General features: G+C 63.6%; 55 protein-coding genes and 1 pseudogene (1 of these 56 only partly in view). 28 read left to right on the forward strand and 28 right to left on the reverse strand.

Translation table 11 applies throughout. From position 1 onward, the window contains the following. Positions 1-274: 274 nt before the first annotated feature. Positions 275-3,223, reverse strand: a complete 2,949-nt coding sequence (gene polA, locus NKI72_RS18210) for a DNA polymerase I (RefSeq protein WP_352834488.1) — start codon at positions 3,221-3,223, stop codon at positions 275-277. Positions 3,224-3,665: 442 nt separating this feature from the next. Here polA and NKI72_RS18215 point away from each other — a divergent pair, with 442 nt between their 5' ends. The 5 genes from NKI72_RS18215 (at position 3,666) to NKI72_RS18235 (ending at position 9,587) form a co-directional block, all read left to right on the forward strand. After that, positions 3,666-5,051, forward strand: coding sequence for a M20/M25/M40 family metallo-hydrolase (locus NKI72_RS18215; protein WP_352850476.1), 1,386 nt, complete (start codon positions 3,666-3,668; stop codon positions 5,049-5,051). A gap of 103 nt (positions 5,052-5,154) precedes the next feature. Beyond that, positions 5,155-5,775, forward strand: a complete 621-nt coding sequence (locus NKI72_RS18220; RefSeq protein ID WP_254816792.1) for a ribonuclease D — start codon at positions 5,155-5,157, stop codon at positions 5,773-5,775. A gap of 203 nt (positions 5,776-5,978) precedes the next feature. Further along, entirely contained in the window at positions 5,979-6,230 is a 252-nt protein-coding gene (locus NKI72_RS18225; RefSeq protein WP_352469413.1) for a hypothetical protein, read from the forward strand. Positions 6,231-6,521: 291 nt separating this feature from the next. After that, entirely contained in the window at positions 6,522-8,774 is a 2,253-nt protein-coding gene (locus NKI72_RS18230; protein WP_352850477.1) for a transglycosylase domain-containing protein, read from the forward strand. 60 nt (positions 8,775-8,834) lie between these two features. Further along, the gene (locus NKI72_RS18235) at positions 8,835-9,587 is read left to right on the forward strand and encodes an SDR family NAD(P)-dependent oxidoreductase (protein WP_023675240.1); all 753 of its coding nucleotides are present in this window, start codon (positions 8,835-8,837) and stop codon (positions 9,585-9,587) included. A gap of 112 nt (positions 9,588-9,699) precedes the next feature. Here NKI72_RS18235 and NKI72_RS18240 read toward each other — a convergent pair whose 3' ends face one another. Both NKI72_RS18240 and NKI72_RS18245 read right to left on the reverse strand, forming a co-directional pair. Beyond that, a complete protein-coding gene (locus NKI72_RS18240; RefSeq protein WP_352834497.1) occupies positions 9,700-11,472 on the reverse strand; it encodes a cation:proton antiporter domain-containing protein in 1,773 nt (590 codons plus the stop codon). A 227-nt stretch (positions 11,473-11,699) separates the two neighbouring features. Further along, on the reverse strand, positions 11,700-12,149 hold the full coding sequence (locus NKI72_RS18245; protein ID WP_352448343.1) for a baeRF12 domain-containing protein: 450 nt from the start codon (positions 12,147-12,149) through the stop codon (positions 11,700-11,702). 439 nt (positions 12,150-12,588) lie between these two features. On the opposite strand from NKI72_RS18245, the gene cysG reads away from it, so the two are divergent. The 6 genes from cysG to NKI72_RS18275 all read left to right on the forward strand — a co-directional run bounded on the left by cysG (position 12,589) and on the right by NKI72_RS18275 (position 18,322). Beyond that, positions 12,589-14,040, forward strand: a complete 1,452-nt coding sequence (cysG, locus tag NKI72_RS18250) for a siroheme synthase CysG (RefSeq protein WP_352834500.1) — start codon at positions 12,589-12,591, stop codon at positions 14,038-14,040. Beyond that, positions 14,037-14,342 carry a DUF2849 domain-containing protein gene (locus NKI72_RS18255; protein WP_352834503.1) on the forward strand — a complete coding sequence of 102 codons (306 nt, stop codon included), beginning with the start codon at positions 14,037-14,039 and terminating at the stop codon, positions 14,340-14,342. Before cysG ends, NKI72_RS18255 begins: the two co-directional genes overlap by 4 nt. Positions 14,343-14,415: 73 nt before the next feature. Then, entirely contained in the window at positions 14,416-16,086 is a 1,671-nt protein-coding gene (locus tag NKI72_RS18260) for a nitrite/sulfite reductase (protein WP_352834506.1), read from the forward strand. Next, positions 16,061-16,825, forward strand: a complete 765-nt coding sequence (locus NKI72_RS18265; RefSeq protein WP_352448339.1) for a phosphoadenylyl-sulfate reductase — start codon at positions 16,061-16,063, stop codon at positions 16,823-16,825. The genes NKI72_RS18260 and NKI72_RS18265 overlap by 26 nt, the downstream gene beginning before the upstream one ends. Before the next feature lie 202 nt (positions 16,826-17,027). Next, positions 17,028-17,564: a DUF934 domain-containing protein gene (locus NKI72_RS18270; RefSeq protein WP_352539420.1), complete on the forward strand. Its 537-nt coding sequence runs from the start codon at positions 17,028-17,030 to the stop codon at positions 17,562-17,564. Positions 17,565-17,701: 137 nt separating this feature from the next. Then, entirely contained in the window at positions 17,702-18,322 is a 621-nt protein-coding gene (locus tag NKI72_RS18275; RefSeq protein ID WP_352502643.1) for a DJ-1/PfpI family protein, read from the forward strand. A gap of 147 nt (positions 18,323-18,469) precedes the next feature. Here the strand turns inward: NKI72_RS18275 and NKI72_RS18280 are convergent, their stop codons facing one another. After that, the gene (locus tag NKI72_RS18280) at positions 18,470-19,492 is read right to left on the reverse strand and encodes a fatty acid desaturase (protein WP_352469420.1); all 1,023 of its coding nucleotides are present in this window, start codon (positions 19,490-19,492) and stop codon (positions 18,470-18,472) included. Between the two features lie 126 nt (positions 19,493-19,618). Further along, a complete protein-coding gene (locus NKI72_RS18285; protein ID WP_023675249.1) occupies positions 19,619-19,822 on the reverse strand; it encodes a hypothetical protein in 204 nt (67 codons plus the stop codon). Positions 19,823-20,058: 236 nt separating this feature from the next. Between NKI72_RS18285 and grpE the strand changes: the two genes are divergently transcribed. Then, complete coding sequence (gene grpE / locus NKI72_RS18290; protein WP_352502644.1) at positions 20,059-20,694, forward strand: nucleotide exchange factor GrpE; 636 nt, start codon at positions 20,059-20,061, stop codon at positions 20,692-20,694. Between the two features lie 112 nt (positions 20,695-20,806). On the opposite strand, the gene olsB is transcribed toward grpE, so the two are convergent. The 7 genes from olsB to NKI72_RS18325 form a co-directional block, all read right to left on the reverse strand. Continuing rightward, positions 20,807-21,682, reverse strand: a complete 876-nt coding sequence (olsB, locus tag NKI72_RS18295) for a l-ornithine N(alpha)-acyltransferase (protein WP_023675251.1) — start codon at positions 21,680-21,682, stop codon at positions 20,807-20,809. A 149-nt stretch (positions 21,683-21,831) separates the two neighbouring features. Continuing rightward, positions 21,832-24,120, reverse strand: a complete 2,289-nt coding sequence (locus NKI72_RS18300; protein ID WP_352834510.1) for a PAS domain-containing hybrid sensor histidine kinase/response regulator — start codon at positions 24,118-24,120, stop codon at positions 21,832-21,834. Between the two features lie 88 nt (positions 24,121-24,208). Beyond that, a complete protein-coding gene (gene acuI / locus NKI72_RS18305) occupies positions 24,209-25,198 on the reverse strand; it encodes an acrylyl-CoA reductase (NADPH) (protein ID WP_352834513.1) in 990 nt (329 codons plus the stop codon). A gap of 50 nt (positions 25,199-25,248) precedes the next feature. Continuing rightward, on the reverse strand, positions 25,249-25,725 hold the full coding sequence (gene lspA, locus NKI72_RS18310; protein ID WP_352454178.1) for a signal peptidase II: 477 nt from the start codon (positions 25,723-25,725) through the stop codon (positions 25,249-25,251). A gap of 26 nt (positions 25,726-25,751) precedes the next feature. Beyond that, a complete protein-coding gene (locus NKI72_RS18315) occupies positions 25,752-26,615 on the reverse strand; it encodes a TrmH family RNA methyltransferase (RefSeq protein WP_352684494.1) in 864 nt (287 codons plus the stop codon). Continuing rightward, the gene (locus tag NKI72_RS18320; RefSeq protein ID WP_352539415.1) at positions 26,616-27,677 is read right to left on the reverse strand and encodes an RsmD family RNA methyltransferase; all 1,062 of its coding nucleotides are present in this window, start codon (positions 27,675-27,677) and stop codon (positions 26,616-26,618) included. An 88-nt stretch (positions 27,678-27,765) separates the two neighbouring features. Next, positions 27,766-28,251 (reverse strand): DUF1772 domain-containing protein, encoded by a 486-nt coding sequence (locus tag NKI72_RS18325; protein ID WP_352539414.1) that lies wholly within the window; start codon positions 28,249-28,251, stop codon positions 27,766-27,768. A 107-nt stretch (positions 28,252-28,358) separates the two neighbouring features. Here NKI72_RS18325 and NKI72_RS18330 point away from each other — a divergent pair. Both NKI72_RS18330 and NKI72_RS18335 read left to right on the forward strand, forming a co-directional pair. Then, a pseudogene (locus NKI72_RS18330) lies at positions 28,359-29,044 on the forward strand (helix-turn-helix transcriptional regulator). Positions 29,045-29,130: 86 nt separating this feature from the next. Continuing rightward, positions 29,131-29,499, forward strand: a complete 369-nt coding sequence (locus tag NKI72_RS18335) for a VOC family protein (protein WP_352469426.1) — start codon at positions 29,131-29,133, stop codon at positions 29,497-29,499. A gap of 128 nt (positions 29,500-29,627) precedes the next feature. Here NKI72_RS18335 and lhpI read toward each other — a convergent pair whose 3' ends face one another. From lhpI to sppA, 4 genes are all read right to left on the reverse strand, one after another. Beyond that, a complete protein-coding gene (lhpI, locus tag NKI72_RS18340; RefSeq protein WP_352834519.1) occupies positions 29,628-30,596 on the reverse strand; it encodes a bifunctional Delta(1)-pyrroline-2-carboxylate/Delta(1)-piperideine-2-carboxylate reductase in 969 nt (322 codons plus the stop codon). 52 nt (positions 30,597-30,648) lie between these two features. Continuing rightward, positions 30,649-30,981, reverse strand: coding sequence for a LapA family protein (locus NKI72_RS18345; protein ID WP_352834522.1), 333 nt, complete (start codon positions 30,979-30,981; stop codon positions 30,649-30,651). Positions 30,982-31,028: 47 nt separating this feature from the next. Then, positions 31,029-31,313 carry an integration host factor subunit beta gene (locus NKI72_RS18350; protein WP_023675261.1) on the reverse strand — a complete coding sequence of 95 codons (285 nt, stop codon included), beginning with the start codon at positions 31,311-31,313 and terminating at the stop codon, positions 31,029-31,031. A gap of 81 nt (positions 31,314-31,394) precedes the next feature. Next, a complete protein-coding gene (gene sppA / locus NKI72_RS18355; protein WP_352502648.1) occupies positions 31,395-32,351 on the reverse strand; it encodes a signal peptide peptidase SppA in 957 nt (318 codons plus the stop codon). Between the two features lie 306 nt (positions 32,352-32,657). Between sppA and lptC the strand changes: the two genes are divergently transcribed. From lptC to ptsN, 6 genes are all read left to right on the forward strand, one after another. After that, entirely contained in the window at positions 32,658-33,371 is a 714-nt protein-coding gene (lptC, locus tag NKI72_RS18360) for an LPS export ABC transporter periplasmic protein LptC (protein ID WP_352469430.1), read from the forward strand. Beyond that, positions 33,358-33,966, forward strand: a complete 609-nt coding sequence (locus tag NKI72_RS18365; protein ID WP_292664963.1) for an LptA/OstA family protein — start codon at positions 33,358-33,360, stop codon at positions 33,964-33,966. The genes lptC and NKI72_RS18365 overlap by 14 nt, the downstream gene beginning before the upstream one ends. Continuing rightward, positions 33,966-34,784 (forward strand): LPS export ABC transporter ATP-binding protein, encoded by an 819-nt coding sequence (lptB, locus tag NKI72_RS18370; protein ID WP_292664962.1) that lies wholly within the window; start codon positions 33,966-33,968, stop codon positions 34,782-34,784. The genes NKI72_RS18365 and lptB overlap by 1 nt, the downstream gene beginning before the upstream one ends. A 197-nt stretch (positions 34,785-34,981) precedes the next feature. Continuing rightward, entirely contained in the window at positions 34,982-36,508 is a 1,527-nt protein-coding gene (gene rpoN, locus NKI72_RS18375) for an RNA polymerase factor sigma-54 (RefSeq protein WP_352850478.1), read from the forward strand. A gap of 291 nt (positions 36,509-36,799) precedes the next feature. Further along, on the forward strand, positions 36,800-37,384 hold the full coding sequence (hpf, locus tag NKI72_RS18380) for a ribosome hibernation-promoting factor, HPF/YfiA family (RefSeq protein ID WP_023675267.1): 585 nt from the start codon (positions 36,800-36,802) through the stop codon (positions 37,382-37,384). 59 nt (positions 37,385-37,443) lie between these two features. Then, a complete protein-coding gene (gene ptsN / locus NKI72_RS18385) occupies positions 37,444-37,908 on the forward strand; it encodes a PTS IIA-like nitrogen regulatory protein PtsN (protein WP_023675268.1) in 465 nt (154 codons plus the stop codon). Between the two features lie 92 nt (positions 37,909-38,000). Here the strand turns inward: ptsN and NKI72_RS18390 are convergent, their stop codons facing one another. Both NKI72_RS18390 and NKI72_RS18395 read right to left on the reverse strand, forming a co-directional pair. Continuing rightward, a complete protein-coding gene (locus tag NKI72_RS18390) occupies positions 38,001-38,258 on the reverse strand; it encodes a BQ00720 family protein (RefSeq protein WP_023675269.1) in 258 nt (85 codons plus the stop codon). A 63-nt stretch (positions 38,259-38,321) separates the two neighbouring features. Further along, positions 38,322-38,747 (reverse strand): Hsp20 family protein, encoded by a 426-nt coding sequence (locus tag NKI72_RS18395; protein WP_023675270.1) that lies wholly within the window; start codon positions 38,745-38,747, stop codon positions 38,322-38,324. A 144-nt stretch (positions 38,748-38,891) separates the two neighbouring features. Between NKI72_RS18395 and NKI72_RS18400 the strand changes: the two genes are divergently transcribed. Beyond that, the gene (locus NKI72_RS18400) at positions 38,892-39,833 is read left to right on the forward strand and encodes a nucleoside hydrolase (RefSeq protein ID WP_352469434.1); all 942 of its coding nucleotides are present in this window, start codon (positions 38,892-38,894) and stop codon (positions 39,831-39,833) included. Positions 39,834-40,323: 490 nt separating this feature from the next. On the opposite strand, the gene NKI72_RS18405 is transcribed toward NKI72_RS18400, so the two are convergent. The 5 genes from NKI72_RS18405 to NKI72_RS18425 form a co-directional block, all read right to left on the reverse strand. Further along, on the reverse strand, positions 40,324-40,692 hold the full coding sequence (locus NKI72_RS18405; protein WP_352469435.1) for a hypothetical protein: 369 nt from the start codon (positions 40,690-40,692) through the stop codon (positions 40,324-40,326). A gap of 52 nt (positions 40,693-40,744) precedes the next feature. Beyond that, entirely contained in the window at positions 40,745-41,359 is a 615-nt protein-coding gene (locus NKI72_RS18410; RefSeq protein ID WP_352469436.1) for a LysE family translocator, read from the reverse strand. 103 nt (positions 41,360-41,462) lie between these two features. Next, positions 41,463-42,923, reverse strand: coding sequence for an amidase (locus NKI72_RS18415; RefSeq protein WP_352613033.1), 1,461 nt, complete (start codon positions 42,921-42,923; stop codon positions 41,463-41,465). A 6-nt stretch (positions 42,924-42,929) separates the two neighbouring features. Further along, positions 42,930-43,838, reverse strand: coding sequence for a ribokinase (locus NKI72_RS18420; RefSeq protein WP_352850480.1), 909 nt, complete (start codon positions 43,836-43,838; stop codon positions 42,930-42,932). A gap of 116 nt (positions 43,839-43,954) precedes the next feature. Continuing rightward, positions 43,955-44,848, reverse strand: a complete 894-nt coding sequence (locus NKI72_RS18425; RefSeq protein WP_352453988.1) for a methylated-DNA--[protein]-cysteine S-methyltransferase — start codon at positions 44,846-44,848, stop codon at positions 43,955-43,957. 115 nt (positions 44,849-44,963) lie between these two features. On the opposite strand from NKI72_RS18425, the gene NKI72_RS18430 reads away from it, so the two are divergent. After that, complete coding sequence (locus tag NKI72_RS18430) at positions 44,964-45,779, forward strand: class I SAM-dependent methyltransferase (RefSeq protein WP_352834529.1); 816 nt, start codon at positions 44,964-44,966, stop codon at positions 45,777-45,779. A 9-nt stretch (positions 45,780-45,788) separates the two neighbouring features. Here NKI72_RS18430 and NKI72_RS18435 read toward each other — a convergent pair whose 3' ends face one another. Beyond that, a complete protein-coding gene (locus NKI72_RS18435; RefSeq protein ID WP_023675281.1) occupies positions 45,789-46,283 on the reverse strand; it encodes a DUF2244 domain-containing protein in 495 nt (164 codons plus the stop codon). A 22-nt stretch (positions 46,284-46,305) separates the two neighbouring features. On the opposite strand from NKI72_RS18435, the gene nth reads away from it, so the two are divergent. Continuing rightward, positions 46,306-47,133: an endonuclease III gene (gene nth, locus NKI72_RS18440; RefSeq protein WP_352469441.1), complete on the forward strand. Its 828-nt coding sequence runs from the start codon at positions 46,306-46,308 to the stop codon at positions 47,131-47,133. A 28-nt stretch (positions 47,134-47,161) separates the two neighbouring features. Here nth and NKI72_RS18445 read toward each other — a convergent pair whose 3' ends face one another. The 4 genes from NKI72_RS18445 to NKI72_RS18460 form a co-directional block, all read right to left on the reverse strand. Next, positions 47,162-48,673 carry a tripartite tricarboxylate transporter permease gene (locus NKI72_RS18445; protein WP_352502656.1) on the reverse strand — a complete coding sequence of 504 codons (1,512 nt, stop codon included), beginning with the start codon at positions 48,671-48,673 and terminating at the stop codon, positions 47,162-47,164. A gap of 9 nt (positions 48,674-48,682) precedes the next feature. Beyond that, positions 48,683-49,150, reverse strand: a complete 468-nt coding sequence (locus tag NKI72_RS18450; protein ID WP_352469443.1) for a tripartite tricarboxylate transporter TctB family protein — start codon at positions 49,148-49,150, stop codon at positions 48,683-48,685. A 79-nt stretch (positions 49,151-49,229) separates the two neighbouring features. Beyond that, entirely contained in the window at positions 49,230-50,207 is a 978-nt protein-coding gene (locus tag NKI72_RS18455) for a tripartite tricarboxylate transporter substrate-binding protein (protein ID WP_352469444.1), read from the reverse strand. A gap of 185 nt (positions 50,208-50,392) precedes the next feature. Beyond that, complete coding sequence (locus NKI72_RS18460; RefSeq protein ID WP_352469445.1) at positions 50,393-50,848, reverse strand: DUF2214 family protein; 456 nt, start codon at positions 50,846-50,848, stop codon at positions 50,393-50,395. A gap of 218 nt (positions 50,849-51,066) precedes the next feature. Between NKI72_RS18460 and NKI72_RS18465 the strand changes: the two genes are divergently transcribed. The 5 genes from NKI72_RS18465 to NKI72_RS18485 all read left to right on the forward strand — a co-directional run. After that, on the forward strand, positions 51,067-51,606 hold the full coding sequence (locus NKI72_RS18465) for a GNAT family N-acetyltransferase (RefSeq protein WP_352834531.1): 540 nt from the start codon (positions 51,067-51,069) through the stop codon (positions 51,604-51,606). A gap of 207 nt (positions 51,607-51,813) precedes the next feature. Continuing rightward, entirely contained in the window at positions 51,814-52,791 is a 978-nt protein-coding gene (locus NKI72_RS18470) for a Bug family tripartite tricarboxylate transporter substrate binding protein (protein ID WP_352453995.1), read from the forward strand. A gap of 155 nt (positions 52,792-52,946) precedes the next feature. After that, positions 52,947-53,480: a tripartite tricarboxylate transporter TctB family protein gene (locus tag NKI72_RS18475; RefSeq protein ID WP_352469447.1), complete on the forward strand. Its 534-nt coding sequence runs from the start codon at positions 52,947-52,949 to the stop codon at positions 53,478-53,480. A gap of 4 nt (positions 53,481-53,484) precedes the next feature. Then, the gene (locus tag NKI72_RS18480; RefSeq protein ID WP_352834533.1) at positions 53,485-55,008 is read left to right on the forward strand and encodes a tripartite tricarboxylate transporter permease; all 1,524 of its coding nucleotides are present in this window, start codon (positions 53,485-53,487) and stop codon (positions 55,006-55,008) included. Positions 55,009-55,023: 15 nt separating this feature from the next. Then, a protein-coding gene (locus NKI72_RS18485; RefSeq protein WP_352834536.1) for a CaiB/BaiF CoA transferase family protein crosses the window boundary here: on the forward strand, positions 55,024-55,329 show its start. 879 nt of this gene lie beyond the right edge of the window; 306 of the gene's 1,185 nt are visible here — the first part of the coding sequence; its start codon is at positions 55,024-55,026; its stop codon lies beyond the right edge, outside the window.

Genomic DNA, 55,329 nt, shown 5'->3' on the forward strand with positions numbered 1-55,329 from the left:
GTGTTCCACGGACGGCTCCCTTGTTTGAGATCTCAACGAACTCATTCTGGCACATCCGATGCCGTCGGGCGCCGTCCACCCCATCATGCCGTTACATCAGCCGAAGAATGTAGCGGCTCAGAATGAAGCGCTCTATAGCGATCCTTCACACCTTCCTTGTCCAGCCTGCATCAAAAGTTCTGCACCGCAGCAACACTCTGATGTCACGGCATGGAATCCTAGGGTCTGCGCTTCGCTTCGCGTTCGCTCCGCCCTAGGATGACGAAGCACGGCCCTAATGCGCCTCTTCCCAGTTGTTGGCGGCGCGGGCGTCGACGTGCAGCGGCACCGACATCGATACCGCCGGCATGGCGGCGTTCTCCATGACGTGGCAGACGACCGGGATCGTCGCCTCGACCTCGGCTTCGACCGTCTCGAAAACCAGCTCGTCATGCACCTGCAGCAGCATGCGGGCAGAAAGCCTGGCTTTTTCCAGCGCCTCGTCCATACGGATCATGGCGCGACGGATGATGTCGGCGGCGGTGCCCTGCAGGCGGGCGTTGATCGAGGCGCGCTCGTTGAAGGCACGGACCGAAGGGTTCGACGACCGTATCTCCGGATAGTGGATGCGGCGGCCGAAGATGGTCTCGACGAAGCCGTGCTCGCGGGCATAGGCCTTGGTCGCATCGATATAGTCGCGGATGCCGGGGAAGCGCTCGAAATATTTCTTGATGTAGTCGCCGGCTTCCTCGCGCGCGATCGACAGCTGGTTGGCGAGGCCAAAGGCCGAAATGCCGTAGATGATGCCGAAATTGATCGCCTTGGCACGGCGGCGCACTTCCGAAGGCATGCCCTCGACCGGCACGTTGAACATTTCAGACGCGGTGATGGCGTGGATGTCGGCGCCATCGGCGAAGGCCTGCTTGAGCTGCGGGATTTCGGCGACGTGGGCGAGCACGCGCAATTCGATCTGGCTGTAGTCGGCGGAAACCAGCTTGTTGCCCTTGTCGGCGATGAAGGCCGTCCTGATCTTTCGACCCTCGACGGTGCGCACCGGAATGTTCTGCAGATTGGGATCCGAGGACGACAGCCGCCCGGTCGTCGTCGCGGCAAGCGCGTAGGAGGTGTGGACGCGCTTGGTGTCGGGATGGATGAAGCCGGGCAGCGCATCGGTATAGGTCGATTTCAGCTTGGTCAGCTGGCGCCAGTCGACGATCTTGCGCGGCAATTCGTGGCCTTCGGCGGCGAGGTCTTCGAGAAGCTGCGCCGAGGTCGACCACTGGCCGGTCTTGGTTTTTGAACCGCCGGGCAGACCCATCCTGCCGAACAGGATGTCGCCGAGCTGTTTTGGCGAGCCGATGTTGATGCGTTCGCCGACCAGCTGGTAGATCTCGTCCTCGAGCCGTGCGGCACCCTGTGCCAGTTCGCCGGAGAGCCGCGACAGGATCTGCCGGTCGACGGAGATGCCGCGCTGCTCCATCCGTGCCAGGACCGGCACCAACGGCCGTTCAAGCCGTTCATAGACCGAGACCAGGCCCTTGGCGGCAAGCCGTGGCTTCAGCACCTGCCAGAGCCTGAGCGCGACGTCGGCGTGCTCGGCCCCGTAAGCCGTCGCCTTGCCGAGGTCGGCCTGATCGAGGCCGATGAAGCTTCTTCCCGAACCGGCCAGTTCCTTCAGCGGAATGGTCGCGTGGCCGAGCCATTTATCGGCCAGCGCCTCCAGGCCGTGGCCACCGTGGGTTCCGGCCTCGAGCACGTAGGAGATCAGCATGGTGTCGTCATAGGGGCCGATCTCGATGCCGTGACGGCTCATGACGACAAGGCGGTATTTCATGTCGTGCACGATCTTGAGGACGGATTTGTCCTCGAGCAGCGGCTTGAGCAACGCCAGCGCGTCGCGGACCGGGATCTGGTCTTCGACCGCGCCGCCGCCGAGCAGGTCGCCATTGCCGTTTTTGTGAGCAAGCGGCACGTAGGCGGCGTGGCCGGGCGCGACGGCCATGGCAAGGCCGATCAGTTCGGCCCGCATCGGATCGGGCGAGGACGTCTTAACGTCGAAGGCGACGATGCCTCTCTCCATCGCCTCGGCGATCCAGGCCTTCAGCGTCGCGGCGTCGCGGATGCAGGTGTAGGCGCCGGTGTCGATCTTGCGGGCGGTGGCAGCCTCCAGGCGAAGCGCCGAAAGCAGGGATGGGGTGTCGCCTTGCTTGGCTGCGGCCGGAGCTTCGAGTGCCGCTTCGTCCGACGGCGGTGCGCTCTCGGCGGCCGCGGGCACGCCAAAACCCATATCGGGGCCATGCGCGGTATCGGCACGCTCTATGGTGACGGGGGTGGCTGGAACGTCGCCGGCGTCGGTTCCGGTCGCTTCGGCCACGCGGCGGGTCAGCGTCGAGAATTCCATGGTCTTGAGGAAGCCGATCAGCCTGGGGCCGTCCGGCGCATGCAACACGAACTCGTCAAGCCCTTCGGTCACCGGCACGTCGTTCTTCAGCCTCACCAGGTCACGCGAAATGCGTGCCTTGTCGGCATTGGCGATGATCGATTCGCGCCGCTTGTCCTGCTTGATCTCGCCGGCGCGGGCGAGCAGCGTGTCGAGGTCGCCGAACTGTTCGAGCAATTGCGCTGCCGTCTTCGGCCCGATGCCGGGCACGCCCGGCACATTGTCGACCGAATCGCCGGTCAGCGCCTGCAGGTCGATCATTTTCTGTGGCGGCACGCCCCATTTCTCGATCACCTCGGAAACGCCGATCTGGCGGTCCTTCATCGGGTCGTACATGGCAACCGTTGGGCCGACCAGTTGCATCAGATCCTTGTCGGAAGAGATGATGGTGGTGTCGGCGCCGGCTTCGCAGGCAAGCCGGCAATAGGTGGCGATCAAATCGTCGGCCTCGTAGCCTTTCGTCTCAAGGCATGGCAGGTTGAAGGCCCTGGTCGCCTGGCGGATCAGGCCGAATTGCGGGATCAAATCTTCCGGCGGCGCCGAGCGGTTGGCCTTGTATTCGGGGTAGAGGTCGTTGCGGAAGGTCTTCGACGAATAGTCGAAAATCACGGCGAAATGCGTCGGCACGATGCCGACATCGGTGTTGCGGGCGTCCTGCGTCAGCTTCCAGACCATGTTGCAGAAGCCGAGCACGGCACTGGTCGGCAGCCCGTCGGACTTGCGGGACAGCGGCGGCAGCGCGTGATAGGCACGGAAGATGTAGCCGGAGCCGTCGACAAGGAAGAGATGATCGCCTTTTTTCATGGCACGAGGGAATAGCGCGGCGCAGCGCCGCGGTCCATGCCAAAGGCGGCTTCTGCCAAGGGTTCCGGCAACACCCTGACAAATGGCGTGCGAGCCTGGCCTGCCATGCGGCCTGGCCGGAGCTTTGTTCGCTCACGCCTATGTTACAAAAGTGTAATTTTTGTGCCCTTGAATCGCCACGTTCGCAGACACAGATAAACGCCATCGGCAGTTTTCGCCGAAGTCCGGAGCAAGGCCCGTCCCCCGCCTATCCCGGACACTTGCGGCAGCCTATCCCCCCTCTCCGGGCTGCCGCATCGTTTCGAGTAGAGGCCGCCGTGGTTCCCTCCACCACGGCGGCATTTTTTTGCCTTTGGACAGGAAGCTGTGGCCCAACGGTCGCGGGCTTTCCGTTTCGCAACATGGGCTCTAGATTCGCCGCCAGAATCGAAAGGCCCGCCAGATGTCCGCAGTTTCCCCTGTTCTCGACCGCCTCGACAAGAACTTCGACCAGAGCCTGGAACGCCTGTTCGGCCTGCTCGGCATCAAGTCGATCTCCACCGATCCGGACTACGCCGCCGACTGCCGCAAGGCCGCCGAATGGCTGGTCGCCGAGCTCAAGCTGATCGGCTTCGACGCCAGCGTGCGCGACACACCAGGCCATCCGATGGTGGTCGCGCATCACGATGGGCCGGCGGGCGCGCCGCATTTGCTGTTTTACGGCCATTACGACGTCCAGCCGGTCGATCCGATCGAGCTGTGGGAAAGCGACCCGTTCGCGCCGGCGGTCAAGGAGATCGAGCCCGGCCACAAGGTGATCACCGGCCGCGGCGCGGCCGACGACAAGGGCCAGCTGATGACCTTCGTCGAGGCCTGCCGCGCGTGGAAGCAGGTGCATGGCGGATTGCCGTGCCGAATCACAATCCTGTTCGAGGGCGAGGAGGAGTCCGGATCGCCGTCGCTGAAGCCGTTTCTCGAGGCGAATGCGGATGAGCTCAAGGCCGTTTTCGCGCTGGTCTGCGACACCGGCATGTGGGACCGCGATACGCCGTCGATCTGCGTCTCGCTGCGCGGGCTGGTCGGCGAGGAGATTACGGTGACTGCCGCCGACCGCGACCTGCATTCCGGGCTCTATGGCGGTGCGGCCGCCAATCCGATCCGCATCCTGGCAAAAATTCTGGCCGACATCCACGATGCGGATGGTCACGTCACCATTCCGGGTTTTTATGACGGCGTCGAGGAAACGCCGTCGCAGATATTGCAGTCGTGGCTGTCGCTCGGTGAGACGGCCGAGACCTTCCTCGGCCCGATCGGCCTGTCGATCCCGTCCGGCGAAAAGGGCCGCTCGGTGCTCGAACTGACCTGGGCGCGACCGACGGCCGAGTTCAACGGCATTATCGGCGGCTATACCGGCAAGGGCTTCAAGACGGTGATCGCCGCGCAAGCCTCGGCAAAAATCTCCTTCCGCCTGGTCCACAAACAGGATCCGGAAAAAATCCGCGCCGCCTTCCAGGCATTTGCCAGGCAGCGCGTTCCGGCCGACTGCTCGGTCGAATTTCATCCGCATGGCGGCTCGCCGGCGATCCAGCTGTCCTACGACTCGCCCTTCCTCGCCAAGGCCAAGCAGGCGCTGTCCGACGAATGGCCGAAGCCGGCGGTGGTGACCGGCAGCGGCGGCTCGATCCCGGTGGTCGGCGATTTCCAGACTTATCTCGGCATGGAGTCGCTGCTCGTCGGTTTCGGCCTCGACGACGACCGCATCCACTCGCCGAACGAGAAGTACGAGATGAGCTCCTTCCACAAGGGCCAGCGCTCCTGGGCGCGCATTCTCGAGGCGCTGACACGCTGAAATTACGCCAGATTCAAGTTTTTGTTGATTTTTCGCCGGATCGCGGCAAGGACGGGCACGGTCCGTCGCGCATCGCTGCACGGGGCCGCGACCGGAGAAGACGATGAGCGACATACGTTTCCACAAAAACGATCTGCCCGGCCTGCTGCATTACGATGTCGGGGCGGTCGCCATCGACACCGAGACGCTGGGGCTGAACCCGCATCGCGACCGGCTCTGCGTCGTGCAGATCTCGCCGGGCGACGGCTCGGCCGACGTCATCCAGATCGCGCCCGGCCAGAAGAAGGCGCCGAACCTCGTCAGCCTGCTCAAGAACCGCAGCATCACCAAGCTGTTCCATTACGGCCGCTTCGATCTCGCCGTTCTCTACAATGCCTTCGGCGTCATGCCGGAGCCGGTGTTCTGCACCAAGATCGCGTCGCGGCTGACGCGCACCTACACCGACCGGCACGGGCTGAAGGACATCTGCTTCGAGCTTCTCGGGATCGGCCTGTCGAAGGCGCAGCAATCATCGGACTGGGCCGCCGAGACGCTGTCGCCCGAGCAACTCGAATATGCCGCCTCCGACGTGCTCTATTTGCACCGGCTGCGCGACGTGCTGAGCGCGCGTCTGGCGCGCGACAACCGGACCAGGGAGGCCGATGCCTGCTTCCGCTTCCTGCCGACGCGTGCGAAACTCGACCTGATGGGCTGGGATGAAGAGGACATCTTCGCCCACAGCTGATGGCCTTCATGATAATTCTACTCCGACGGCCATCTGGCGCAGTTTTCTCCGCTTCCGGTGCTCACGGACCCAAATGTCCGCTGCGCTCCGGTTCTCGAAAAACCACGCCATATGTCTCGCCGGAGCGAATTCTCCTAAAGGCCATCGGCCAGGAACCGGACGCTTATCCCGGCGTTCCGTTCGCTTCACCGGGAGAAATGAAAATGGCTGCCCGAAAATCAATCGAAACGGCACCGAAGGACGGTTCCAAGGTCACCGTCTACTGGCAGGACAGCGACGGCGTGATGAACGAGAGCATCGCGCAATACCGTTCGCTCGACCGGCTGAAGGCGGCAGGCGGCGACTGGGACGAAAGCGACGCTGGCTGGTGGGCCTATACGGACGGCCATACGCAAAGGAAGATCGAGCCGATCAGCTGGCGGCCGGCCTCCGACGATGCGGATGCCGACGACTGAGGGTTGTCGCAACCGCCGAACTGAAGTGATTATTCTGAGGCAACGCGCATTTTGTTCTTGCTTTGTGCCGGCAGCTATGCTACTAATTTCGCTATGGTGCTCATTGGCTCCAACGACCCGCCCGCCGAGGCGGGTTTTTCATTTCCGGCTTTGGCGCTGTCGCGGGCCGCAGCCGTTCGGCAAGCGACTGAATACAGTTTACTTCGATTTTTCCCGACTTAACCCGCCTTTAAACCGCCGCATCTAGTCTTCAACCCCAACGCCATAGGCATGGGGAAGACAGCACAGCGCATGGCGAACCGGAAAGACAGCCGCATCGAGCCCAGCTTCGAGGCATCGCCGGGGGCGAGATCCTCGGCCGGTTTTTCGGTAAGCGAGGAGGACCGCGTCGTGCCGAGCAACCGAAAAGCCGCTGCAAAGCGCAAATCGTCCAAGGTCAAGCCGCCGCGCGGCGGGCGCGGCAAAAGCCGGCGCGGCGTGTTCGGCGTGCTTGCCCGGCTGTTCTACTGGTGCTTCGTGCTGGCCATCTGGGGCGGCATCGCCACCGCCGGCATCGTCGTCTATTACGGCGCGAAAATGCCGGCGGCCACCACCTGGGCCATTCCCGACCGCGCCCCCAACATCAAGATCGTCTCGGTCGACGGCCAGCTGCTTGGCAATCGCGGCATGAGCGGCGGCGAGGCCGTCGGCCTGCACGAAATGTCGCCCTATATTCCCGAGGCCGTCATCGCCATCGAAGACCGCCGCTTCTATTCGCATTTCGGCATCGACCCGATCGGCCTTTCCCGGGCGATGGTGACCAATGTGCTGGGCGGGCATTTTTCGCAGGGCGGCTCGACGCTGACCCAGCAGCTGGCCAAGAACCTGTTCCTGACGCCGGACCGCACGCTGGAACGCAAGGTGCAGGAAGTGCTCTTGGCGCTGTGGCTGGAGCACAAGCATACGAAGGACCAGATCCTCGAAATGTACCTCAACCGGGTTTATTTCGGCTCCGGCGCCTATGGTGTCGAAGCGGCCTCGCGCCGCTATTTCGGCAAGAGCGCGCGTGACGTCACGCTGTCGGAGGCTGCCCTTCTCCCCGGCCTGCTCAAGGCGCCGTCGCGGCTGTCGCCCGCGCGCGACCCGAAGGCGGCCGAGCCGCGCTCGCAGCTGGTGCTCGCCGCGATGCGCGACGAGGGCAAGATCAGCGCCAAGGAGCAGACCACGGCGATGAGCGCGCCGGCGACACGCGCGCCGTCCTACTGGACCGGCTCGGAAAACTACGTCGCCGATACGATCATGGAAGAACTGCCCGACCTGATCGGCGACGTGCGCCGCGATATCGTCGTCGACACGACCGTCGACCTGACGCTGCAGAAACTCGCCGAGCAATCGATCCGCCGGCTGATCGACCAGAGCGGCAAGAAGCTCAATGTCAGCCAGGGCGCGCTGGTGTCGATCGACAATTCCGGCGCGGTGCGCGCGATGGTCGGCGGTTACGACTATTCGACCAGCCAGTTCGACCGCGCCTCGGAAGCGCGCCGCCAGCCGGGGTCGGCGTTCAAGCCGTTCGTCTACATGGCGGCGCTGGAATCCGGCCGCACGCCCGACAGCGTGCGCAACGACGCGCCGATCAAGATCGGCAACTGGACGCCCGACAATTACGGCGGCAAATATTTCGGCAAGGTGACGCTGGCGACGGCGCTGGCAAAATCGCTGAACTCGGTGGCCGCGCAGCTGACCATGGAAGTCGGGCCGAATGCGGTGGTCGAGGCGGCGCACCGCATGGGCGTCCAGTCCGAGCTGACGGCCAACACCTCGATCGCGCTCGGCACCTCGGAAGTGACGCCGCTGGAACTGACCTCGGCCTATGTTCCCTTCGCCAATGGCGGTTACAAGCCGGACATCCATTTCATCCGCCGCGTCACGACGAGCGACGGCAAGGTGCTCTACGAAAACAATGGCGGCGGTGCGCCGCGGGTCGTCAATCCCGATGTTGTCGGCATGATGAACTCGATGATGACCGGCACGGTCGAGATCGGCACGGCCAGGAAGGCGGCGTTCGCCTGGCCGGCGGCCGGCAAGACCGGCACCAGCCAGAATTCGCGCGACGCGTGGTTCATCGGCTATACCGCCAATCTGACCACCGGCGTCTGGTTCGGCAATGATGACGGCAGCGCGATGAAGAAGGTCACCGGCGGCGCGCTGCCGGCGCAGGCCTGGCACGAGTTCATGGTCGCCGCGCATGAGGGCGTGCCGGTGCGACCGCTGCCCGGAACCTGGAAGTCGACGCCGCCCGACACCATCGTGCCGGACGACATACCGTCCGACACGCCGCCGCCGGCGCCGGTCGCTTCCGTCGGCCAATCGGCGCCGCCTGTGGCAGCTACCCAGTCGGCTTCGCGTCCCGTGCGTTCTGCCGAGACAGTCGATGCCGGCGGCCTGGCCATGCCGGGCGTCGACAGCGCCACCGGATCGATCAAGCACCCGGTGCCGCCCGGCAATGTCGGCGGCCCGGTCAAGAAGCGGCAGACCTCGATATTGGACATTCTGACAGGCGGCTGAGCGACGGGCCCCTCGCCACCGCTGCCGCGTTCCGCTACATCTCCCGTTTGGAGACCGCGAATGGCAGAGACCGACACCAGAAAAACCATCGTGCTGACCGGCGCCAGCCGTGGCATCGGCCATGCCACGGTCAAGCGCTTTTCACGCGAAGGCTGGCGCGTCATCACCTGCTCGCGCCAGGCCTTTGCCGAGGACTGCCCGTGGCCGGCCGGCCCCGAAGACCATATCAAGGTCGACCTCGCCGACCAGGAGGATGTCGGCATCGCCATCTCCGAGATACGCCACCGGCTCGAGGCGCATGGCGGGCAGCTGCATGCGCTCGTCAACAATGCCGGCATCTCGCCGAAGCTCAAGGACGGCAACAGCCGCATGAACTCTATCGACACGCCGATGCATGTCTGGCGCGACGTCTTCCAGGTGAATTTCTTCGCCCCGATCATGCTGGCGCGCGGACTGTTCAAGGAACTGGCATCGGCCAAGGGCTCGATCGTCAACGTCACCTCGATCGCCGGCACCCGCGTGCATCCTTTCGCCGGTACCGCCTATGCGACGTCGAAGGCAGCACTCGGCTCGCTGACGCGCGAGATGGCGCATGATTTCGGCCCGCACGGCATTCGCGTCAACGCGATCGCACCGGGCGAGATCGACACCGCGATCCTGTCGCCGGGCACCGAAAAAATCGTCGAGACAATCCCGCTGAGAAGATTGGGCACCACGGCAGAAGTCGCCGACATCATCTTCTTCCTGTGCTCGCAGCAGGCGTCCTACGTGACCGGCTCGGAAATCCATATCAATGGCGGCCAGCACGTTTGAGCGGTTGGTTTTGATCAATCGTTGACGCTGCCCCTCATCCCCCTGCCGGGACCTTCTCCCGTGAAGAACGGGGAGAAGGGCTTGACCGCAACGCTGGCAGGGCGGCGCAGGCTTAGGCTGCCGTGGGCGCTTTCGGTGCTGCCGTCACCACCTCGACGATGCCGCGGGCGATCTCGCGTTCGCCCATGATGACGGTGTCGGCACCAAGGTTTTTGAGGTGCTCGACCTCGGCATCGGAATGGGCGCGGGCGATGATTTCGATTGTCGGATTGGCGGCGCGGGCGCGCAGAACGACCTGCCCGGCCTCGAAGGCGTTGGGAATGGCCAGGATCAGCCGCTTCGCCCCCTCGGGATTGGATGCGGCGAACACGTCGCCACTCGCCGCGTTGCCGGGTACGGTTTCGACCCCTTCGGCCTTGAGCTTCGCCAGCGTCTTGTCGGCATCCTCGATGACGAGGAAGGGCAGGGCGGCCTGCTTCAGCGCCGTGCCGACGAGGCTGCCGACGCGGCCGTAGCCGATCAGGATGGTGTGGCCGGTCAGCCTCGTCCTGGGCGGTGGGCCATCCTCGTTAGCAGGCGCCGCGACCGAAGCCACCTGGCCGGGCTCGGTCGCCGGGCCGATCGGCCTTGCTTCGCCGGACGGCGCCGTCCTGCCGGCGCGTGCTTCCAGCCAGGGTTTCATCCGGTCGACGGCAAAAAACATCAGCGGATTGAGGACGATCGACAGGATGGCGCCGGCGAGGATGAGGTCGCGGCCTTGTTCGGGCAGCAGTTTCAGCTCGACGCCGAGTTCAGCCAGGATGAACGAGAATTCGCCGATCTGGGCTAGGCTTGCCGAAATCATCAATGCGGTTGCGACCGGATAGCGGAAGACGACGACGATGACGAAGGCTGCCAGCGACTTGCCGACAACGATGATGGCCAGCGTCGCCAGGATCGGCCAGCCATTGCTGATCACGCTGAACGGGTCGAACAGCATGCCGACTGAAACGAAGAACAGCACGGAAAAGGCGTCGCGCAGCGGCAGCGATTCCTCGGCCGCCCGGTGGCTGAGCTCGGATTCGCTCATGATCATGCCGGCGAAGAAAGCGCCGAGAGCCAGCGACACGCCGAACAGCTTGGCCGCGCCGAAGGCGACGCCAAGCGCAATCGCAAGCACCGCCAACCGGAACAGTTCGCGCGATCCGGTATGGGCGACGTAGTGCAGGATCCAGGGGATAAGCCGGCGGCCGACCACCAGCATGACCACGACAAAGGCCGCGACCTTGGCCAGTGTGATGGCGACGACGCCCCAGACGCCGTAGCTCGCCGGCAGCGACAGCAGACCGCTGGAGTGCACCTCCACCTGCTCTTGGCCGCCGAGCACGCCGGCCAACGCCGGCAAAAGCACCAGCGCCAGCACCATCGCCAGATCCTCGACGATCAGCCAGCCAACGGCGATGCGGCCGCGCTCGGTCTCGATCAGCCGCCGCTCCTGCAGGGCGCGCAACAGCACCACGGTCGAGGCCACGGAAAGCGCCAGGCCAAAGACCAGTCCCGCACCGATCGACCAGCCGAGCATCCAGGCAAGGCCGGCGCCGAGGGCTGTCGCGAAGCCGATCTGCACAATGGCGCCGGGCACGGCGATGGCGCGGACCGACAACAGGTCCTTCAGCGAGAAATGCAGGCCGACGCCGAACATCAGCAGGATGACGCCGATCTCGGCAAGTTCATTGGCGAGGCCGGCATCGGCGACGAAACCCGGCGTGTTCGGTCCAACCAGAACGCCGGCGATGAGATAGCCTACCAGCGGCGGCACGCGAAAACGGTTGGCAAGTGCGCCGAAGACGAAAGCCAGCCCCAGACCGGCGACGATGGTGGCGATAAGGGGCGTGTCATGCGGCATTGTCTATGGAGCGCCTTCAGGAATCGCGATGTCGGATATGCGCCGTCCAATGGCCGCCGCCTTGGCAGTATGGAGGCTGGGACATTTGCGAGACAACCCGCAATCCCCATGAAATCGATGGCAAGACGGCAAAAAGGCGTTGAGCCGGCAAGCGTTGCCACCCGGCGCGGCCTGCTCCAGGCAGGCGATTGCTACGGAAACGAAAGTTGCACGCCGCCGATGCCCGATCAGGTCGCCTGCAGCAGGCTCTCGATATCGGGTATGCTGTGGTTGGTCAGCGTCTTTGGAATTTCGGCCGTTATCTTGTCGGTGACCTCCTTGTGCAGTTTCCTGCGCATGTCGCCCAGCACCGGCGGCGGCGCGATCAGCACGATCTCCTTGAAGCTGCCGCGGTGCGCGAGCTTGTAGAGCCTGTCGGCAATCTCTTCGGCAAAACGCTCCTTGCCGAGACGGTGCCAGTCGGTGTCCTCGACCGCACTGCGGTGGACGGAAGGGCCGTCGCTGTAGCGGCCGGGGCGGTCCGTGCCTTGTTCTCGGGTTGCCGGATTTTCCTGCTCCATCTCGTGCACGACCTGAAGGTCGGGATATTGGACGTCTCCACGGTTCTCGAGGAACAGCGCCTTTTCGCCATCTGCCACCACGATCCACAGTCCGCGTTTCAGTCTGACGTTGCTCATGGGGCGCTCCTTTTTGATTTTTCGAACCCATCGCCGGGCCTTTGCCGCAGGGGTGTGACCGGGCCTGGGTCCATAGGGCAAACGCGTGCCGAGGCGGGAATGTTCCGGCACTCGGACCCGGTGCTCCGACGGGGGTCGGCGAGAGTGCGGGGCTGCCGTCGATCGCTCGGTCAGCATCCGGCGGCTTAATCTACTAAATTGATAGAATTTAGAAAAATCTGTTTTGTGGTTAGCTCCTCCGGCCGCTAAAAAGGCAGCGGATCAAGGGCTGCAACAGCAGCTTCAATCTGCCCCGCATTTGAATGTGGAATATTTTTCTCTTGGCCTTCATGCTTGCAGAAAAGAGATTGCCTGCTACGAAGCGATGCGCGAGTGGGTGCCTTCTGGTTTTTCGCGCCCCCGCGTAGAACTGACAAACGGTTCCAGGATTCCGCTCGTCATGCCGCAAGCCACACCCAAGCTCAATGCCTTTCCCGTCTTCATGCGGGTCGAGGGCGAAGCCATAGCCATCGTCGGCGGCGCAGAGGAAGCGCTGGCCAAGGCGCGGCTGCTCGCGCAGTCGAGCGCTGTGCTGCGCATCGTCAGCGATGAAACAAGCCCGGAGCTGCTGGCCTTTATGGCCGAGACGGGGGCCGCCCACATCGCCGACGTCTATGATGCAGCACATCTCAATGGTGCGGTGATGGTGTTTGCCGCCAGCGGCGACGAGGCGCTCGATCGCCGCGTTGCCGGGGATGCGCGCCGGCTGGGCATTCCGGTCAATGCCGTCGACCGGCCGGAGCTATGCGATTTCTTCACGCCGGCACTGGTCAACCGCGCGCCGGTCGCCATTGCCATCGGCACGGAAGGTGCCGGCCCGGTGCTGGCGCAGATGCTGCGCAGCCGCATCGACCGCATGCTGGCGCCCTCGCTCGGGCCGCTCGCGGCGCTCGCCGCATCTTTTCGCGACACCGCCGAAAGACTGCTGCCGAAGGGCAATGCCCGCCGCCGCTTCTGGAGCGATTTCTTTGGCGGCGCGCCGGCCCGCGCTGTCGAGGCAGGCGAGCTTTCGCAGGCGCATGATGCGGCCGTCGGCCTGCTGCTTTCGACAGAACCGGCATCGGGCCATATCGCGCTTGTAGGCGCCGGTCCAGGCGCCGAGGACCTTTTGACGCTGCGCGCCCATCGCCTGCTGATGGAAGCCGACGTGATCGTCCATGACGCGCTGGTGCCGGAGGCGATCGTCGCAATGGGCCGTCGCGATGCCGAGCGCCTGCCGGTCGGCAAGCGCAAGGGCTGCCATTCCAAGAGCCAGGCCGAGATCAATGCGCTGCTGGTCGAGCTTGGCCACGCCGGCAAGCGTGTCGTGCGGCTGAAGTCCGGCGACCCGCTGGTGTTCGGCCGGGCCGGCGAGGAGATGGCGGCACTTCGCGATGCCGGCGTCGCCTACGAAGTGGTTCCGGGCGTCACCGCGGCCTTCGCCGCCGCCGCCGATTTCGAACTGCCGCTGACGCTGCGCGGCGTGTCGTCGTCGATGGTGTTCACCACCGGCCATGACCTCAAGGGAAATTCGCTGCCCGACTGGGCAAAGCTCGCCATTTCCGGCGCGACGGTCGCCGTCTATATGGGCCGCTCGGTCGCCGCCGAGGTCGCCGGCCGGCTGATCGAAGCCGGCCTGTCGCCGGATACGGCCGTCGCCGTGGTCGAGAATGCCAGCCTTGCCAACCGCCGCCGTTTCCACGGCACGCTCGCCGACCTGCCGTCGCTGGAGGTGCGCGCCGACCTCAGCGGCCCGGTGATGACCATCATCGGCGACGCGGTCGCCGGCGCCAATTTCGAACGGTCCGAGCCGCTGGCGGCACACAGGCAGGAAAGCGTGGCGAGTGCTGCCGCGCAAGGAGTGAGCCAATGAAAGTCTTGACCGCGAACCGCCTCGCCGACGGCATAGCCGTCTGGTACGCCAATGGCGGCTGGGCCGAGATCATCGACCATGCCGACATCGCCCATGACAAGGCGGCCGAGGACCGGCTGGAGGCAATCGGCGCCAAGGCCTCCGCCAACAACGAAGTGGTCGACGTCAACCTGATAGACGTGACCGTGGCCAACGGCACAGTCGAAGCGGTCCGGTTGCGCGAAAGGATCCGTGCCGCCGGCCCGACCACCCGCAACGACCTGGGCAAGCAGGCCCGTCCGCAAGCCGCACGTGCGGCATAGATGACACAAGCATGATCCCGATCATGCTCGAACGAAGAAAATAACGGGCGGACGCGCCCGGAAAGACCTGAATATGTACCGTTACGATGAGTTCGACCACGATTTCGTCAAGGCCCGCGTCGCCGAGTTCAGCGACCAGGTTGCGCGGCGCCTTGCCGGCGAGATCACCGAGGACCAGTTCCGGCCGCTTCGGCTGATGAACGGCGTCTATCTGCAGCTGCATGCCTATATGCTGCGCATCGCGGTGCCCTACGGCACGCTGAACAGCAAGCAGCTGCGCATGCTCGGCCACATCGCCCGCAAATACGACAAAGGTTACGGCCATTTCACGACGCGCCAGAACATCCAGTTCAACTGGCCGGCGCTGTCGGACATCCCGGCGATCCTGGCTGATCTGGCAAACGTCGAGATGCACGCCATCCAGACCAGCGGCAATTGCATCCGCAACGTCACCGCCGACCACTTCGCCGGCGCCGCCGCTGACGAGGTTGCCGATCCGCGCCCCTATGCCGAAATCCTGCGGCAATGGTCCTCGGTGCATCCGGAGTTCTCGTTCCTGCCGCGAAAATTCAAGATCGCGGTGACCGGCGCCGAGCGCGACCGCGCCGCCATCCAGACGCACGACATCGGCCTGCACCTGAAGAAGAACGCCGCCGGCGAGCTCGGTTTCGCTGTCTATGTCGGCGGCGGCCAAGGCCGCACGCCGATGGTCGCCAAGAAGATCCGCGATTTCCTGCCCGAAGCGGATCTGTTGTCCTACTGCACGGCGATCCTGCGCGTTTACAACCTCTACGGCCGGCGCGACAACAAGTTCAAGGCGCGCATCAAGATCCTGGTCCATGAGACCGGCGTCGAGGAGATCACCCGCCAGGTCGAGGCCGAATGGCAGGAGTTGAAGGACGCCGAGCTGAGGCTGCCGGAAGAAGACATCCGCGCCATCGATGCGTATTTCGCGCCGCCTCCGCTTGTCGACCGGCCGGAAGGCGACGAGGCGGTCAAGCTTGCCCGCCTCGACTCCAAGAGCTTTTCCGAATGGCTGGATCAGAATGTGGTCACCCATCGCCATCCCGACTACGCGGCGGTGACCATCTCGCTCAAGGGCATCGGCGAGACGCCGGGCGATGCCTCCGACAGCCAGATGGAAGCGGTCGCCGACATTGCCGAAAAATATTCATTCGACGAGCTGCGCGTCAGTCACGAGCAGAACCTGATCCTGCCGCATGTGGCGCGGGCCGACCTCAAGGCGGTCTATGACGCGCTTGTCGATATCGGGCTGGCGACGGCCAATTCCAACCTGATCAGCGACATCATCTCCTGCCCCGGCCTCGACTATTGCGCGCTGGCAACGGCGCGTTCCATTCCCGTGGCACAGGAAATCTCGCGGCGCTTTGCTTCGCTGGAGCGCCAGCGCGACATCGGCGAATTGAAGCTGAAGATTTCCGGCTGCATCAATGCCTGCGGCCATCACCATGTCGGCCATATAGGCATCCTGGGCGTCGAGAAGAAAGGCGCCGAGCTTTACCAGGTGACGCTCGGCGGCTCGGCCGACGAGAACACCTCGGTCGGCGAGATCATCGGCCGCGGCTTCAGTTCGGAAGAGATCACCGATGCCATCGAGCAGATCGTCGAGACCTATCTCGGGCTTCGGCTGGACAGAAACGAAAGATTCATCGACGCCTACCGCCGAGTCGGTCCCGCGCCGTTCAAGGAGGCGCTCTATGCTGGCGAAGCCAAGGCCGCTTGACCGTATCGTCGACGTCGAGGCCGGCATCGCCGCCCAAGCGGCGGGTCTCGACGCGCTCTACGGCCATCTGAAGCCGCTGGAGATCATCGAGCGGTCGACCCGGGAGTTCTTTCACGGCGAAATCGCCGCCGTCTCGTCCTTCGGCGCGGATTCGGCGGTGCTGCTGCACATGATCGCCGAGATCGACCGCACGCTGCCGGTGATCTTTCTCGACACCGGCAAGCATTTCGAGGAGACGCTCGGCTATCGTGACGCGCTGGCCGCCGATTTCGGGCTGAGCGATATCCGGGTGATCAGGCCCGACGATGCGGCGCTGGCAAGGATCGACCCGACCGGCAATCTGAACGAGACCGACACCGACGCCTGCTGCGACGTGCGCAAAGTCGAGCCGCTGGCGCGCGGCGTCGAGCCGTTCCGCGCCTGGTTCACCGGCCGCAAGCGCTTCCAGGCGGCGACCCGGGCAGCGCTCCCGGTGTTCGAGGCGGTCGGCTCGCGCATCCGCATCAATCCGCTGGCGCACTGGACGACATCGGACCAGGCCGGCTACATGCGCGCGCATGCGCTGCGTGAAAACCCGCTGGTCGCCTATGGCTATCTGTCGATCGGCTGTTTCCCATGCACGCAGCCGGTGCAACCGGGCGACGATGCGCGCAGCGGCCGCTGGGCCGGGCACGCCAAGACCGAATGCGGCATCCACTTGTCGGGGCTGGAAAGGTCGCTGACCGACGCATCACTTTAGGGTATATTGATATTCAGCCGGCCTGCAAACGGCGGCTTCCTGCGCTTCCGGCGCTCACGTACCCAAAGTACGCTCCGCTCCGGTTCTCGGAGGCCACGCAGTTTGGTCGCTTCGCGCCCGCCTTCGGCTCGGCCTGACCTGAATCTCAACGCACCCTGAGGTGTTTTGCACTTTAGAATCTTTGGACTTGGGAATTTTCTTGATGAGCGACTTGATAGCCGAAAACGCCATGCGGCTGTGGACACCGGATGGGTTCCGCGAGGACGAGTGGGTTCATGCCGAAAGCGCCGAGGCGCTGGTCGGCAATGGCCGTTTCATCCTGCCCTTGCAGGCGTTTCTGGGCCTCGATCCGGAGGTGCGGCGGTCGGCGAAGGAGCGCATCGGTGTGCTGCTGCAGCCCGGCGATCAGCTCGAGAAGATCGCAGGCCTGCTCGATCAGCTGTCGCTGGTGGCGCTGGCGTTTCCGGCGTTCAATGACGGCCGCTCGTTCTCCAAGGGCGAATTGCTGCGCAGCCGTTATCATTTTGCAGGCGCTATGCGCGCCACCGGGCAGGTGCTGATCGATCAGTTGCCGCATATGCTGCGCGTCGGCTTCGATGAATTCGAGGTATCGCACCCGGTGCTGCTGAAGCGGCTCGAGCAAGGCCGCACCGGCGGACTTCCGCTGTTCTATCAGCCGGCGGTGAAGCCGGAGGCCAAAGGCCCGAAATATTCCTGGCGGCGGGTGCGCGCCGGCTGATCCGCTCCAGAGGGCCAGAAGCCCTATCTGGTCGGACCACATTCCCGATTCAGCCTTTTATTTTGCGCCTCTCCGCCTTAGGATGGGCCCATTATTTCGCGATCCGAATAAATGTGGCCACAAGGGAGGAACCGGGTATGGCTGGCAAGAAGATATTGATGCTCGTTGGCGAGTTCAGCGAGGAGTACGAGATTTTCGTCTTTGAACAGGCCATGCATGCGGTGGGCCACACCGTCCATGTCGTTTGCCCCGACAAGAAGGCCGGCGATATCCTGAAGACCTCCCTGCACGACTTCGAGGGCCACCAGACCTATACGGAAAAGCTCGGCCACGACTACATCCTCAACAAGACGTTTTCCGAGGTCAATCCGGCCGACTACGATGCCGTCTACGCGGCGGGCGGGCGCGGGCCGGAATATATCCGCATCGACAAGCGCGTGCAGGCGCTGGTGCGGCATTTCCATGAGACGGGAAAACCGATCTTCACCATCTGCCACGGCGTGCAGATCCTGATCGCGGTCGACGGCGTGGTGCGCGGCAGGGAAGTCGCGGCGCTGCAATATTGCGAGCCGGAAGTCACGCTGGCCGGCGGCATCTATATCGATGTTGCGCCGACCGGCGCCCATGTCGACGGCAATTTGGTGTCGGCGAAGGGCTGGCCGGGCCTTGCCGCCTTCATGCGCGAATGCCTGAAAGTGCTGGGCACCGAGATCCGCCAGGGCGAGACCCTGATGCGCGACCAGCGCCGGGCGGCTTAAGCTCGGAATGTGGAGCCCGCCGCACCCCTAACGCATGTCGCGCAAAAGTGTCAGCGGTTTTGCGATAACGGCATGCATAAACGACAACCTAAAGCGCGTCGCATGAGGCCGGTCGAGCGCAACGCGCTTTAGGTGCGGCGGTATGCTTTACACGGCCATCCGCGCTTCGCGGAACGATACCAGCTTGCTGCGACTCTCGTCCCACAGCGCCAGCTTGACGCAGCGCAGGCTGTCGAGGAGTGTGACGCGGCCGATCTCACGCAGCTCCGGATAGTCCCTCAACACTTCCGGAAGCCGGTAGCATGGCACCTTGGCCGAGAGGTGATGCACGTGGTGGACGCCGATATTGCCGGTGATCCAGTTCAGCACCGGCGGCAGGTCGTAATAGGACGAACCGTGCAGGGCAGCGTGCTGGAATTCCCACTCGGAGTCCTTTGTCCACTCCGTCTCCTCGAACTGATGCTGGACATAAAACAGCCAGATGCCGGCCGATCCGGCGAGGATGACGATCGGCAAATGCACGACCAGGAACGCGCCGGGGCCAACGAACCAGATGAGCAGCGCGGCGATGACCGCGATGGCGAGATTGGTCGACATCGACGACACCCAGGGGGTGAAACCGCCCCGCATCATGCCCAAGGGCAGTCTCTGCTCGAAAATGAAGATCCATATCGGGCCAAGGCCAAACATCACCAGCGGATGGCGATAGAGGCGATAGGCGAGCCGGCCCCGCCATGACAGTTGCCGATATTCAGCGACCGTCAGTGTCTTGATGTCGCCGGTGCCGCGCTCGTCGAGATTGCCGGCGCTGGCGTGATGGGTTGCGTGGGCGCGGCGCCAGCAATCGTAGGGCGTCAGCGTCAACACGCCAAGCACGCGGCCGATCCAGTCGTCGGCATAGCGGTTGGCAAAGAAGGAGCCGTGGCCGCAATCGTGCTGGATCATGAAGATACGCACCAGAAAGCCGGCTGCCGGAAGGATCAGGACCAGACCCCACCAATGGCCATAGGCATAAGCGGCCGAGGACAGTGCCCACAGCGTGGCGAAGGGGATGAGGGTGATGGCGAGTTCGACGGCGCTGCGACGCCTGTCGGGCTTTTTATAGCGCGACAGGATCTTCAACCAGGCGCGCTTGCTGTTTGCCACAGCTTCGGGGGAAATCATGTTCATCATGAAACATAGGCGGAGCGGCGCGCTGCCGCAAGGCGGAGATCACGCAAAGTTACTGCGGGTAAATGTCGCGCGATGGCGAGGAATTGCGGCCGCAATCGCAGGTCGCGTTGCTGGCGACGGTGTCTACCGACGGCGCCCGCCTGCGACCACCTTGGCTTCGACGCCGTCCAGGCGGTCGAGCAATTCCTTCAGACGGTCGGGAATATCGGACTCCGTGCGGAAGGCCGGTAAGGTGCGCAGAAAGCGCTTGGTCGCCTCGGTGCCGAGCTGGCGCCGGATATCGGCGGCGAGCCCGTCGCGTTTTTCGCCATTCCTGCGGGGCATCATCCAAAATCCTGTGTCGGCTTCGAAACTCTTCCAAGGGAGGAATGGTTCCCGCATTGTAGTGTCCCGGCAAGCAAAGCCGTCGGGTACGGTAAAGTTTGAATTAAAATCGAAAGGTCTGCGCCGTCCGCCATCAAGCAGCGACAGCGGCTGCAGTATCGCTTGCCCCTTGATTTTTGGCCGCTAAACCTCGATATCGGGCGCAAATCCACACCATTCGAAAATGACGGGAAACGGCGATGAGCGACCAGGCAAAAGACGAACGCGCGCCCGATGAAGCCGAGAAGACCGAGGCTGCCGCGGAGCCAAGGGAAGGTGGCGTCGACGGCGACTATGAGGCGCTTGTGCGGCTTCTGAAGGAAAACGAAGAGCTGAAGGATCGCGCGCTGCGCGTCGCGGCCGACATGGAGAATTTGCGCCGCCGTACCGCGCGGGACGTCCACGATGCGCGCGCCTATGCGGTTGCCAATTTTGCCCGCGACATGCTTTCGGTGTCGGACAATCTGCGCCGTGCGCTGGATGCCATCCCCGAGGAGGCCAAGGCGTCGGGCGATGCCGGCTTCAAGACGCTGATCGACGGCGTCGAGATCACCGAGCGCGCCATGCTGTCGGCGCTGGAACGCCACGGCGTGAAGAAGCTTGAGCCCGAGGGCGAGAAATTCGATCCGAATTTCCACCAGGCGATGTTCGAGGTGCCCAATCCCGACGTACCGGCCAACACAGTCGTGCAGGTCGTGCAGCCCGGCTATTCGATCGGCGAGCGTGTTCTGCGGCCGGCCATGGTCGGCGTCGCCAAGGGCGGCCCCAAGCATGTGGCGAGCGAAGCGCCGGTGGAGCCGGGGCCGGTCAACGAGCAGGCTGAGAAGGATGCGTAAGTTAGGGGAGTAGGGGAACAGGGCAGTACGGGAGTAGGGAATAGCGCTACGTCGGGCAAAGTAGAGCAATTGCCTACTCGCGCCCTTGCCTTCTCTCCGCCTACTCCCCTATTCAGGCCGCAAACCGCTGCGCTTCTCCGCCATAATAATTGACGTAGCGGGCACCGATCTCCTTGACCGGCATCACCACGAACACGTCGACCGTCGAGAATTCACGGTCGATGACGCAACCGTCGCCGATGCGCGCGCCGACGCGCAGATAGCCCTTGACCAGCGGCGGCATCGCGGCGATCGCCGCCTTGGTATTGACGGCCTCGATCGGCATCAGATCCATCGAACAATAGCGCCCGGCGACGGCACGCACGTCCCATGATGAATTCGTCCGGCAGTGGTGGGCAAGGTAGGTCAGCGCCTCTGCATGTGCCGCCGGCACGGTGCCGTGGAACGACGCGCAGCCGGTCATCACGCCAATGCCGTAATGGTTGATATAGGCCCAGATGCCTTGCCACAGCGCCTCGATGGTGCGCTTCGAGCGGTATTCGGGCAGAACACAGGAGCGGCCGAGCTCGAGGAAGCGCTGGCCAGGATGCCGCGCGATCAGCTTGGTCAGTTCGAATTCGCCTTCGGAATAGAAGCCGCCGGCGGCCGCGGCAATCTCCTGCCGCAGCAGGCGGTAGGTGCCGACGATGCGGCGATGCTCGGGGCCGGAAAGCGAAGTATCGAAGACCAGGAGATGATCGCAGAGGGGATCGAAGCGATCGGCATCGCGGCGGTCCTGCATCTGGAACAGGTCCTTCCTGGCACCAAGCTCGTCGTAGAACACCCGGTAGCGCACTTCCTGCGCGGCAGCGATCTCGGCCTCGTTGCGGGCGAGCCGCACTTCGAGATTGCCGATGCGGCCGAGCGATGCGCCTTTTATGACGGCATCGGCGTTCCGGCCGACGAGCAAAGGCCCGCTGGCGTTCGGCCGAGCATCACATTCCGGCATGACTGTATGCACGAGTGATTCTCCTTCGAGCCATCCCTCTTGGCACGGGGATACGGTGTAGGTGCAACAGGATTGTGACAGTACCGTGATACGGCTCTGCGGGCAATACTTCGTCGGCTGGGCAATCTATCAACCGTCGATGTTGTGCCTCAGGCGGCCGCTTGCCCTTCGACCGCATGAACCAGGGCATCGGGGTCGAGCGGCTTGGTGACGAAGCCGCTGGCACCGTGAGCGAGCACGGCGTGGCGGGTCTTTTCCTGGCTGTCGGCCGACAGCACCATGATCGGCACCGGCGGCACCGCGGTCTCCTCCTCATGGCGGCGGATGGCGGCGATGGCGTCCAGGCCGTCCATGACAGGCATATGCAAGTCCATCAGCACCACGTCGTAACGGTGCTTGTGGCCGGTGCTGATGACCGCCTCGACGGCGGCCTTGCCGTTGCCGACCACTTTCACGCGATGCCCGGCCTTCAGCAGCGTAGCGCGGGCCAGCATGGCGTTGATGTCGTTGTCCTCGGCGATCAGCACCGACAGGCCCTGCTGGCGGGCGCCAATGGCTTGCCCCGCCTGCGCGCCGCGCCTTTGCAGTTGCGGCTCGGCGACGACCGGCGCGTGGCTGGTCAAAAGCACGCGCAGCAATGTCTCGCCGCGCACCGGCCTCGCAAGGAAGGTGGCGTAACCATTGGCACGGAACTCGCCAAGCATGCCACGGTCGGTCGGTGCGATCAGCGTCACTGCCTCGCAATCGGCAAATCCGCTCTGGCGCAGGCGCCTGAGCAGCCTGCCGTCGCTTTGCTCCATGGCAGCATCGATCAGCAGCACGTCGCAGCTCTCGGCGAAAGGGGTGGCCTGGGCGGCGGCGGTGGCCAGATCGACCGTGCCGCCATTGCCGCGAATGGTGCGGGCGAGGGCTTCGGCCTCGACCAGGTTCTTCGACACGATCACCGCATGCCGGCCCGACAGCGCGTCCTGGCGGATCTGCGGCGCCTCGACGGCGGAAATAGCGGGAATCTCGAAGACGAATTCGGACCCCTGGCCAAGCCGGCTCGACACAGAGATAGTGCCGCCCATGGCGGTCACCAGGCGCTTGGAAATGGCGAGACCGAGGCCGGCACCGCCATGCGCACGGGTCGAGGTGCCGTCAGCCTGTTCGAAGTCCTCGAATATGCGCTCCATGTCCTGCTCGCGCAGACCGGGGCCGGTGTCGGTGATGGTGAAGCGGATGCGGTCGGTGGTTTCGGTGCGGACGCGGGCGATGCTTGCCAGGACGCCGCCGCTGTCGGTGAACTTGACGGCGTTGCCGATGAGATTGAGCAGCACCTGCCTGACCCTGCCGGGGTCGGCGGTGATCAGCTGCGGCACGTCGGGTTCGACATGACAGCCGAGGCCGATATCCTTGGCAAAAGCCCGCGCCGCCAAAAGCTCGATGACATTGTCGGCGATCTCGCGCACCGACATCGGCTGCGGTTCGGGATCGAAGCGGCCGGCCTCGATCTTGGAGTAGTCGAGCAGGTCCTCGATCAGCGCCAGCAGCGCGCTGGCCGAGGTCGAGATGGCGCCGACATAGGTCCGCTGCTCGGGCGAAAGGCTGGTGTCGGCGAGAAGCCGGGCCATGCCCATGATGCCGTTCATCGGCGTGCGGATCTCGTGGCTGACGGTGGCTAGGAAGCGCGATTTGGCCTGGCTCGCATATTCGGCCCGCTCGCGGGCGGTGATCAGCGAGGATTCGGCGCGCTTGCGAGCGGTGATGTCGCGGGCGATGGCGCGATGCGAAACGGCGCCGCTGTCCTTGTCGCGCACCGACAGCTCGATCCAAGAGAACCAGCGTGGGCCGTCCGGCGTGCGAATGGCGACGTCGGTGGAACTCAGGCATTCATGGTCGGAAAACGCGGCGTCGGGGACGATGCCGACATCGATGCCTAGTTCGGCCAGGGACTTGCCGGCAAGCTCGCGCTGGTCGGTTTCGACAAGGTCGGCGAAAACCTTGTTGGCGTAGACAATGTGGCCGTCGCGGTCACGATGGACGACGAGATCGCCGAGTGCATCGATCAGCCCGCGAAAGCGCTCCTCGCTCTCCTGCATCTCCCACATGCGGTCGGCCAGCGTCTCGATTTCGGCGCGGCTGCGGGCGGTCGTGGCATCGAGCAGGGCCACCGCGCGGCGCTCGGTGCGCCTGTTGCGCAGATGCATGGCGAGCCCGGCGATGGCTGTCGCCAAAAGGCCGATAGTGATGAAGATCGGCGCCCCGGTCAGATGCGAAAAGCCTGCCAGCACGACAATGGCGACGAGCGTCAGGAAGGGCAGGCCTTCGCGGTTGGAGGCCGGCAGTTCCGGCGCCAGCGGTGGCGCGGCGACAAGCTGCCGTCCTGGCGCCGCGGGGGCCGTCCCGTCGGCCCGTTCGGCTGGTTCCGCCTCTCTGATGCCGGGTTCCGCAATCATACGGAAATCCTGTCAGACAGAGCTTATCGAAGGTTGTGGTTGATCGCTCGAATTTTACCGGTCGCGCTCTTTTTTTTCCCTTGGGGGCTCACATATCCACCACCACGCGGCCGCGGATCTTACCCTCGACGATGTCATGCGCGGCGCCGATGATGCCGTCGAAGCCGATGCTCGTCGAAAGGCTGGCAAGCTTTGCGTGGTCGAGATCGGCGCCGATACGGCGCCAGGCCTCGAGGCGGACCGCCTTCGGCGCCATCACCGAATCGATGCCGAGCAGCGAGACGCCGCGCAGGATGAAGGGGGCGACGCTTGCCGGCAGGTCCATGCCGCCGGCGAGGCCGCAAGCGGCAACGGCGCCGCCATAGGAGGTCATCGATAGAACGTTGGCCAGCGTGTGGCTGCCGACCGCATCGACGCCGCCGGCCCAGCGTTCCTTGGCGAGTGGTTTTGCGGGCTGGGCAAGCTCGTCGCGTGAAATCACTTCCGCGGCGCCGAGGTCGATCAGATAGGGGCTTTCGGCAGCACGGCCGGTCGAGGCGATGACGTGATAGCCGAGGCTGGACAGGATCGAGACCGCGACCGAGCCGACGCCACCGGCAGCGCCGGTCACCACCACCGGGCCGCGATCGGGCACGATGCCGTGGCGCTCCAGCGCGATGACGCAAAGCATGGCGGTGTAGCCGGCGGTGCCGACCGCCATCGCATCATGCGGGCTCATGCCGTCCGGCAACGGCACCAGCCAGTCGCCCTTGACGCGGGCGCGCCCTGCAAAGGCGCCGAAATGCGTCTCGCCGACGCCCCAGCCGTTCAATATGACCTTGTCACCCTTGCGCCAGTCAGGATTGGAAGACGAGATGACGGTGCCGGCGAAATCGATGCCCGGCACCAGCGGCCAGCGGCGGATCACCGGCGCCTTGCCGGTAATTGCAAGACCGTCCTTGTAGTTCACCGTCGTCGCCTCGACCGCGACGGTGACGTCGCCCTCCATCAGGTCTGCCTCGGTAAGCTCGGTCACCGCGACCGACTGGTTTTTCTCGGCGTCACGCGAAACGAGGATGGCTTTGAAGGTTTCGGGCATTTTTCTCCTCGGGCTTGCAGATCAGAATGTGCGGCGCCAGGCGAGTGAGGTCAATCGCTCGACGCTCCGCGCCGCCAGCCAATGAGTTCGTCGAAGACGACCAGCACCGCACCAACCGAAATGAAGGCGTCGGCGAGGTTGAAGATCGCGAAGGACCAGACCGGCGTATGGAACAGGACATAGTCGATGACATGACCGTAGATTGCGCGATCAATCAGGTTGCCGAGCGCGCCGCCGACGATCAGTGCGAAGCCGATGCGGGCAAGCAGGTGGCCGGGCGGCGTGCGGGCCGCAAGATAGAGCACGAAAGCGACCACCAGAACCGCGACGACCACCAGGCCGGTGTCGCCGAAGGACGAAAACAGCGAGAACGCGATGCCGGTGTTGTAGGTGCGGTACAGCGCCAGGAACGGAAGCAGGTCGAGCCGTTCCTGAAAGGCAAGACCGGTTTCGACTAGGTATTTCACCCACTGGTCGAGCGCTATCGCGGCGACGACCAGAAGAGCATACGGCCTCCAGGACTTCATGGTTTGCAGTTTCACGGTTTGAGATGTCACGATCTGGCGTCCTCCGGGCCGAGCTTCAGCGCGCCGCGCCGGATCTCGAACAGCATGACGCCGGTGGCCACTGCAAGGTTGAGCGAATCGGCGCGGCCGGCCTGCGGTATCCGCAGCAGTTTGTCGCAGCTTGCGGCAAGCTCGTCAGGCAGGCCTTGCTGCTCGTTACCCATCATCAAAAGCACCGGGCCCTTTGAAAAATCGACCGAGCGGTAGTCGACCGCACCCTTCAGGTGGGTGCCGGCGACGAGGCCGGGGAAGCTCGTTCGCCAGGCGAGAAAAGCTTCGGGCGACGCCTTGGCGACCGGCACGGCGAAAATCGAGCCCATGGTGGCGCGCACCGTTTCGACCGAAAAGGGATCGGTGGTCTCGCCGACCAAGATGACGCCCCTGGCCCCGACAGCGTCGACCGTGCGGATGACGGTGCCGAGATTGCCGGGGTCGCGGACGCGGTCGAGCGCCACCCAGACGTCGCCGTCACGGGCGCGGATGTCCTTCAACGGCAGGTATTTCTGCGAGAACACGCCGACGACCATTTGCGGATTGTCGCGGCGGGTGATGGCGACCAGCACTTTTTCCGAAACTTCAAGGACGGTGCCGCCGGCGGCGACCGTGCGCGCCGCGACCTTTTCAACCGCCGTATTGCCACGTCCGGCCTTGGCGAAGACCAGTGTCCTGATCGACCAGCCGAGATCGAGCGCGTCGATGACCAGCTTCAGGCCTTCGGCCATGAAGGAATTCTGCTGGTCACGGAATTTCTTCAGCGCGAGCGCCTTGATGTCCTTGACCAGCGGGTTGGCGAGGCTGGTGACTTCCTTCACCTGCCCTGGCGCGCCCGCGTGCCGTTCGTACGCACTCATTCAGGCCACCCAGCGCGAGAACAGCGAGGTCGAAAGCGCCCGACCGGCAGATTTCTCGCGGATGATCAATTCACCCGACTCGACCGTGCCGCCCATGCCGGCGAAGGTGTCGCGCATCAGGGCATGGATGGCGAAAAAAGAGGCGCGGATCGAATAGGCGGTCAGTACCACGGCGAGCGGCTTCGGCGTCAGGATCGTGCGGCAGATATCGGTCAGCGCCGGCAGGTCCTCGAACAGCTGCCAGACCTCGCCTTTCGGTCCGCGGCCATAGGCGGGCGGGTCGAACAGGATGATGTCGTAGCGGCTGCCGCGGCGCTCCTCGCGTTCGGCGAATTTCACGGCATCGTCGACGATCCAGCGGATCGGCTTTTGCGACAAGCCCGCCATTTCCTGGTTTTCGCGCGCCCAGCCGATCGCCTTCTTGGAAGCATCCACGTGGGTGACCTCGGCGCCGGCACGCGCCGCCACCAAGGAGGCAAGGCCGGTGTAACCGAACAGGTTCAACACCTTCACCGGCCGTTTTGCCGCCGCGATCAGTCCGGCCATGTGGTCCCAGTGCGAGGCCTGCTCGGGAAAGACGCCGACATGGCGAAACGAAGTGAAGCGGCCGAGATAATCTATGCCGTCATGCTTCATCGGCCAGGTCTCGCCGAGCGGCGTCTTGGGGAAGCGCCAGCGGCCGATGCCTTCCTCGTCGGTATCGCCGGTGAAAATGGCGTCGGCGCGCTCCCAGTCCCTGGCCGGCAAAGCCTTTTGCCAGATCGCCTGGCCCTCCGGCCGAACGATGCGGTAGGGGCCGTATTGCTCGAGTTTTTCTCCGGCGCCGCTGTCGAGCAACGCGTAGTCCTGATTGGGGCCGACCTCGAGGATCAGCGGCAGATGTTCGGCAGGCAGCGCGCCATCGCGACGGGATAGAGGGCGCGGCGCGGCTTTCGGCTCGGACCGGTCCTGCAGTTTAGGCTCCGAACCGGCGGTCAGGCCGGCGTCGCGCCGCCGCGGCTGCTCCGCCCCGCCCTTCGGGGGCGGGCGGCTGTCGCGGCGTTTGTCGCGAAAAGGTTTCAAGAAGGCGCATCTCCGGACGGCGGCTCGCCGCTTCTGCCACAGCACATTGACCGGCGCAACAAAAGGGCTGCCGACGTGTGCAACCGGATCAGCCGCGCCTGATCGACAGCAGGCCGACTGCGAGCGCTATGAAACCAACGGCCTTGAAGCCGGTGACGACCATATGGCCGGTTTCCCAACTGCTCCGGATACTTTCGAAATTGTCCGGGATCGGTCCAGGCACCCAGGTGGCCAGGACATCGTTTGCCGGTTTGACCAGGGTAAACCACGCCACGAGGGCCATCAGATAAAGCACGGTGGCGGCCAAAATCCACCAGAATGCCGGGCGGTCACTGCGCAGCATCCAGGCGAGAAGCCCCGGACAGGCGATCGCGGCCACGTCCAGCGGTGCGCCGACAATCGCGAAGAATTGGAACTGAGCGTTGAAGACAGTGGTTTCACGCCAGAGCGAAGGCGGCCAACTGGTCAGCCGCGGCACCGATTCCAGCACATGGGCGAAGGATGGTCCGAGGCTGAGCGCAGCGACGATGGCGGTCAAAACCGACCAGAACAACAGGAACCCGCGCATATCCATAGTGGCCAGACAACGGCGTCAGGACGCAGACGTTCCCGTCCGCCACCCATGTCGCTTGCCGCCGAAAGCGCTGGGGCTCTATCGTGATTGAAACCAGGTCATGATTCATGTCCCGTGCTGAACGCCTGCTCGACCTGATCCAGATCCTGCGCCGGCATCGCCGGCCAGTCAGCGGCCGCAGCCTTGCGGGCGAAATGGGTGTGTCGATCCGCACGCTCTATCGCGATATCGCCACGCTGCAGGGGCAGGGCGCGCCGATCGAGGGTGAGGCGGGGTTGGGTTACGTGCTCAGGCCCGGTTTCATGCTGCCGCCCTTGATGTTCACCGATGAGGAGATCGAGGCGATCGTGCTCGGTTCGCGCTGGGTGGCCAAGCAGCCGGACTGGCGGCTTGCGAACGCCGCCACCGACGCGCTGGCCAAGATCGCGGCGGTGCTGCCGAACGATTTGCGCGAAGAGCTCGACGCCTCGACGCTGCTGGTCGGGTCGCGCACCGAGGTCACCGAAGGCATCGATCTCGGCGTGGTGCGGCAGGCCATCCGCGAGGAGCGTAAGCTGAGCTTTGTCTATCGCGACGCCGGCGGCGCTGCCTCCGAGCGCACCGTCTGGCCGTTCGCACTCGGCTTCTTCGACAAGGTGCGCGTCGTCGCGGCCTGGTGCGAGATGCGCGCCAGGATTTCAGGCACTTTCGCGCCGACCGGATATCCGGCCTCAATGCCACCGAGATGCGCTATCCGCGCCGCCGTCAGGTGCTGCTCAAAGAATGGCGGGCGACGCTCGACACGCCAAGCTAAGGCTGCTGCTCAGTTGAGACTGCTGCCAGAATCTGGCAGTGGCGTACGGTATGCTCCTCCAGTCGAAACGATCTGGAGAGCAATTCATGACACCGCCCAATTTCGTCATCCTCTATGTCGACAAGCCTGAGCAAAGCGGCGCCTTCTATAGCGCGCTGCTTGGGCGGCAGCCGGTCGAGACCTCGCCGACCTTCGTGCTGTTCGTGCTCGACAACGGCTTCAAGCTCGGCCTCTGGTCGCGTCACACCGTGGAACCGGCCGCCGCGGCAGCAGGCGGTGGCGCCGAGATCGTCTTTGCGCTGGACACGCCGGAGGCGGTCGATGCCACCTACACCGATTGGGCCGGACGGGGTCTGAAAATCCTGCAGAGCCCGACCGACATGGATTTCGGCCGGACCTTCGTCGCGCTCGATCCCGACAATCATCGGCTGCGGGTTTATTGGCAAAGGGAGTAAGGCAGTAGGGCAGTAGGGGAGTACGTGACAGGAAATATAGCTGGCGCGGCGCCGCACGATCAGTGCGGTTTCCTACTGCCCTACTGCCCTACTGCCCTACTGCCCTACTGCCCTACTGCCCTACTGCCCTACTGCCCTACGCTTGCGCGATACACGCCAATGCCGGCGGCGAGGTCCTCGAGGGCTGCGCCGACCGACTTGAACAGCGTGATCTCGTCGTCGTTCTGCCGGCCTTTTTTCTGGCCGCGCGTGAGTTCATAAAGGTCGGCGACGATGGCTTCCGGCTTCAACACGCCGGAGGCCAGCGGCTGGACGATGTCACCGGCTTCCTTGGTGGCGCCGGCGCGGGTATCGACATAGACGCGGGCGCGTACGATCGCGTGGTCGTCGCTTTCGCGCATCGCCGGCGTGAAGCCGCCGACCAGATCGACATGGGTTCCGGGCTTCAACAGTGCCCCCTTGATCAGTGGCATGGTGGTGATGGTCGCCGACGATACGATATCGGCCTTTCCGAGTTCGGCGTCGAGATCGCCTGCTGCTTCGGCCGAAAAACCCTCGGCACGCAATTTTGCCGCGACCTTTTCGGCATTCGCCGACGTGCGGTTCCAGATGCGGATGTTCTTGATCGGACGCACCGCCGAATGCGCCTTTGCAAGGAATGGCGACAGCGCGCCGGCGCCGACCACCAGCAGCCGCGATGCGTCCTCGCGGGCCAGATAGGAGGCGGCCAGCGCCGAGGCACAGGCAGTGCGCCACTGCGTCAGCCGCTGGCCATCGATCAATGCCTGCGGTTCGCCGGTGGTGCCGTCGAGCAAGAGGTAAAGCCCCATCACCGCGGGCTTGCCGACGGCATTGTTGTCGGGCGACACGGTGACGATCTTGACGCCGATATGGCCATCGGCCGAGGTGCCGGCGGCGTTGAAGTCGGTCCAGGCCGGCATCAAAAGCAGGGTCGAGGCGGCGCCATCGGGCCGCTCGACCGTGTGATGGTGCCTGACCGGCTGCACGGCGCCATCGCGAAAGGCGGCGCGCAACGTCTCGACCAGCCCGGAAAAGGTCAGCGCGCGGTCGACCTCGGCGGCGGAAATGGTCAGCATGAAAGGCTCCGTGGAGAACTAGGCCGGTTGTGCTTCAGGCCCGAGCCGCGGCTCAGTTCGTCGGCTTCGGCAAGGCTGGGCTCTGCGACGCGGCAGGCGCGCGGCTGACCGCCTGGCGCAGATTCTCGGCCTCGGCGCCGCGCTGGCGCGCCAGCTTGCGATAGCGCCCCTGCTTGATCCAGGTCGCCAGGCTGCCGACGATCATGCCGATGGCAAGGGCAAGGAACAGGAATATGAACAGCGGCAAGGTCAGTGTCAGCGCCGGGTTGCCCGGATTGAACGGGTCGAGCGTGAAGGCGACCGGTTCGCGGTTGGCAACGGCCAGCGCGATCAGGATGATGGCCAGCGGCACGAAGACCACGATGAGGATTAAGCGATTGAACATGTTTTTCCGTAGGGACTGCTATCGGAGCGGGACGGCGGGCGCGGCGCCTACTTGCCTCCGTTCAGCCTTTCACGCAATTCCTTGCCGGTCTTGAAGAACGGTACCCATTTCTCCTCGACCTCTACGGATTCGCCGGTGCGCGGGTTGCGGCCGGTGCGGGCAGGGCGATTTTTCACCGAAAACGCGCCGAAGCCGCGCAACTCGACCCGGTTGCCCTCGGCAAGCGCGTCGGTGATTTCATCGAAGATGGCGCTGACAATGTTTTCGACGTCGCGCAGGAAAAGATGCGGATTACGCGTGGCGATGATCTGCACAAGTTCGGATTTGATCATGAAAAGGCTCCCCGTAAAAGCAGTGCCGCCGAAATTATCAGAATGATTTTATTTGGTTTTTCACTCGTCCCAAGCGGTTCCTCAAGGGTGCCAGACGGAAACGAGACCGTCAAGAAACAAGCGGTCCGCTCCAATTTCGTGAAGGACGTCGCCGTCATGGCCGGCCAGGCCAAGCGCAGCACCGACGGTCTGCGCCATCGCTTTGGAGAACAGGAAACCGCCGCGTTTTTCCGTGTCCTTCCATTCCACCACCTTGAGCTTGGCATCGACGCCCTTGCCTGCAAGCCAGTCGATCGCTTCGGCCTCGCCGCCGACCGCGTCGATCAATCTGTTGGTGACCGCCTGCCGGCCGGTGAAGATCGACCCGTCTGCGAGCGCCAGCACCTCCGGCTTGGTCATGTTGCGGCGCTCGGCGACGATGCCGACGAACCAGTCGTAGCTGTCGAGGATGAGCTTGCGGACCATGGCGCGCTCATCGTCATTGGTCGGCTTGAAGGGAGAAGGCGAGGCCTTCAAGGGCGAGGATTTCACCTCCTCCAGCTTGACGCCGAGCTTGTCCATGAGGCCGCTGACGTCCGGGTACTGAATCAGCACGCCGATCGAGCCGACGATCGAGGATTTGCGTGCGACAATATGGTCGGCCGCGGTGGCGATCATATAGCCCGCCGAAGCCGCGAGCGTGCCGACCTCGGCCACCACCGGCTTTTCGGCGGCAAGCTTGCGCACTGCCTCATAGATCGATTCGCCACCGACGGTGGTGCCGCCGGGTGAATCGATCGACAGGATCACAGCCTTGACGCGCGGCGACTGACGGATTGCCTCCAGCCGCTTGATCAGTTCTTCGTCTTCGGTGATGGTACCTTCGATCTTGACCTTGGCGATGTGGTCGACAGCCGCGCCGGTGAAGTCGTCACCATAGATCCATGCCGAGAAGGCGATCAGTCCGGCTGCCGCGACGATAATCGCCGCAACACGCCAGAATGTCAGCTTGCGGCGCAAGCGGCGGCGGTCGATCAGGTCGTCGGCTCTCAATACCATGGTCAGCCTCGTAGTCGGTGGGAGCAGATGCTTTTAAAGCAACCATTCGCGCCCGGCTACCGTTTCCTGACGGCCTTGCGCCAAAGGCCGTTAGGCATTCGCGGCAAGCCTCAACCTGTCTCGTTCCACAGGCCCTAACACTGTGCGCCCATATCTGGTATGAGGTACAGGCTGCGCTGGGGCCATTTTCATTGTACAGGGGCGGCTGTCACATTTTTGCGGTTTTCCTCGGCTTGTGCTTGCTTGAGGGCGCCGGCACCCCACCTATAGGGCGGCCTGGCGGGCAGGGGTTTAGAAGAAGCAGTCATGTTAGCGGGACCAATCGAACCGACCAACACCGAGACGGAGTTGGCTCCCAAGGCCGCAGGCCGGGCGCGGGTCGACGCGTTTGACGTTGCGCAGCGTCATTCGCGCCGGGTCCGTGTCCTCAAGCTGGCCGTGCCGCTGGTCGCTGCCGTGATTGCGGTCGCGTTTCCCGTCTATTCCTATCTCATGGCTCCCGCCGCAATCGAGGTGCAGGCCGACGGCGGCGCCTTTGCCGATGGCAAGCTGGTGATGGCGAACCCCAAGCTCAACGGCTTCACCAAACAGAACCTGCCCTATTCGATGACAGCCCTGCGCGCCATACAGGATGTCAGCAAACAAGGCATCATCGATCTGGAGGGCATCAAGGCCAAGCTGCCGATTGCGGCCGACAACACGGCCGCCATCGATGCCACGCACGGCACCTATGATCGCGACGGCAACACGCTCAGCCTGACCAGCGATGTGACCGTGTCGACCACGGATGGTGTGGTGGCAAAATTCAAATCAGTCTATCTCGACATGGGCGAAGGCACTATGAAGACAAGCGAGCCCGTCGATGTCAGCCGCGGCGGGTCGCGGATCAGGGCGGATTCGATGTCGGTCCAGGACAATGGCAAGGTCCTGGTTTTCGAGAACAAGGTGCGCGTCGACATCGATCCCGCCAGTTTGAAGGCGGCAGAGGCAAAGAGCGGAGAGACCAATGCGGTTCAGTAGTTCGGCACGGCGCCTCGCCGCGATTTCGGCGTTGACGCTCGGGTTGCCCTTGGGGCTGACCTTCGGGACGGCGCCGTCGCTGGCGCAATCCAGTGCCACCAGCCAAATGTCCGGCCTCAGGCTGTCGGGCGACAAGCCTATCCAGATCGAAAGCGACAAGCTCGAGGTGCGCCAGGCGGAAAGCGTCGCCGTCTTCACCGGCAACGTCAACGTCGTCCAGGGTCCAACCGTGCTCAAGGCCGGCAAAATGACGGTCTATTACGTCAGGGATGCAGGCGCCGCTAAAGGCGCCCAGCCCGCGGGTGCCGCGGCAATGACCGGATCCGCCAACATCGACCATCTCGAGGTCGACGATAAGGTCTACATCAAATCGGACAATCAGGTTGCCACCGGCGACCGCGGCACCTTCGACATGAAGACCGAAGTGCTGGTGCTTTCGGGCAGCAAGGTCGTGCTCTCGCAAGGCGATAACGTGCTTGTCGGCTGCAAGCTTACCGTGCAGATGAAGAGCGGCCTTGCCCAGGTCGACGCTTGCGGCGGCCGCGTCATGATGTCGATCACGCCGCCGGCGAAGTCTGGAGCAGCGAAACCCTGATGACCGGCATATCGTCGCTGCTGGCGCGTCTTCCAGGGCGCGCCGCCAGCAAACTTGCGGCACCGGCCAGGGTCACCGTCGAAGCGGCAAAGTTCAAGGGAACCTTGATCGCCAAGGGGCTGACCAAAAGCTACAAGGGCCGCAAAGTCGTCAGCGGCGTGACGCTGGGCGTGCGCGCCGGCGAGGCGGTTGGGCTGCTCGGCCCCAACGGCGCCGGCAAGACGACCTGTTTCTACATGGTAACCGGCCTGGTGCCGGTCGATGAAGGCACGATCGAAATCGACGGTTTCGACGTCACGTCGATGCCGATGTATCGCCGCGCCCGTCTCGGCATCGGCTATCTGCCGCAGGAAGCGTCGATTTTTCGCGGCCTGAATGTCGAGCAAAACATCCGGGCCGTGCTCGAGGTCGTCGAAAAGAGCCGCAAGGAGCGTGAGCGCCTGCTCGACGAATTGCTCGAGGAATTTCACATCAGCCATCTGCGCAAGGCTCCGTCGCTGTCGCTCTCCGGCGGTGAGCGGCGACGCCTCGAAATTGCCCGCGCCTTGGCAACCCGCCCCGCCTATATGCTGCTCGACGAACCTTTCGCCGGCATCGATCCGATCGCCGTCGCCGACATCCAGCAACTCGTGCGCCACTTGACGGCACGTGGCATCGGCGTTCTGATCACCGACCACAATGTCCGCGAGACACTTGGCCTGATCGACCGCGCCTACATCATCCATGCCGGCCAGGTGCTGACCCATGGTCGAGCCGACGAAGTGGTCGCAAATGCCGATGTGCGGCGGCTTTATCTCGGCGAGGGATTTACGCTCTAAGTGCGAAATTCCGGCTCGAGCGGGATTTCCAGCGTAGTCCAGCAGCTTTTTCTTCAATTTTCTGCCTGAAAACGTGCCGGCAGGCGAGTTTTACCGCTCCTCGCCTTGACAAGCAAAAGCCGGGCCAGTTTCTATGCTGGCCTGGAAAATTCCTTCCAGCAGTGCGGGTGCGTAGACGGAGCGTTTGAAACCGAACCATGGCGTTGGCGGCAAAACTACAGCTACGACAGTCGCAGTCGCTGGTGATGACGCCGCAGCTGATGCAGTCGATCCGCCTGCTGCAGTTCACCCATCTTGAGCTGGAACGCTTCATCGACGACGAGATCGAACGCAATCCCCTGCTGGAACGCGCCGAACCGCAAGAGGACGCCGCCAGCGACCAGGCGCAGAAGGGCGACGCTGCATCGGAACCGGCTGCCGACGGCGACTGGTTCGAGGCGGAAACGGCGTGGAGCGCCGAGGCGATCTCGGAAAAGCTCGATACATCGCTGGAAAACCTGTTTCCCGATGATCCTGGTACGAGCGAGCGGCTCGGGCCCGACCTGACGGCACAATGGAAATCGGCGTCCGGCAACGGTTCCACCTCTTCCTCCGACGGCTTCGACGTCGCGGATATGGCGGCGGCGGCCATCACGCTGCGCGACCATGTCGGCGAGCAGGTGGCGCTCGCCTTTGCCGATCCGGCGGCGCGCCTGATCGCCGGCGAGCTTGCCGACGGCCTCGACGAGGCCGGCTACATGCGTGCCGACATGGCCGAGATCGCCGCCCGCCTCGGCACGGACGCCACGGCGGTGGCAAGGGTCCTGGCGGTCTGCCAGACATTCGAGCCCGCCGGCATATTCGCCCGCGACCTCGCCGAATGCCTGTTGCTGCAGCTGGCCGTGCGCGACCGGCTCGATCCGGCGATGAAGGCGCTGATCGCCAATCTCGAACTCCTGGCACGGCGCGATTTCCAGACGCTGAAGCGGATTTGCGGCGTCGACGAGGAGGATCTGCTCGACATGCTGGCCGAGATCCGGGCGCTCGACCCGCGGCCGGGAATGGCGTTTTCGCGCGGTGCCAGCGATGCGATCGTGGCCGACGTCGAGGTGCGCGCAGCCAATGACGGCGGCTGGACGGTCGAGCTCAATGCCGAGACGCTGCCGCGCGTGCTGGTCGATCACATCTATTTCGCCCAGGTCACGCCACATGCGAAAAACCAGGCGGAAAAGGATTTCCTCGCCGAATGCCTGCAGAACGCCAACTGGCTCACGCGCAGCCTCGACCAGCGGGCGAAGACCATTCTCAAGGTGGCCTCCGAGATCGTGCGCCAGCAGGACGCTTTTCTCGTCCACGGCGTGCGGCACCTGAAGCCGCTCAACCTGCGCACGGTGGCGGACGCCATCGGCATGCACGAATCAACGGTCAGCCGGGTCACGGCAAACAAATACATGCTGACGCCGCGCGGTGTGTTCGAGCTGCGCTATTTCTTCACCGCCTCGATCGCTTCGTCAGGTGGCGGCGATGCGCATTCGTCGGAAGCGGTGCGCGACCGCATAAAGCAGCTGATCGACGAGGAGAAAGCCATCGATGTGCTTTCCGACGATGCCATCGTGGACATGCTGCGGGAAAGCGGCGTCGACATCGCCAGGCGCACGGTGGCCAAATACCGGGAAGGCATGAACATACCCTCTTCGGTGCAGCGGCGGCGTGAAAAACGCGCTTTGGCCAGCGCCGGCCGTTGATCTCCGGCGGAATTTCCACAGCTTTCGCCCTTCATTGACAAGCGGCGACGAAGTGGCTAGAAGCCCGCCCGCATGGGACGGGCTGGCGAGTGGATTTGAGTTCGCCGATGCCCGCACGAGAGATGGTCCGTCACGATGTAGGCCACGGGACGGCCAAGAAGGCGGCTTGTGATCAACCGGAAAGTTCGGATCTAAAATCGGCGCAAGTGACGCCGCAAAAGCTTGTGCGCGCGGACCACGAGTATAAACTCGGGACAGTTTGAAGCCTGAGCAAGGAAGGTCAGTTTTCAGATGACACTGCGCATATCGGGAAAACACATGGATATCGGCGATGCGTTCCGTACGCGCATCAACGACCGTGTCGGGGAAGTGATCGGGAAATATTTCGATCGGGGCTTTTCAGGGCAAATCGTAGTCGTCAAATCGGGGTCGCGCTACACGGCCGATTGCATGATCCGGCTGGACTCCGGTGCTTCGCTGCAGGCGACCGGCGATGCCCAGGATCCAACGCTTGCCTTCGATACCGCGGCGGACCGTCTGGAAACACGCCTCAGGCGCTACAAGCGCCGGCTGAAGTCGCACAATTCAGGCAATAGCAACGGCGAGCTCACCGACGTCGCCTATACGGTGATGGCGCCGCTTGCCGACGACGAGGAGGACATACCGGAGAATTTCGCGCCGGCCATCGTCGCCGAATCGACCATGACGCTGCGGACCATGTCGGTGGCGTCAGCGGTGATCGAACTCGACACCAAGGACAGCCCGGTCCTGGTCTTCCGCAATGCCGGAAACGACCATCTCAACATCGTCTATCGCCGGCCGGACGGGAATATTGGCTGGATCGACCCGTCCACGGCCAAGGTCGCGCAGGGGTAAAAACCAGCCGCACGCGAGCGTGGGGACTGGCGACGGCAGGCGAACAAGGGATTTCAAGCATGGATCTGAGCGATCTCGTCAGCGTTCCGGCAATCATGCCGGCGTTGAAGGCGAACTCCAAAAAGCAGCTGCTGCAATTGCTGTCCGAAAGGGCGGCGGCGATTTCCGGCATTCCGGAGCGAGAGGTGTTCGACACAATCCTGCAGCGCGAGCGGCTCGGCTCCACCGGCGTCGGCAACGGCATCGCCATTCCGCACGGCAAGCTGGCCGGGGTGAAGCGGATCGCCGGCGTTTTTGCCCGGCTGGAGACACCGGTGGACTTCGAGGCCCTCGATGATCAGCCGGTCGACCTGGTGTTTCTGCTTTTGGCTCCCGAAGGCGCCGGCGCCGACCACCTCAAGGCGCTGTCGCGCATTGCGCGGGTGCTGCGCGACGCCGACACGGTTGCCAAGATCAGGGGCACGCGCGACGCCGTAGCCATCCACGCGCTGCTGTCGGACACACAGGCCTCGCACGCCGCCTGAGGTTTTGATTAAATCCGTTGAAGGGCCGCCGTGAGCGGCCCTGTCCGTTTCCAACCAGATCGCTGTGCCGTATTTGTCAGTGGATAACGACGTTAGTGGATAGCGACCGGGGTCAGATCGTTTTCCAGCGCGCCAGCCAGTGCCCGGTCGCGAGCGTCCGAAAGCAGGATCGGCTGGCCATTGGCGGCAAACAGGGCCCACAGTTCCAGCCCGGGCGCGATTTCGCCGAGGCCCGGGAAACGGCCGCGCAGATCGTCGCTCGACACTTTCCTGAGATAGGCGACAGAACCTTCGCCGAGATGGGCGAATTCGCCGCTGGTCATGATGATATTTTCGTTAGTTCTGGTCATTTCAAGCCTCCTTGCCGCGAGATGCCGCTCAAGGCCATCCCGCATGAGAGCTATCGGCAAAAATCAGTCTTTCACCGATATGTTTATTTTTCGTACCAGCCGTTCGGATTCCGGCCGATCGAGATCGATCGACAGAAGGCCGTTCTTCAATTCCGCCGCAATCACCCGCATGCCGTCGGCCAGCACGAAACAGCGCTGAAACTGGCGCGCGGCGATGCCGCGGTGGAGGAATTCGCGCTCGGTGTCGTCGTTCTGACGGCCGCGCACGACCAACTGGTTCTCCTCCGTTGTGACATCGAGATCGCTTTCCGCGAAACCGGCGACGGCGAGCGTGATACGCAGCCTTTCGGTTTTGCCGTCGGCACCGCTGAGGCGCTCGATGTTGTAGGGAGGATAGCTGTCACCGGACTTTGCCAACCGCTCCAGCGTCTTTTCCATGGAATCGAAACCGAGGAGAAGCGGGCTGGAAAAAGGCGTCATTCGGCTCATGTTACAGTGTCCTCTCAAGAGCGACATAAAGTGGAAAAACCCGGATGGCATTTTTCCCGATGGTCTTGATATGGTCCGCCGCCCGGCAGACTTCAAGCCGTCACACGTCCCGCCCAAAAAGACTTGCCAAAACAAGGAATTGAAATGCCCCAATCCCGCAGGATCATCATCGACACTGACCCCGGCCAGGACGATGCCGTCGCCATATTGCTGGCGCTGGGCAGCGCCGAGCTGGAGATCGTCGGCATCACCGCGGTGGCCGGCAACGTGCCGCTGAAACTTACCGAAAAAAACGCCCGCAAGATCTGCGAGCTGGCCGGCCGGCCGGACGTCAAGGTCTATGCAGGCGCCATCCGGCCGCTGGCGCGCGAACTCGTCACCGCCGAGGAAGTGCATGGCAAGACCGGCCTCAACGGGCCGCAACTGCCCGAACCAAAGATGAAACTGCAGGACGAGTATGCGGTTGATTTCATCGTTGAGACGCTGATGAACGAGGAGAGCGGCACGATCACGCTGTGCGCGCTCGGGCCGCTCACCAACGTTGCGCTGGCGCTGATCCGCGAGCCGAAAATCGCGCCGCGCATCAAGGAAATCGTGCTGATGGGCGGCGGCTTCTTCGAGGGCGGCAACGTCACGCCGACCGCCGAGTTCAACATCTATGTCGATCCGCATGCTGCCGATGTCGTGTTCAAATCCGGCATTCCGATCGTGATGATGCCGCTCGACGTCACCCACAAGGCGCTGACCACCGCCAAGCGTACGAAGGCCTTCCGCAAGCTCGGCACCAGGGTCGGCACGGCCACCGCGGACATGCTGGAATTCTTCGAACGTTTCGACGAGGAGAAATACGGTACCGACGGCGGCCCGCTGCACGATCCTTGCGTGATCGCGTATCTGCTGAAGCCGAAGCTGTTCAAGGGGCGCAACTGCAATGTCAGCGTGGAAACCGCCTCGGAGCTCACCATGGGCATGACGGTGATCGACTGGTGGGGGGTGACCAAGCGGCCGAAGAACGCCATGGTGATGCGCGACATCGACCATGATGCGTTTTTCGCGCTGTTGCTGGAACGGCTGGGGCGGCTTTAGGGCTGCTCAGTAGTTGAGCAGGCGGTAGGTGGTGGTACCGTCCTGGCGTTGTTGTTCTTCGATCGAGACTTCCGATCCAATCATGTGGGGTGTTTCCACCTCACCATCGACAAATATCCGAGCGTTGCCCTCATAGAGGCGGACTTCATATCTATAATAAAGTCCATGTCCGACGGAACCCCTCGGATTTAGAGGCATCGTCGCAACATCTTCGACGGTGCCTCCTACGAGTTGTGTGCCAGTGATCGGACTGTTCTGCCTGGTTACAATCGGCACAGCGATCGCGAGAGCGAGCGCACACAAGATTGTGATGCCAACAACTCTGTCGCGAAACTCTTCCCGAAGCAAAAGAATGCGGGTTCTAAGAGAAAGATTTGCCGGCCCCATACCTTAGAGTTGAGTAGCATAGGGGCTTTGTTCAAGAGCGATTCCCCGAAAAAGCCATGTCACTCGCGTCACCTTTGAAAACAGCTTATCGATCGATCGTCGTTCAATTTGCAAACCGGTAAAAGACGAAGCCATTGTCGCGCGTGACGCGCTCGATGCCTACGCGCGAGCCGATCAGATGCGGGAGGTCGTCGTAAACGAGGACCGTCGAACCGTTCTCAAGGACCAGCAGATATTGGATATTGCGCCCTTTACCCTGTCCACTTTTGATCGTCGCATCGACCGGGTCGACCGATCGGATCGGACTTGCGTCATTCGCCCATTTGTTCAGAGCCGACGGAACCATCGCCGCGAACAAAGCGATGAACAGGATCACGCCAAACGCGTTCCTTTTCAAATCCGCGTAACTCCACGGCATAGACATGAATCCCCAACTGTTGATCCATGTGGTGGCCTGAAGGCCGACTTTCAATCGGCTTTCCTATTCCAGGATGTTGCTGTTGGCGTCGTCGGGCTCGCGGCCGTTACTTCGCCTTGGAAAAGGCCAGCCACAGGCCGCCGCCGACCAGGAAGCTGCCGCTGATCCTCGACAAGAGCTTGAGGCGGCCGGCCGACAGCAGGCGTCCGGCGCGGCCGGCGGCCAGCGCGTAGGTCGAATCCGAGACTGCGGCGAAGATCATCGCGGTGAGACCCATGACGCCGATCTGTAGTGCGTAATTGCCTTCGGGAGCGATGAACTGCGGAAAGAAGGCGCCGAAGAACACTAGCGTCTTTGGATTGCTGATCGCCACCAGCAGGCCCTGCAGGAAGAAGCCGCCACGTGGCCTTTTTGCCGTTCCGTCGGCGTTCAGCTTGCCTTTCGAGCGGAACATCTGCACGCCCATCCAGATCAGGTAGGCGGCGCCGATCAGCCGGACCCACTCGAACCAGTGGCCCATGCCCGCGATCAGCGAAGTCAATCCGATGCCGACGATGGCGATCATGATGGCTAGCCCGGCCTGGGTGCCGGCGACATTGGCGAGCCCTGCGCGCGAGCCATGGCGGATGCTGTTGGCAATGATCAGCGTCACCGTCGGCCCCGGCACCAGGATGATGACGATGCAGGCGACGACATAGGTGGCGTAGAGTTCCAACGACATTTTTTCCCTCCACAGATGCCGCTCGTGCGGCGCGCTGTCGCGATCAATGCATGGCGATGAGTTGCGTGCAAGCCGGCGAGGCGCCGACAATGCGGAGTTGATTTCAGCAGGCGCCGGCCTGCCATGGCAGCGTTGTCTCATAGGCGGCAGCCGCCCTCAGCACGGAGAGGTCACCGCGCGGCCGCCCGATCAATTGCATGCCCATTGGCCTGCCCCTGGCGTCGAAGCCCGCCGGCACATTGATCGCCGGGCAGCCGCCCAGCGTGGCGAACGCTGAAACCTGCATCCAGCGATGATAGCTGTCCATGGCACGCCCGGCCACTTGCCTTGGCCAGTGGGTGACGACATCGAAGGGAAAGACCTGTGCGGCTGGCAGCGCAATCAGGTCGAAACGCTCGAAGAGCGATAGCAGCATTCGGTGCCAGGACGAGCGCCTCACCGTGGCGGCGTGGATCTGCGGCGCGGTGAGGCGCAGTGCATGTTCCACCTCCCACACGGCCTCCGGCTTCAGCAGGCTGCGTTTCGAGGGATCGTCGTAATGCGCCTTCAGCGCACAACCGCTGCTCGCCTGGCGAAGCGTTACAAAGGCTTGCCACAGCGCTTCGAAGTCGAATTTCGGCATCAGCGGCTCGGCCTCGAAGGATACATCCGCGAACCGGCCGAGTGCTGCCTCGCAAAGCTGTAGAATGCCTGCTTCAACCGGCAGATGGCCGTCGAGATCGCCGAGCCAGGCGATGCGCCCGCCGGCCGCCGGTGCGTCCAGCCCTTCGAGGAACGAGCCTGGCTTATCATGCGACAGCGGCGCGCGAGGATGATAGCCGGCCTGAACGTCGAGCAGCAACGCCATGTCACGCACGTTACGCCCCATCGGCCCTTCGACGCCCATTTGCGCAAGAAACACATCAAGGTCTGGGCCGGCCGGCACCAATCCCTGCGATGGACGGAAGCCATAGACATTGTTGTAGGCAGCGGGATTGCGCAGGGAACCGCCAAAATCGCTGCCATCGGCAACGGGAACCATGTCGAGCGCCAGCGCGACCGCCGCACCGCCGCTCGAGCCGCCGGCGGTCAGCGCCGGGTCAAATGCGTTGAGCGTCTGTCCGAACACGGTGTTGTAGGTGTTGGAGCCGAGCCCGAATTCGGGAACATTGGTCTTGCCGATGATGATCGCGCCGGCCTTGCGGACGCGCTCGACGAAGAAGTCGTCCTCCTCAGGCACAAAATCGGCGAAGATCGGCGAGCCGAAGGCGGTTCTCAGGCCTTTTGTCAGCGCAAGATCCTTGATCGCGATCGGCAGGCCGAACAGCGATCCGGTATCTCCACCTCGCGCCAGATGAGCGTCAGCGCTGTCGGCCTCGCGCAGGATGTCGGCACGCTCACGCAATGAAACGATAGCGTTGACCAGCGGGTTCACCGCCTCGATCCTGTCGAGGAATGCCGCGACCACTTCGCGCACCGAAAGCTGCCGGCGCCTGATCTTCCCGGCAAGCGCCACGGCAGACAGGCGGCAGATGTCGCCGGCGGGCGGCACCGCGTGCTTCGTCGTCGGGCGCATGGCTGTCATCCCGCTTTAGCCTGCAGATTTCTGCAGGGCGGCATCGACGTCCCTGGCCAGCGGGATGGCCGGCTGTGCACCGGCTTTCAGGCAGGCCAGCGAACCGGCTGCGGCAGCGCGGGCTAGCGCCTGGTCGAGCGGCAGGCCGGCTGCCAGCCCGGCTGCAAAATAGCCGCAGAACGTGTCGCCGGCACCGACCGTGTCGAGCGGGGTGATCTTCAGCGCCGGAACCATCAGGAGATCGTCCGGCGTTGCCGCCAGAACGCCGTCCGAGCCAAGCGTGACGACGATGGTGCGGCCGGTTCTCGCGGCATAGTCGCGCATCCGTGCCGGGCGGTCGCGGCCATTCAACGACAGCGCCTCGCCATAGAGGTCGAACTCGGTTTCGTTGGCGACGAGATAGTCGGCCTTGCCGAGGAAGCCGGCCGCGTCGCCATGGAAAGGTGCGGTGTTGAGCACGGTGATCGCGGCGGCCGTGCTTGCCGCGTCGAGTGCTGCCTCGACGGTCTGCAGCGGGATCTCCAGTTGCAGCAGCACGACGTCGCCGTTTTTTACGAAAGCCTTGGAAAGGTCACCCGGCACGACCGAATCATTGGCGCCCGGCACAACGGCGATCACGTTCTCGCCGTCGGCGCCGACCATGATCAACGCGGTACCGGTCGAGGCAAAGGTCTCGCCGACGCCGGACAGGTCGATCTTGCCGTCGCGCAGCAGCGCCAGAGCGTCGCTGGCGAAGCTGTCCTTGCCGACCGCGCCGACCATGCGCACCTTGGCGCCGGCGGGGGCGGCGGCCAGCGCCTGGTTGGCGCCCTTGCCGCCGGGGGCAGTAGCGAAACCGGAGCCGCGCACGGTCTCGCCGGGACCGGGCAAGCGGTCGACACTGGCGATGAGATCGAGATTGATGGAGCCGATGACGACGATCAAGTAGTGCCTCCCGCTAGCGCATACCACTCTAATTGCCCGGGAAGCTACTCCGTAAGATCGCTGCTTGTCACCCTAGCGGTCCTTGCATCGCTCCAATCGTTCCATTCGTTGGCTATTCAAGAAGAGACCTGTCCCGCCTCCCAGCCGAGGATGGCGCGTTTGCGGGTCAGACCCCAATGGTAGCCGGTGAGTGCGCCGGACTTGCCGAGAGCCCGGTGGCACGGCACGACGAAGGACATCGGATTGGCACCGACCGCGGCACCGACAGCCCGGCTGGCACTCGGTGCGCCGATGCGCGCGGCGATCGAGGAATAGGTGCAGGCCTGGCCCATCGGAATGCGCAGCAAGGCCTCCCAGACACGGACCTGGAAGTCTGTGCCGATCATGACAACGCGCAGCGGCTGGTCGGCGCGCCACAGCGACGGATCGAAGATGCGCGCGGCATAGGGTGCCGTCGCCGCCATGTCCTCGACATAGGTCGCATTCGGCCAGCGGCTGGACATGTCGGCAAAGGCCGCACGCTCGCCGCCGGGGTCGTTGAAGGCGAGGCCGGCAAGGCCGCGGTCCGTCACCATGATCAGCGCGATGCCGAAAGGCGAGATATGATAGCCGTAGCGGATGGTGAGCCCTGCGCCGCGGGTCTTGTAATCGCCCGGCGACATCGCTTCGTGGGTGACGAACAGATCGTGCAGCCGGCCTGGGCCGGACATGCCGAGTTCGAACGAGGTTTCAAGCAGCGGCATGCCGGCATCGAGCAGCTTGCGCGCATGATCGAGGGTGACGGCCTGCAGAAAAGCCTTGGGCGACAGGCCGGCCCAGCGGGTGAACAGCTTCTGCAGCCCGGTCGGCGTCTCGCCGACCTCCTCGGCCAGCACTTCCAACGAAGGCTGGTCGCGATAGTCGAGGCTGATCTTTTCGATGGCACGACGGACGATTTCGTAGTCTCCACCTTCAGGCGTGATGTCTTTCTGAAGGATTGCTGTCGTTTTGAGAGGCATTTGGGCGTTCATGGCAGTATCTCCTTGAGTGCGAATATCGTCCTTCGCGGCGCCGATCACCACCCGAAACTTGCTTTCCCGCGGCATGTACCCAGATAGAGCTGGGCTTTGAATGGGGAGGACGGTCGTGGCTGGTGAAAAAGTAAACCTGACCGGGGCAAAGGAGACTTTGCTTTTGACACTTTACGGCAAGGCGCTGGAGAGCCGGCTGCCCAATTCGCTGCTCAGGGACTACTTTGCCGACGAGGCGGTGCGCAACATCGACTATGATTTCTCACAGCTCAAGGTCGACAACAATCTCGGCGTCGGTCTAGCAATCAGGGCAAAGACGCTGGACGTCTGCGTTCAGGACTTTCTCGCCCGAAATCCTGACGCCATCGTACTGCATCTCGGGTGTGGGCTCGATACGCGCGTATTCCGTATCGATCCGCCAGCCGGCGTGGACTGGTTCGACGTCGACTATCCCGAAGTCATCGACCTCAGGCGCAAGCTCTATCCCGTGCGGGATCACTACCACCTGATCGCTTCGTCGGTCACCGAACCGGGATGGCTGAACGAAGTACCTCGGGATCGCCCGGCCATAGTCGTGGCGGAAGGCCTGACTCCCTACCTGGGCGCCGAAGAGGGGCAGCAACTGTTTTCTCGTTTGGTGGGACATCTTTCGAGCGGCGAACTGGTTTTCGATGCCTATAGTCGCCTGGGCCTGAAGATCATTCGCCTCAATTCCTCCTTCCGCGCCACCGGTGCCGAGGTCCATTGGAGCATCGAGAACCCGCATGAGTTGGAGCGAGCCGTTCCGAAGCTGCGGTTCGTCGAGGACATCCCTGCCTATAAGCCGGAACATGCCGCTCGCATGCGCTGGTTCGCGAAACTGTTTGTTCGCCTTTGGAAATACATTCCAGCATTGCGCAAGATCGGCAGGCTGTTGCGCTATCGGTTCTGAAACGCTGGCTCAGCGCGCCTTAGCGGCTGCCAGAGCGCGCGAAAATGCGGTGGCAAAACTCTCGCGGTCGGCGGGGTTGAGAAAGCCGCCGATCGAGACGGTTTTTCCTTGCGCCTCGACCGCCATTCTGGTGATGCCGATCTCGGCGTGGCGGGCGATCGAAAAGCGCGCCCAGAACGGATTGAAGCGGTGTGCTTCCGATTTGCCTGACGGGGCAGTCTTGCGGATGTCGAGGCTGGTGCGCGACACCGATACCTCCTCGCGAGCCCGGGCGGCACGATAATTGGCGCGGAAGGCGATGTAGACGGCGATCACGTCGAGGCCGAAGAAGCCGAACACCGGCCAGGCGCCGCGCGACAGAAAAAAAGCTCCGGTCACCAGCCAGCCGAACAGCAGGGCGCCCATCAGTATGGCAAAGCCGGTCTTGCCCAGCGACCGGTGCGGTGTCAGCAGCGCCTGGAAAAATGGCTCGTCGGCCTGAAATGAGGCGTTTGTGTCGCTCATTGGGGAATATTATAGGAAGGCAATGACAAGCCCCAAGCCCAAAAACTCTTCTGCGCTAAAAAAAGACCTGTTGCCCGGCCGCCGCGACGGCTCGAACGCCAAGCGGCGTCCGCGGCCCGCAAGATCGCGGGCGCTTTACAGCGCGGCCGAGGTGCATGAGATTTTCCGGCGCTTTTCCGTTCAGCGGCCGGAACCGAGGGGCGAGCTCGAACATATCAACGCCTTCACGCTGTTGGTGGCGGTGGTGCTTTCGGCTCAGGCGACGGACGCCGGCGTCAACAAGGCGACGCGGGCGCTGTTCAAAATTGCCGACACGCCGCAAAAGATGCTGGCGCTGGGCGAGGCCAAGCTCGGCGACCATATCCGCACCATCGGGCTATGGCGCAACAAGGCCAAGAACGTCATCGCGCTGTCGGAGGCGCTGATCCGCGACCATGGCGGCGAGGTGCCTGAGGATCGCGATCAACTGGTCGAGCTGCCGGGTGTCGGCCGCAAGACCGCCAACGTCGTGCTCAATGTGGCATTCGGCCAGCATACGATGGCGGTCGACACGCACATCTTCCGCATCGGTAACAGGCTCGGCCTGGCGCCGGGCAAGACGCCGGAACAGGTCGAGCAAGGTTTCCTGAAGATCATTCCGGATGAATATATGCGGCACGCGCATCATTGGCTGATCCTGCACGGCCGCTATGTCTGCAAGGCGCGCAAGCCGGATTGCCCGGCCTGCGTCATCGCCGATATCTGCAAGGCCAAGGAAAAGACGACCAGCGTGCCTGCACCGCTGGTGGAGATCGCGCCGCTCGGGCCAGGAGAAGCGGCTACTGAGTCAGTGCCCGGCAAGCGACTGTGAAGTTCCTCGCATGTGGCGCCGTCCACGTTCAGGAACTCTCTTCGACAAACACCTCCTCGCGCTTCTTCTTGACCGCGGGGAGAAACACGATGACGAGCACGGCAAGCGCGATGAGGAGCAGGCTGGCGCTGATCGGCCGCGTCACGAAGGTGCTCGGATCGCCGCGCGAGAGGATCATGGCGCGGCGCAGGTTTTCCTCGAGCAGCGGGCCGAGCACGAAGCCGAGCAGCAGCGGCGCAGGTTCGCAGCGCAGCTTGGTCAGGAGGTAGCCAAGCAAGCCGAAGAAGGCGACGGCATAGAGGTCGTAGACGTTGGTGTTGACGCTGTAAACGCCGATCGAGCAGAACGCCATGATGATCGGGAAGAGCACGTAGTAGGGGATGGTAAGAAGTTTCACCCAAAGCCCGATCAGCGGCAGGTTCAAGATGATCAGCATCAGATTGCCGATCCACATCGAGGTGATGATACCCCAAAACAGCGCAGGCTGTTCGATGGCGACATTGGGGCCGGGCACGATGCCCTGGATGATCATAGCGCCGATCATCAGCGCCATTACCGGGTTGGCCGGAATGCCGAGCGTCAGCATCGGGATGAAGGAGGTTTGGGCGCCGGCATTGTTGGCCGATTCCGGTCCGGCGACGCCTTCGATGGCGCCCTTGCCGAATTCCCCGGGATTTTTCGAGACACGTTTTTCGACGGTGTAGGAGGCAAAGGCGGCAAGGATCGCGCCGCCTCCCGGCAGGATGCCGAGCGCCGAACCGATGATCGTTCCGCGCACGATGGGAGCCGCCATGCGCCGAAAATCTTCGCGGGTCGGCATAAGGCCGGAGATCTTTCGGATCAGCACGGAACGCTCATGCTCGTTTTCGAGGTTGCGCAGTATCTCGGCGACGCCGAAGACACCGACCGCCACTGCGACGAAATTCAGCCCGTCGGCATATTCGCGGATGCCGAGCGTGAAACGGGGTGTACCGGTGTAGATATCGGTGCCGACAAGGCCGAGCAGCAGGCCGAGCACGACCATGGCCAGCGCCTTGACGATCGAGCCGTGGGCGAGCGCGACGGACGAGACCAGACCGACAATCATCAGCGAAAAATACTCGGCAGCACCGAATTTCAACGCTATCGCCGTCAGCGGCGGGGCAAAGATGGCGACGAGGAAGGTCGACACCGTGCCGGCAAAGAACGAGCCTATCGCCGCGGTCGCCAGTGCCGCCCCGGCGCGGCCTTTCCTGGCCATCTGGTAGCCGTCGATGGCGGTGACGGCCGACGAGGATTCGCCGGGCATGTTGATGAGAATAGCGGTAGTCGAGCCGCCATACTGCGCGCCGTAATAGATGCCGGCGAGCATGATCAGGGAGGAAACCGGATCGCCGATCTGGAAGGTGATCGGCAACAGCATGGCAATGGTTGCGGTGGCGCCGATACCGGGCAGGACACCAATCAGCGTGCCGAGAAGGACACCGATCAGGCAGAAACCGAGGTTTGCCAAAGATGTGGCCGTCGAAAAGCCGAGTGCGAGATTGTTGAGGAGTTCCATTTCATCTCCTCACAACGACAGTGGCAACCACGGGCCGAAACGCCGGAACGGCAGGCCGAGTGCGTAGCTGAAGATGGCGAACGCGAACAGCGTCAGGCCGGCCGACAGCACGAGCGCGGTCAGCGGCTTCATGCGGCCGCTGGCAAACGATGCGATCAGCGCCGCCAGGAAGATCGATGGGATGAAGCCGAGGCCGCGCACCGTCAGGCCGAAGAAGATCGGAGCAGGCAGGATGAACAGCATGCCGCGCCACGCAATGTAACCGATCGGCTCGCTCTCGAAGCGCACTGCCTCGACTAGGATGACGGCGCCGAGCAGAATGAGCACGATCGCCAGAACCAGGGGGAAATAGCCCGGCCCCATGCGAAAGGCGGTGCCGATTTCGAGGCCCAGCGACTGCAGCGCGAAAAAGACGCCAATAAAGATCAACAGCGCGGCGCATATGCCGTTGGCTCTGTCGATTGCGAAAGGTTTCATGACGTCCTCCCGGCCCGCCTCACGGGCGTGCCGATGCCGGTGTAAAAACGGGGCGCCGGCGGCGCCCCGTTAAAAACCTTTAGTCGGCGTACTGGCCGGCCGCTTCGATGATCGGCTTCCAGCGCGCAATCTCACTTTCCAGCTTGGCCTTGAGCGCGGCCGGCGTGGCATCGGCCTCGGGCGACGGCTTGGTGCCGAGTTCGGCAAATCGGGCGACGACGTTCTGGTCCTTCAGCGCCACCTGCAGAGATTTCGACAGGCGTTCGGTGATCTCGGCCGGCGTGCCCTTGGGTGCATAGATGCCGTGCCAGATGCCGACCTGCACCTGGGGAAGACCGGCCTCTATCGTCGTCGGCACGTCCGGCAGCACGTCTAGCCGTTGCGGCGAGGTTACGGCATAAGCCTTGATCGTGCCGCCCTGGATCTGCTTGGTGGTATTGGTCGTCTGGTCGCACATGATGTCGACCTGGCCGCCGAGAAGATCGGTCATGGCCGGGCCGGTGCCCTTATATGGTACGGTGACCAGCGGCGTGCCGATGGCGCTCATAAACAGCATGCCGCACAGATGCGAGGCGGCACCGATCCCGGCATTGGCAACGGTGATGCTGTCCTTGTTAGCCTTGGCGTAGTCGACCAGCCCCTTCAGATCGGTCGGCTCGAGGTCCTTGCGGCCGACGATGGTCATCGGCACCTCGGTGACGAGGCCGACATATTCGAATGCGTTCAGCGTGTCGTAGGCGAGCTTTCTGTAGAGCGTAGCACTTGTCGCCATGCCGATGTGATGGAGGAGCAGCGTGTAGCCGTCAGGCTCGGCATTTGCGACGCGGCCCGCGCCCAGTGTGCCGCCGGCGCCGCCGACATTCTCGACGATGACCTGCTGGCCGAGGTCCTTCGACATGGCTTCCGCGACAAGACGCGTGACGGTGTCAGTCGGGCCGCCGGCCGAAAACGGCACGACAATGCTGATCGTGCGTTCGGGGTAGGTCTGCGCGCCAGCGGCCGGTGGGTAAAGCATGGCGGCCGCAACGGCAGCCAGCGCGGCGACGAATTTTCTCATCGTGATTCCTCCCAGGATACGAATTACCAACCGCTGCGCGGAGTTCCTCTCAAAACCGAATGTAGATGGAGCAATAACTAGCGCAACCCGACAAATGACAATCAGCCTCGAACGGCAAACTGCACGTTTGTCCGCGCAAATGAGTGGAAAGGTTGGGCCGCGCGATGCCCTTCCTCCGACCTATCTTAATAACCGTAGCCGCGCGCCATCGCCGCCGCGAACACCGGGATCAAGAGGAAGATGAAGGCCTCGGTGCGGACATAGCTGCGAACGGACGCTAGCTCCGCCGCAGGCACCTGGAAGCCGGGACTGGCGCTCGCCTGCCTATTCCAGGACAGGAATCGGACGGTCGGGATAATCGACAACAGGCCGACAATTGCGAAGGCGGCCATCTTTGCCCAGAACATCCAGTTGTAGACGTAGAATTCCCAGCCCTTGAGACCATAGATGACGCGGCCGATGCCGGCGACGATGATCAGCATGGCGATGATGCCGTAGTGGCGATCGATGCCGACAAGCCGCTTCAGCGTCGCGGCGGACAAGTCGCTGCGGATCAGGACGAACTCGGCGCCGATGATGCCTGCCAGCGAAAACACCAGCAGATGATGGAAGATGGCAAGCACAAGGTCGGTCGTGTCCATGCTGTTTTCCCTCTGTCGGACGGCAGCGCCGAAACCCAACGCGCCTGAACCAGTACTGGAGAAAAACTAACACCGCCTGGCAGGATTCACATCAGCCTGGAAGATGATCTACACAGCCTTGGCTCTTGTTTTTCGCAACGGATTTGGATTTCCCGTCTCGGGCGTGTCGCTGTCCCCACTTTTGGAAGACCTGCACGGGCAACAACCGAGACATGACCATGGCCAGTCCGCATACAATTGTCGCCCCAGTAATTGAGACCTCGCGCACGGTCCTGCGGCCGCACCGGCTTGACGATTTCGACGCCTATGTCGCGATGTGGGCCGATCCCGCCGTCACCCGCTTTATCGGCGGCAAGCCGCGCACGCGGGAGGAAAGCTGGATGCGCTTCCTGCGCCACGCCGGCCTGTGGTCGCTTCTGGGCTACGGCTTCTGGGCGATCGAGGAAAAAGCGACCGGCCGCTTCATCGGCGAGGCCGGCTTTCACGATCTGAAACGCGACATGACGCCGTCGATCGAGGGCATTCCGGAGGCCGGCTGGGCTCTGGTTTTGCGCGCGCATGGCCACGGGTTGGCCAGCGAAGTCGTCGCACGGGTGCTTGCCTGGGGCGACGAGACGTTCGGCGCCGCGAAGACCGTCTGCATCATCGATCCGGAAAACACCGGATCGCTGAACGTCGCGGCAAAATGTGGTTATGGCGAAGTGCTGCGAACCGTCTACCAAGGCAAGCCGACCATCCTGCTGGAGCGGCAACCCTGACGGATGTTGTTTGGCACTGCCTGCCACGTCGTCTTCGGACGTCCGGTTCGCCAGCCTGAAAATCGCGCAGGCCGATTGTGCCGCATGCGGCGTGTTCTGTCTTTGACAGGAAGACGCAAACTCTGCATGAATTTTATCGAGCGGGTCTGAAGTCAGGCCACGTTTCTGGCAGGCACCGGAGGAGGTGTCGCGATTTGGAGGAATCCCATGCTGAACAGACGCCGATTCTTGATGAGCACCGCGGCAGCAGGTGCTGCCGGACTCGCGGCATCGCATTTTATTCCCGCCTTCGCGCAGGACGCGCCGCAGCTGCAGATTTTCGTGCCAGCGGCGCCGGGCGGCGGCTGGGACCAGACGGCGCGCGCCATGGACCAGGTGCTGCGCAGCGAAAAACTGATCTCCGGCTCGCAGATCACCAATGTCGGCGGCGCCGGCGGTACTGTCGGCCTGCCGCAATTCGTCAACCAGTGGAAGGGCAAGGGCAATGCGCTGATGGTGGCTGGCATGGTCATGGTCGGCGCGATCATCGCCAACAAGGCGGCTAACAACCTTACCGAAGTCACGCCAATCGCCCGCCTTACTGGCGAGTTCGAGGCGCTTGTGGTGCCGGCCGCCTCGCCATTCAAGACTGCGGCCGACTTTGTTGCCGCCCTCAAAGCCGACCCGACGCAGGTTCCGGTCGCCGGCGGTTCGGCTGGCGGCTCGGACCACATCTTGTTCGGCCTCATCGCCAAGACCGTCGGTGTTCCGGCCACCAATCTCTCCTATGTGCCGTTTGCCGGCGGCGGCGAGGCGCTGTCGGCGCTGCTCGGCAACCAGGTCGCGGCCGGCATCTCCGGCTATGGCGAGTTCGCCGAACAGGTCAAGGCGGGTGCGCTGCGGCTGCTGGCCATCTCCGCGGATAAACGCCAGGAGGGAATTGATGCGCCGACGATGAAGGAAGCCGGCATCGATGTCGAGCTGTTCAACTGGCGCGGCGTCTTCGCACCGCCCGGCGTCTCGGACGCCGACAAGGCAGCAATGATCAAGCTGATCGAGACCATGGCCAAGAGCGACGCCTGGGCCACCGAATGCAAGAACCGTAACTGGACGCAGATCCTGCTCACCGGTGACGATTATGCGAAATTCGTCGCCGAAGACACGGCCCGCATCGGGACGATCCTCAAGGACCTCGGCCTGGCGTGATGCTCTCGGCAAGGGGCGGCCTGCGCCCAACCCTTGCCGATTTTCGCCAGCCGCATGGACATACGCGGCGCCGGAGGTGAAACTAGGCCGAGATCGGCCGAGTGAGACCGGTCCAGGGAGAACCGGCCCTCGGGGCTGGCATTGGGAGGACGATGATGAGCACCAGCGACCAGCAGGCGCCGCCGCGCCTTGCAGTGCCCGAACTGCTGATCGGCGTTGGGCTCCTCGCCTGTGCGGGTGCGGTTGCCTGGCAGACGCTGGCAATCCCGGTCTCGCCGCTCTATTCCAAGGTCGGTCCGACCGTCTTTCCCTACATCACCATGACCGGGATGATGATCCTGTCGCTGCTGCTCATCATTGCCGCCTTGCGGGGCGGATGGCAGCCGGAGGACGAAAAGGAGACGCCGACCGACTGGAAGGCGATGGGCATCGTCGCCCTCGGACTGATCGCCAATCTGGTGCTGATCCAGCCGCTCGGCTTTACCGCGGCATCTGTCATCATGTTCGTTCTCATCTGCCACGGTTTCGGCAGCCGGCGTCCGCTGCGTGACGTGCTGCTCGGGCTGATCCTGGCGCTGGCCGCCTATTTCGGCTTTGCCAGGGCGCTTGGCGTCAATATCGGTGCCGGCTTCATCGAAAACCAGCTGAATGCGACCGTCGATTCGATCGTTGCCATGCTGAGGGGCTGACGCCATGGAAACGCTTGGCCATCTCGCGCACGGATTTTCGGTCGCCTTCTCGCCGATCAATCTCATATGGTGCCTGGTCGGCACCACGCTGGGGACTGCCATCGGCGTGCTGCCCGGCCTCGGGCCGGCACTGACCATCGCGCTGCTGTTGCCGATCACCTATCAGGTGGCGCCGGAGGCATCCTTCATCCTGTTTGCCGGCATCTACTACGGCGCCATGTATGGCGGCTCGACGACATCGATCCTGCTCAACACGCCTGGCGAAAGCGCCACCATCGTCACCGCGCTGGAAGGCAACCGGATGGCCCGCTCCGGCCGTGGCGGTGCGGCCCTGGCGACCTCGGCGATCGGCTCCTTCGTCGCCGGCACGCTGGGCACGATCGGCGTTGCCTTCCTGGCGCCGATCGTCGTCAAATTCGCGCTGGCCTTCGGCCCGGCCGAATATTTCTCGCTGATGGTGCTGGCCTTCATCACGGTTTCGGCGGTGCTCGGCTCGTCTTCGGTGCGCGGCCTGACCAGTCTGTTCGTCGGCTTCGTCGTCGGCATGATTGGCGTCGACCTGCAGACGGGGCAGCCGCGCTTCACCTTCGGCATGAGCGAATTGTTGGACGGCGTCGACGTCATCGTCGTCGCCGTTGGCCTGTTCGCCGTTGGCGAGACGCTTTACATGGCCTCGCGCCGCTATGCCGGCAAGGACGATATCGTGCCGTTGAAGGGCTCGCTCTACATGACCGCGGCCGAATGGGCGCGCTCGTGGAAGCCATGGCTGCGCGGTGCCCTGATCGGCTTCCCGATCGGTGCCATGCCGGCCGGCGGCGCCGAAATCCCGACCTTCCTCTCCTATGCGATCGAGAAGAAACTCTCCAGACACAAGGAGGAGTTCGGCACCGTCGGCGCCATCGAGGGCGTTGCCGGGCCGGAGGCCGCCAACAATGCATCCGCGGCCGGCGTGCTGGTGCCGATGCTGACGCTCGGCCTGCCGACCTCGGCGACGGCCGCGATCATGCTGTCGGCGTTCCAGAGCTACGGTATCAATCCGGGGCCGCTGCTGCTGACGACGCAGGCCGACCTGGTGTGGGGGCTGATCGCCAGCCTGTTCATCGCCAATGTCATCCTCGTCGTCCTCAACCTGCCGCTGATCGGGCTCTGGGTGCGATTGCTGAAGATCCCGGCGCCGCAGCTCTATGCCGGCATCGTCGTGTTCGCCACGGTCGGCACCTACGGTATCTCGCAATCGCCGATCGACCTCGTCATCCTCTATCTGCTCGGTGCCGCCGGCTTCCTGATGCGGCGTTTCGATTTCCCGACCGCGCCGGTCATCATCGGCATGATTCTCGGGCCGCTTGCGGAAACGCAGTTCCGCCGCGCGATGACCATCTCGAACGGCGATTGGACGGTGTTCTACAAGCATCCGCTGTCGCTGACGCTGCTGACGCTGGCCTTCATCGGCCTGGTTGGACCGCATATCTGGGCCTACATCGAGCACAGGCGCTTGCGCGGGCCGGAGCACGTGCCGGGCGATGCCTGAGCTGTTCGTGACGTCATGACCGACCTGCTTTCCGGCATCCGCGTTCTCGACCTGACCAATGTGCTGGCCGGCCCCTATTGCACCTATCAGCTGGCGTTGCTCGGGGCCGACGTCATCAAGGTCGAGACGCCGCAAGGTGGTGATCTGGCGCGCCAGCTCGGCGCCTCGCCGGAGCTCAACCGGGCGGGCATGGGCGCTTCGTTCCTGGCGCAGAATGCCGGCAAACGCTCGGTGGCGCTCGATCTCAAGCAGGAGGCCGACCGCGAACGCTTCCTCGATCTGGTCGCTTCGGCCGACGCGCTGGTCGAGAATTTCCGCCCC

Origin of the sequence: Mesorhizobium sp. M0437 (assembly GCF_040321335.1) — a bacterium.
GTDB lineage: Bacteria > Pseudomonadota > Alphaproteobacteria > Rhizobiales > Rhizobiaceae > Mesorhizobium.

What these genes read in the sequence shown, in the direction of transcription:
- polA (WP_352834488.1), bottom strand. Translation starts at nt 3,223, where the DNA reads ATGAAAAAAGGCGATCATCTCTTCCTTGTCGACGGCTCCGGCTACATC.
- NKI72_RS18215 (WP_352850476.1), top strand. Translation starts at nt 3,666, where the DNA reads ATGTCCGCAGTTTCCCCTGTTCTCGACCGCCTCGACAAGAACTTCGAC.
- NKI72_RS18220 (WP_254816792.1), top strand. Translation starts at nt 5,155, where the DNA reads ATGAGCGACATACGTTTCCACAAAAACGATCTGCCCGGCCTGCTGCAT.
- NKI72_RS18225 (WP_352469413.1), top strand. Translation starts at nt 5,979, where the DNA reads ATGGCTGCCCGAAAATCAATCGAAACGGCACCGAAGGACGGTTCCAAG.
- NKI72_RS18230 (WP_352850477.1), top strand. Translation starts at nt 6,522, where the DNA reads ATGGCGAACCGGAAAGACAGCCGCATCGAGCCCAGCTTCGAGGCATCG.
- NKI72_RS18235 (WP_023675240.1), top strand. Translation starts at nt 8,835, where the DNA reads ATGGCAGAGACCGACACCAGAAAAACCATCGTGCTGACCGGCGCCAGC.
- NKI72_RS18240 (WP_352834497.1), bottom strand. Translation starts at nt 11,472, where the DNA reads ATGCCGCATGACACGCCCCTTATCGCCACCATCGTCGCCGGTCTGGGG.
- NKI72_RS18245 (WP_352448343.1), bottom strand. Translation starts at nt 12,149, where the DNA reads ATGAGCAACGTCAGACTGAAACGCGGACTGTGGATCGTGGTGGCAGAT.
- cysG (WP_352834500.1), top strand. Translation starts at nt 12,589, where the DNA reads ATGCCGCAAGCCACACCCAAGCTCAATGCCTTTCCCGTCTTCATGCGG.
- NKI72_RS18255 (WP_352834503.1), top strand. Translation starts at nt 14,037, where the DNA reads ATGAAAGTCTTGACCGCGAACCGCCTCGCCGACGGCATAGCCGTCTGG.
- NKI72_RS18260 (WP_352834506.1), top strand. Translation starts at nt 14,416, where the DNA reads ATGTACCGTTACGATGAGTTCGACCACGATTTCGTCAAGGCCCGCGTC.
- NKI72_RS18265 (WP_352448339.1), top strand. Translation starts at nt 16,061, where the DNA reads ATGCTGGCGAAGCCAAGGCCGCTTGACCGTATCGTCGACGTCGAGGCC.
- NKI72_RS18270 (WP_352539420.1), top strand. Translation starts at nt 17,028, where the DNA reads ATGAGCGACTTGATAGCCGAAAACGCCATGCGGCTGTGGACACCGGAT.
- NKI72_RS18275 (WP_352502643.1), top strand. Translation starts at nt 17,702, where the DNA reads ATGGCTGGCAAGAAGATATTGATGCTCGTTGGCGAGTTCAGCGAGGAG.
- NKI72_RS18280 (WP_352469420.1), bottom strand. Translation starts at nt 19,492, where the DNA reads ATGAACATGATTTCCCCCGAAGCTGTGGCAAACAGCAAGCGCGCCTGG.
- NKI72_RS18285 (WP_023675249.1), bottom strand. Translation starts at nt 19,822, where the DNA reads ATGATGCCCCGCAGGAATGGCGAAAAACGCGACGGGCTCGCCGCCGAT.
- grpE (WP_352502644.1), top strand. Translation starts at nt 20,059, where the DNA reads ATGAGCGACCAGGCAAAAGACGAACGCGCGCCCGATGAAGCCGAGAAG.
- olsB (WP_023675251.1), bottom strand. Translation starts at nt 21,682, where the DNA reads ATGCCGGAATGTGATGCTCGGCCGAACGCCAGCGGGCCTTTGCTCGTC.
- NKI72_RS18300 (WP_352834510.1), bottom strand. Translation starts at nt 24,120, where the DNA reads ATGATTGCGGAACCCGGCATCAGAGAGGCGGAACCAGCCGAACGGGCC.
- acuI (WP_352834513.1), bottom strand. Translation starts at nt 25,198, where the DNA reads ATGCCCGAAACCTTCAAAGCCATCCTCGTTTCGCGTGACGCCGAGAAA.
- lspA (WP_352454178.1), bottom strand. Translation starts at nt 25,725, where the DNA reads ATGAAGTCCTGGAGGCCGTATGCTCTTCTGGTCGTCGCCGCGATAGCG.
- NKI72_RS18315 (WP_352684494.1), bottom strand. Translation starts at nt 26,615, where the DNA reads ATGAGTGCGTACGAACGGCACGCGGGCGCGCCAGGGCAGGTGAAGGAA.
- NKI72_RS18325 (WP_352539414.1), bottom strand. Translation starts at nt 28,251, where the DNA reads ATGGATATGCGCGGGTTCCTGTTGTTCTGGTCGGTTTTGACCGCCATC.
- NKI72_RS18335 (WP_352469426.1), top strand. Translation starts at nt 29,131, where the DNA reads ATGACACCGCCCAATTTCGTCATCCTCTATGTCGACAAGCCTGAGCAA.
- lhpI (WP_352834519.1), bottom strand. Translation starts at nt 30,596, where the DNA reads ATGCTGACCATTTCCGCCGCCGAGGTCGACCGCGCGCTGACCTTTTCC.
- NKI72_RS18345 (WP_352834522.1), bottom strand. Translation starts at nt 30,981, where the DNA reads ATGTTCAATCGCTTAATCCTCATCGTGGTCTTCGTGCCGCTGGCCATC.
- NKI72_RS18350 (WP_023675261.1), bottom strand. Translation starts at nt 31,313, where the DNA reads ATGATCAAATCCGAACTTGTGCAGATCATCGCCACGCGTAATCCGCAT.
- sppA (WP_352502648.1), bottom strand. Translation starts at nt 32,351, where the DNA reads ATGGTATTGAGAGCCGACGACCTGATCGACCGCCGCCGCTTGCGCCGC.
- lptC (WP_352469430.1), top strand. Translation starts at nt 32,658, where the DNA reads ATGTTAGCGGGACCAATCGAACCGACCAACACCGAGACGGAGTTGGCT.
- NKI72_RS18365 (WP_292664963.1), top strand. Translation starts at nt 33,358, where the DNA reads ATGCGGTTCAGTAGTTCGGCACGGCGCCTCGCCGCGATTTCGGCGTTG.
- lptB (WP_292664962.1), top strand. Translation starts at nt 33,966, where the DNA reads ATGACCGGCATATCGTCGCTGCTGGCGCGTCTTCCAGGGCGCGCCGCC.
- rpoN (WP_352850478.1), top strand. Translation starts at nt 34,982, where the DNA reads ATGGCGTTGGCGGCAAAACTACAGCTACGACAGTCGCAGTCGCTGGTG.
- hpf (WP_023675267.1), top strand. Translation starts at nt 36,800, where the DNA reads ATGACACTGCGCATATCGGGAAAACACATGGATATCGGCGATGCGTTC.
- ptsN (WP_023675268.1), top strand. Translation starts at nt 37,444, where the DNA reads ATGGATCTGAGCGATCTCGTCAGCGTTCCGGCAATCATGCCGGCGTTG.
- NKI72_RS18390 (WP_023675269.1), bottom strand. Translation starts at nt 38,258, where the DNA reads ATGACCAGAACTAACGAAAATATCATCATGACCAGCGGCGAATTCGCC.
- NKI72_RS18395 (WP_023675270.1), bottom strand. Translation starts at nt 38,747, where the DNA reads ATGAGCCGAATGACGCCTTTTTCCAGCCCGCTTCTCCTCGGTTTCGAT.
- NKI72_RS18400 (WP_352469434.1), top strand. Translation starts at nt 38,892, where the DNA reads ATGCCCCAATCCCGCAGGATCATCATCGACACTGACCCCGGCCAGGAC.
- NKI72_RS18410 (WP_352469436.1), bottom strand. Translation starts at nt 41,359, where the DNA reads ATGTCGTTGGAACTCTACGCCACCTATGTCGTCGCCTGCATCGTCATC.
- NKI72_RS18415 (WP_352613033.1), bottom strand. Translation starts at nt 42,923, where the DNA reads ATGACAGCCATGCGCCCGACGACGAAGCACGCGGTGCCGCCCGCCGGC.
- NKI72_RS18425 (WP_352453988.1), bottom strand. Translation starts at nt 44,848, where the DNA reads ATGAACGCCCAAATGCCTCTCAAAACGACAGCAATCCTTCAGAAAGAC.
- NKI72_RS18435 (WP_023675281.1), bottom strand. Translation starts at nt 46,283, where the DNA reads ATGAGCGACACAAACGCCTCATTTCAGGCCGACGAGCCATTTTTCCAG.
- nth (WP_352469441.1), top strand. Translation starts at nt 46,306, where the DNA reads ATGACAAGCCCCAAGCCCAAAAACTCTTCTGCGCTAAAAAAAGACCTG.
- NKI72_RS18445 (WP_352502656.1), bottom strand. Translation starts at nt 48,673, where the DNA reads ATGGAACTCCTCAACAATCTCGCACTCGGCTTTTCGACGGCCACATCT.
- NKI72_RS18450 (WP_352469443.1), bottom strand. Translation starts at nt 49,150, where the DNA reads ATGAAACCTTTCGCAATCGACAGAGCCAACGGCATATGCGCCGCGCTG.
- NKI72_RS18455 (WP_352469444.1), bottom strand. Translation starts at nt 50,207, where the DNA reads ATGAGAAAATTCGTCGCCGCGCTGGCTGCCGTTGCGGCCGCCATGCTT.
- NKI72_RS18460 (WP_352469445.1), bottom strand. Translation starts at nt 50,848, where the DNA reads ATGGACACGACCGACCTTGTGCTTGCCATCTTCCATCATCTGCTGGTG.
- NKI72_RS18465 (WP_352834531.1), top strand. Translation starts at nt 51,067, where the DNA reads ATGGCCAGTCCGCATACAATTGTCGCCCCAGTAATTGAGACCTCGCGC.
- NKI72_RS18470 (WP_352453995.1), top strand. Translation starts at nt 51,814, where the DNA reads ATGCTGAACAGACGCCGATTCTTGATGAGCACCGCGGCAGCAGGTGCT.
- NKI72_RS18475 (WP_352469447.1), top strand. Translation starts at nt 52,947, where the DNA reads ATGAGCACCAGCGACCAGCAGGCGCCGCCGCGCCTTGCAGTGCCCGAA.
- NKI72_RS18480 (WP_352834533.1), top strand. Translation starts at nt 53,485, where the DNA reads ATGGAAACGCTTGGCCATCTCGCGCACGGATTTTCGGTCGCCTTCTCG.